Raw genomic sequence first — 57,164 nt, forward strand, 5'->3', positions numbered from 1 at the left:
CCCCAGCTGGTTCAAGCCGGGGCAAGGTTGCACATGGGTCAATTCTCAATGACAATTTCCGCTGTTGCCGGGTCAAATCTCAGTGGCAATCAACAAGGCAGGCCAACTGGTCGGGCGCATTCCCTCAAGGAGGCTCTCATGGTTGGACGGATATTGGAACTGACGAAGCCCGGGCTCTCGGTGCACAAGCGCCGCGGGTTCTTGGCGGTGGATACAAGTGACGGCGAGGCCGGACGGATCGCCTTCGATGACGTTGAGGCGGTGCTGGTCGCCAGCCCCGGAATGGTTTGGTCGAATACAGCGCTTGCCGAACTTGGCGTCCGTCAGGTGCCGGTCATGGTGCTGGGCCATGACTTCAACCCGGTGAGTGTCATGCTCCCGCTCAACGGGCATTTCCAGCAGGCGCATCGTTTCAGGGCGCAGGCAAATGCATCCTTGCCTTTACGCAAGCAGACATGGGCCACATTGGTGCGCCACAAGATCATGGCACAGGCTGAGGCACTTGAGCGCGTGAACGAGCCGTCCGAGCGGCTGCGGCGGTTGGCCATGGCCGTAAGATCCGGCGATCCTGACAATCGCGAGGCGCAGGCCGCGCAGGCCTACTGGCCCTTGATGATGGACAAGGCGTTTCGCCGTGAGCGTGATGCATCGGGTGCAAATGCCCTGCTGAACTACGGCTATGCCGTTCTGAGAGCAGCAACTGCCCGCGCGATCGTCGCCGCAGGGTTGCATCCGTCCCTGTCAGTCCACCATCGCTCTGGTGGCGATGCGCTGGCCCTTGCCGATGATCTGATGGAGCCTTTCCGCCCCACTGTCGATCTGATCGTTCGCCGCCTGTGCGCGGAAGGTATCACCGAGGTCGCCGAAGGGCGCGGTGCGCTGGTGGCAAGCCTTGCCGCCGATTTTCCGACACCGCAGGGCGCAAGCCCCTTGTCACAGGTCCTTGTGCGCCTGGCGCAAAGCCTCGCTCAATCCTGCGAAAGCGGCAAATTGCGCCTCGCCTTTCCGGACCGGCCGATCCCCCTAGCCTCGGAAAATCACGGCGATGGGTGATAAAGGCTTCAAACAACTCTCAGGATACAGAATCATGTGGGTATGGGTACTTTTCGATCTGCCGGTGCTGACCAGTGCCGAACGCAAGCGTGCAACGCGATTTCGCAACGATCTGTTGGACCTTGGCTTTGAAATGGTTCAGTTCTCGGTATATCTTCGGCACGCATGGAGCAAAGAAAAGGCTGAGAGCTATGCAAGACAGGTTGGCAACCTCGTCCCGGACCCCGGCCATGTGCAGGTGCTGTTCTTCACGGACAAGCAATATGCCCTCAGTCAGGTCTTTAACGGCAAGCGAAGATCGAAAACGCCAGCAGAAAAACCGGCCCAACTCGTGCTGTTTTGACCAGGCAGAGGACGTTTTTATGCGGAAAAAGTCAGTAAAAATCCCCGCGCAACAAGAGGTTGCGCGGGGCTTATCCTAGCAGAAGAAGCGGCGTGGCCAAGCCCGGACGATATAGGTATTCCCGTAGAGTTGCTGCTCATCCTAGCAGAAGAAGCGGCGTGGCCAAGCCCGGACTGCGGCTGATATCGAACCCGCAGTTCGTTTATCCTAGCAGAAGAAGCGGCGTGGCCAAGCCCGGACGCCGTCACATAATCGCCGGCGATGAAGGACATCCTAGCAGAAGAAGCGGCGTGGCCAAGCCCGGACTCGCCGCCAGTCACGGTGTTGGTGATATCGATCCTAGCAGAAGAAGCGGCGTGGCCAAGCCCGGACAGAGTTCAGGGGCGCGCTCGCACTGCCTGTGATCCTAGCAGAAGAAGCGGCGTGGCCAAGCCCGGACATCAACCGCGCGACATCAGCGATAAGCTCCATCCTAGCAGAAGAAGCGGCGTGGCCAAGCCCGGACCGCAGCGGTATCCTGTTCGGCCCGTTGCGCTATCCTAGCAGAAGAAGCGGCGTGGCCAAGCCCGGACGGAATGTGTGGTGAGAGCCTGACTGGCGTCATCCTAGCAGAAGAAGCGGCGTGGCCAAGCCCGGACCTGTAGTCAGCGCGCCAGTCGGGATCGTCTATCCTAGCAGAAGAAGCGGCGTGGCCAAGCCCGGACTTTGCACGGGTCGCCCTTTGTTCATGATCAATCCTAGCAGAAGAAGCGGCGTGGCCAAGCCCGGACTGCACCCGACCGGCAACGATATCACGTCGAATCCTAGCAGAAGAAGCGGCGTGGCCAAGCCCGGACGAGGGTGGAATGAGGCAGATCAGCAACCCGATCCTAGCAGAAGAAGCGGCGTGGCCAAGCCCGGACCATCTCGGCCATTTCGTGCGCGTCATCATGATCCTAGCAGAAGAAGCGGCGTGGCCAAGCCCGGACACCGCGTCTTGCGAGGCCGAGATGATCCAGATCCTAGCAGAAGAAGCGGCGTGGCCAAGCCCGGACTGACGCCCCCGTGTCGTTTTCTCTGACGCCATCCTAGCAGAAGAAGCGGCGTGGCCAAGCCCGGACTTTCACGGCCAACGGATCATCCTCCGCCACAATCCTAGCAGAAGAAGCGGCGTGGCCAAGCCCGGACAGCATCGCGCTGCTGATCGCCGCCCACACAATCCTAGCAGAAGAAGCGGCGTGGCCAAGCCCGGACATGCCCGGCTGGCAAGGTATCCTGGAAGATATCCTAGCAGAAGAAGCGGCGTGGCCAAGCCCGGACTTCGTTCGCCTGCGCTTGGGCAGCATTGACATCCTAGCAGAAGAAGCGGCGTGGCCAAGCCCGGACTGGCGATATCATCGAGGCCGTATACCTCGTATCCTAGCAGAAGAAGCGGCGTGGCCAAGCCCGGACGGCGAACATGGGCTTTGGCGCCCCGAAGATATCCTAGCAGAAGAAGCGGCGTGGCCAAGCCCGGACGAAACTGTCCATCATGCCGGATTCCATCGGATCCTAGCAGAAGAAGCGGCGTGGCCAAGCCCGGACTTCACATGGGCGTTCAGGCGGTCGATCACCATCCTAGCAGAAGAAGCGGCGTGGCCAAGCCCGGACAAAAGATCGATCAACCAGCGCATCAGAACTATCCTAGCAGAAGAAGCGGCGTGGCCAAGCCCGGACAGCAGGGTCTGCCTGCTGTGTTCCGCCCATATCCTAGCAGAAGAAGCGGCGTGGCCAAGCCCGGACAGCAGGGTCTGCCTGCTGTGTTCCGCCCATATCCTAGCAGAAGAAGCGGCGTGGCCAAGCCCGGACAGCAGGGTCTGCCTGCTGTGTTCCGCCCATATCCTAGCAGAAGAAGCGGCGTGGCCAAGCCCGGACGTTGAAGGCGTGCGCAACGAAAGCTGGCGCATCCTAGCAGAAGAAGCGGCGTGGCCAAGCCCGGACCGGTTTCGATGGGTAACGCCTTCGCCGGTGATCCTAGCAGAAGAAGCGGCGTGGCCAAGCCCGGACGACGATTGCATTGCCGTAGCCCCGCAGGAGATCCTAGCAGAAGAAGCGGCGTGGCCAAGCCCGGACGACGATTGCATTGCCGTAGCCCCGCAGGAGATCCTAGCAGAAGAAGCGGCGTGGCCAAGCCCGGACGACGATTGCATTGCCGTAGCCCCGCAGGAGATCCTAGCAGAAGAAGCGGCGTGGCCAAGCCCGGACCCCAGCCAAGAGCGTGACCCTCATGGCTTGATCCTAGCAGAAGAAGCGGCGTGGCCAAGCCCGGACTGAACCCGACCACTGCGCCCGCATCTGGCGATCCTAGCAGAAGAAGCGGCGTGGCCAAGCCCGGACTTCAGCATTTGGCCGGGCGCAAAGACCGCCATCCTAGCAGAAGAAGCGGCGTGGCCAAGCCCGGACGTGAGCTGGACATACCCGCGGCCGAGCCAGATCCTAGCAGAAGAAGCGGCGTGGCCAAGCCCGGACCGACCATAGTAGCGCCAGTTGTACTGTTTGATCCTAGCAGAAGAAGCGGCGTGGCCAAGCCCGGACACCGCCCTGCGCACCGTGGACGCCGCACGGATCCTAGCAGAAGAAGCGGCGTGGCCAAGCCCGGACGTCACCGACGAACTCGTCAACCTGCTCCCTATCCTAGCAGAAGAAGCGGCGTGGCCAAGCCCGGACTATGCCGTGATCCGCGCGATCTACGGCAGCATCCTAGCAGAAGAAGCGGCGTGGCCAAGCCCGGACTGCAGCGCCCGAACCAATGCGGCAGGGTCGATCCTAGCAGAAGAAGCGGCGTGGCCAAGCCCGGACCCTTACCCTTGCCATCAGGACGCAGGAACGATCCTAGCAGAAGAAGCGGCGTGGCCAAGCCCGGACAACATTTGCCAACACATCCGCGAAGCTCTCATCCTAGCAGAAGAAGCGGCGTGGCCAAGCCCGGACTAAAACAAGTATCTATCAAACTAGGCACAATCCTAGCAGAAGAAGCGGCGTGGCCGAGCCCGGACGAGAATTGCTGTGAAACCGCCCCCCCCCCCGGCTGCGCGCATCCAAAAAGTAGGTTTGGATTTCAGGACCGGCTGCACTGGAAATGGTATTACGAAACGACCAATTCGAAATTCGAACTTTTACGATAAATATCAATAACTTATAGAAATTCACCAGAACATCGCAGGCAACAGGTCCGGAGAATATCCACCCAGAGAGACTACTTTCGGGCCTCCTAGCAACGAGGCCGGTTAACATCCCCCCCGCATAACCCTCGAAAACAACGGAAAAATCCGGCTGCAGCCGGATCGGGAGAACGCTTTCGCGAGGGCAAGTGGCGGAGGGGATGGGCCTGATATCCAACCTTCTCCATGTCGGAAACGAGTTGGAGAGTCGTCGCGTTCAACCGGCGCGCCGCGGGATCTTCCTGCGGTAGGCATGCCGTTGGACGGGAGCAACGATGCTGGCGGCCGTCGCGACCTGATCTCGTGACGTTGGCTTGGCTTTGCCGCGCCTGATAGGGTCCCTCAGCAAGCGCAGGCCGTTGAGCACCACCAGAACCGTTCCGCCTTCGCGACCGATCACGGCGAGCGGTAGGGGAAGCTCGAAGAACAGGCCGCCCGTGACAAGGATCGCCATCGCACCCATGGCGAAGGCGAGGTTCTGCCGGATGATCCGCGAGGTGCGGCGCGCCAGGCGATGGGCTTCCGCAAGACGCCCCATATCCTCCGAAAGAAGAGCCACGTCCGCCGCCTGCAGTGCGACGTCCGACCCGGCGGCGCCCATAGCGATACCCACATCGGCGCGAGCCAGGGCCGCTGCGTCATTGACGCCATCGCCGACGAAGGCGACCTTGCCGCGGGCAGCCAGTTCGCCAGCCATCCGGACCTTGTCCTCCGGAAGCATGTCGGCGTGGATTTCCTCGGGCCTCAGGCCAAGCTCTTCGCCTATGCCCGTGCGCCGTCATTGGAAAAGGTGATTGCCGCCGGCGCCGATTTCATCGTCCGCTCAGGTTGGCGCACCATACGCATCGTCATTATGGATGGCCATCCGGTCGACTGGAATGCCGTTTATGCGCCGATGCGGATTGGCCAAGTCCGCGAGATCGATGTCTTCATCGAACACTCTGGCCACAAGCAGAAGGGACGCGGCAAGCCTCTGTTTCAGGCAAGGCTCATCATCAAACGGAAAGATGCCGAAGCGGCGGAACGCTCCTTGAAGTCGGCAATAAGTAGACATCAGCGCCGCCGTTCCAGTCAGGTCATGCTGCCGACAACCGTCGCGGCGACGGGGTTCGTCATGTTGCTGACGTCGATCCCGGCAGCCGACATGACGGCTAAAGCCGTTCTGGACGTCTATCGGCTGCGCTGGCAGATCGAACTCGCCTTCAAGCGTCTCAAGAGTGGTCTTGGCATCCACAAGCTTCCGGCCAGGGACGTGCGATTGGCCAGAACCTGGCTGACGGCGCATCTTATCCTGGCGCTGATGATCGAAGAGGCCGTCACCGACGTTCTCGACTCTCCCCCCTGCGACGACGAAACCGTGGTCAACCAGGCCCATGTCGCTGTGGCGGCTGCATAGCCTCCTACGGCATGCGATCCTCACCGTTATCTTGACGGTGCGAACGGCGAGCGAAATCTCGAACAGCTTCGCCGGCATCATGCGCCACATTTGCGATCCACCGAGACGCAGGAAGAACCAGGCTGCTGATGCAAGGAATGCAACCATCCCCTTGACTTAACGCTTGTGGGGCATGGCCTTCCCTTTCGTAGGTAGTTCGCGGAGGGGTGTCAATCAGGCGACAGATCCGGATGACGCTGGACCCGACTGCACCGGGCTGAAGACCTGCACCGATCGCGGGCACGCCGCTATGCTGGCGGGACAATCACGGCTCCGGGACAATCAGCCTGTCATGCGCTTCGTCGCCGATCAACAGGCGTTCGAGGAGGGCTGTCAGGAATGCGGCTCCGACCGCTCCGACAAGCGTGAGCACGATGCGCAGCGTGCTGGCCGAAACCGGGTTCTGCGTCGACAACGCGCCGGCCACGAGCGAGATCATGACCGAGAAAGCGAACTGGTAGACCATCGGCGGATGGGAGCCGTTCATCATCCGGCTCGCGAGAAAGAGACCACCCAGGAACACAAGGATCAGCAGGACGGGAAAGTGCGCCATGTAGTCGAAGGAATAGAGGATGGCGAACGAGATCGCCGCGCCAATCATCGTGGCGAGAGTACGTTCCCACGCCTCGGCATAGAGCTGTTCGCGTGTCGGAAATACCAGCACGAAGACGGCGGCGACGGCGAGCATCAGATTGGCCGCATCGAGAACGGCATAGAGCCAGAACGACAGGAGCAGCAGGACGCCGCCCCGGATGAATGCGCGCAGCACGTGATGGCCTTCGCTGGCCGGCTGGTAGATCTCGACCATCATTTCCTTCGCACGCGGCGGGAACACAGCGTAGAGAAGGGGTATGGCGACAAGGGCGCACAGGCTCGCCTCGATGAAGCCGTCGCGCATGTAGTCCATCATCACGGCGGACGACATGCGCATGACGGACATCAGAACCGCGACGATCGCGACCAGCATGCCGATCGGGTTGCCGGTGCTGAGGATGATGTAATAGGACAGAACGCACAGCGCGCCCGTCAGCGTGATGAGAACCAGCGGCATCGGCCGCGCCAATTCCACCAGCCCGGATATCAAGATCACCATGATGATCATCGCCACAGGCCCGCCGACCGCCTTCTTCGGATCGAACGCCTTGCGCATGCCGGCCATCAGGCCGACGATCAGCGCCGGGGGCAACATCGGCATCGGTGACTGAAGCAGGATCGCCAGGCCGAAGCCGACGACCGCCGCGCTCGACAGCCGGACCGCGAACAGCGGATCGTCATCGACATGCGGGCGCGGTGCGACATACATGGATCGACCTCAATACAGATAGGATAGCCAGGACTGTATCTTGAGAAGTGTCGAGGCCACGCCCGAGATCGGCGTTCCGGTCCCTCCCGCATAGACGACGACGCTGACCTTGGCGCCTGCCTTGACGGTCAATGGCCACGCCTGCATGCCGCCCTCAAGCTCGATGTGGACCGGCATGCGGCGGGCCGGCTCGAACCACTGGTTTTCCGGACGGTTCTGCATCAGGCCGCCGGCCGAGGTGCGGCCCGGATCGATACCCCATGCGATCGAATGGACGCGCCCCCTGAAGGTCTGGCCCGGCATGGCGTCGAACAGGATTTCCACTTCGTCGCCGGGTTCGATGTTGCCGATCTGGTTCTCACGCAGATCGGCGGTGATCCACGCTCCGCGCGAATCGAAGAAGGTCATTACGGGCGAGCCCGCCGCCGCGAACTGACCGATGGCAAGTTGCAGGTTGGTGACGACGCCACGGGTCGGCGCGGTGACGGTCGAATAGAGAAGGTTGAGCTGCGCCTGCTCCAGTTGGAGTTGCGCCGCCATGATCTGCGGATTTGACGCGCCGCCGTCCTTGCCCAGTTGCAGCAGGGCGCTTTGCAGGTCGGCCTCGGCGGCTTCGAGTTGGGCTTCGGCGACACGCAACTCGGCCCTTGCGTTGTCGACCTGCGCCTGGGTCACCACTCCTCGCTCGAAGAGCGACGCGGTCCGGTTGGCGGCGGTGCGCGCGTTCTCGAGACTGGCCCGCGCCTGGGACACGCGTGCCTGAGACGAGGCGATCGCCGCTGCCGAGGCGTCAGTCGCCTGAACGGCCTGCGCCAGACCAACCTCCGCCTGACGGACCGCCAGTTCGAATGGACGGCGGTCGAGCTGGAACAGCGGCTCGTCCTGATCGACGATCGTGTTGTCCTCGACGAAGACTTCGGTCACCTGCCCGGCGACCCTCGGGGCAATCTGCGCAACATAGGCCGACACCGTGCCTCTCGACGAATAGGGCGCGAGCCGGTCCGAGACCGCATACCAACTGACGAACACCGCCAGGACAACCACGAGCAGCGCCGCGATTTTCTTTGCGGGGTTTCCTCGATTTCCGGGCAACGGCTCCGCATTGGGAGCAGCTTCGTCCTCGAGGGTGACGGGAGCCGATTCAGGCTCCGGCTCACTTGCATCTTGCCTGGTGACCAGTGGTGTCGCCGGCGCGTGTTCAACGTCACCGGCATCGTCTCCAGGCTGTGGGGTCCTCTCGGTTGTCATGCGGAACAATCCATCTGGCGCTGTGGGCAAGTCGGCATTATATGTGCTGTCAAGTAACTCTATGGTAGAGCCATATAGATGCAACGGCACGACATGACAAGGGCAGCGGATTCCCGATTGGAAAAGGAGCAACAGTTGCGGCGCGATTTGCGGTCGGTGCTTCGCAAGGTGCTAAGGCTGGACGCCACCGTCGCACGCAGGCTGGGTATCCACGGAACCGATCTCGCTTCGCTGGAATTGCTGGAGACGGCCGACGAGCCGGTGACGCCGACAATGCTGTCGGACTATCTCGGCATCTCGACCGGCTCGGCGACCGCGGCGATCGACCGGCTGGAACGGGCGGGCTTCGTCCGGCGCGTTCCCAACAGCCACGACCGGCGCGGCATCATCATCGAACCCGTAGAGGGCCAGCAGGAGCGGTTGCTTTCGGCATACCATCAGCTCCGGTCGCGCTATGCCGAATTGATCGAAGGCATTTCCGACGACGAACTCGACGTGATCAACCGCTTCCTCAAGGGGATAGAGCGGATAGAACTGTCCTGAAACCCGGATTCGACAGTTTCGCCGCAGATGGAAAGACACGCCGCCGCATGCGCACGCCGGTCTCCCGCGCCGTCGCTTCGAGATCAACGGATTGCGACAGCCGCGTTATCAGAGACTGCCAGTCCGATCAGGGCCTGCCAGTTAATGTTTATGGAATCGGTCGTTCGCATCTGCCCGAGGAATTGCATCATGATTCCAAGTGCCCACCCTTAAGTTAGCGCCTATGGGGATGCCCCCCCCCGCAGCCATCAACAAAAAGCCCGGCGTGGCCGGGCTCGGGCAGTCGATCAGGAGAATCGGATATTGAGGCGATAGCGGGGCATTGTTGCAGAACGGCGTTCTGAGGCGTGAGGGCCCCTTTCCCCGTAAGGTTCAGGCCACGCGGACGATCTCGGCTGTTCCGAGGGCGTTGAAGCGGTTCATGAGGGCGACGCGGATGTGGATTTCGGCGGTCTGGCGGTCGGGGTCTCTCGCGGCGATGCGCTCGCCGAAGGACTTGAGGCAGCGCATCTTTGCTTCGACGCGGCTGCGGGCATGGTATCCGGTCAAGCGCTTCCAGAACGCGCGTCCATAATGGCGCGTGGCCCGGAGGGTTTCGTTGCGCGCCCGGGCCGCCGGGCAGTCCTCTTTCCACGGACGACCGTTCTTGCGGATTGGGATGATCGCCGTGCCGCCGCGCGAGATAACGGCGCTGTGGCAGCGGCGGGTGTCGTAGGCGCCGTCCGCAGTCACGGTGCCGATGTCTTCGCCTTGGGGGATCTGGTCGAGCAGGTCGGGCAGGACAGGGCTGTCGCCTTCCCGGCTGGGGGTGAACTCGATGGCGCGGATGTCCGAGGTGGCGGTGTCCATGGCCAGATGCACCTTGCGCCATTGGCGGCGGCCTTGAACACCATGCTTGCGGGCATGCCATTCGCCGTCGCCAAGAAACTTGATGCCGGTGCTGTCCACCAGCAGATTCAGCGGCCCGTCGGCACGGCGATAGGGGATCTGCACCTTGAGGGTCTTCTGTCTGCGGCACAGCGTAGAGTAGTCGGGAACGGGCCAGTCCAATCCCGCGAGCCGCAGGAGGCTCGCGACCATCCCGACTGTCTGCCTGAGCGGCAGCTTGAACAGCACCTTGATCGACAGGCAGAACTGGATCGCTGCATTGGAGAAGACCGGCGGGCGCCCTGGGCGCCCCTCATGCGACGCGTGCCAGGCCATCTCCTTGTCCAGCCAGATCAGCAACGACCCGCGCTTGCGGAGCGCAGCGTTGTAGACTGACCAGTTCGTCGTGCGGTAGCGGGCGGGCTTGGGCTTGCTCATGCCGCCCGTCTAACCGCATGGATTCGTGATGTGAATCCTTCACGGCGAGAGTTCTGCAACAACGCCCCTCCCATCAATGATGGCAAATTCGGTTCCAGATGACTAGGGCGTGTTGACGTTTGAGGATTTCCAAACTGATCGCTGGCTGATTCAAGGCTGCCAAATGGGAGGCAACCTTGATCCGCACGACGTTGACCGACACACAATGGGCACTTATCGCTCCACATTGCCTTGGCCGGGAATGTGACCCTGGCCGCACCGGCCCCGCCCCTCGGCTTTTTGTTGAGACGGTTCTCTGGATAGTCCGGACCGGTTGTCCATGGCGCGACTTGCCGGCGGATTTCGGCAAGTGGAACTCAGTGTTCAAGCGGTTCCGGCGATGGGTAAAGGCCGATGCGTTCTACCGCATGTTCCGAGCCCTGGCTGAAGATGCCGATTTTGGATACGCCATGATCGACGGCAGCATCGTCAAGGTTCACCGCCACGGACAGGGCGCAAAAGGGGGACGCAAAGCCAGGCCATCGGGCGCTCTCGCGGAGGGATAACAACCAAGATCATGGCTTTGGCCGATGCGGTCGGCAACCTGACCGACTTTCGGCTGCTGCCGGGACAGGCCCATGATCTGCGCGGCACAGGGGCGCTGATCGATGGCCTGACGTGTGGCCAACTTCTTGCCGACCGGGCGTTCGATGCCGATTGGCTGCGCGAGGCGCTAACCGGTGCAGGGATCGAGCCGGTCATTCCGCCAAAGTCCAACCGCCGCTTCCCCGCCGAATTCGACCGCGAAACCTGCAAGTGGCGGCACCTGATCGAGAACCTCTTCGGCAGGCTCAAGGAATACAGAGGCATCGCCATGCGCTGCTGCAAGACTGATGAAAGTTTCAGCGCCTTCATTGCTCTCGCCGCAACCGTCATCCGACTCCGGTGAACGTCAACACACCCTAGCCGACCAGCGCCGAGATGATCAGCGCGTTGACGATATCGATGAAAAAGCCGGAGACCAGCGGCACGATCACAAAGGCCCGGTGCGCCGCGCCATGTTGCTGCGCCACGGCGGTCATATTGGCGATGGCGGTGGCGGTTGAGCCGAGCGTGATACCGCCAAACCCGGCCGAGATCACCGCCGCCTCATAATCGCGCCCCATCGCGGGGAACACGACCCAAATCGTGAATCCGACCGTCAGCAGGATCTGCATCACAAGGGCGGCGGTAATGAACAGAAGGACGCCGTTCAGCTCCCAGACCTGCAGGCCCATCAGCGCCATGATCAGGAAAAGCCCGAGTGACAGATCCGAGATCAGCGCCAGCGCATCATCGACCCCAGGCCAGATCCGCCGCACTAACCGCCTCGGGGCCAGCGGCAAAAGGTTGCGCAGCACGATCCCCGCGACAAGGCAGCTGACAAAGGCTGGAAGCGTGACGCCGGCCGCCGTGATCGCCTCATGCAGCGCCAGCCCGATCAGCACGGTGACATTCAGCGCCAGGATCGACCAGAGGATGCAGAAGTAATCCATCCGGACCGCGCGCCCCTCATTCGGAACGCCGATGTCCAGATCGCGCTTGTTTTCCGCCTTCAGCCCGCCCCGCCGGATCAGGAGCGCCGCAATCGGCCCGCCGATCACACAGGCCGCGATTAGCCCGACAGTATTGGCCGCGACCCCCAGTTCCAGCGCATTCGTGATCCCCAGCTTTTCGGCGAATATCGGTGCCCAGGCCAGCGTGGTGCCAACGCCGCCGGTCAGCGAAACCGAGCCGACCATCAGCCCGGCCTTCGGCTCCATTCCAAAGAGCCTCGCCAGCCCCATCCCCGCGAAGTTCTGCAAAAGGATGAAGCTGGTCGCAAGGATCAACAGGATCACCAACGGCCTGCCCCCCGCAAGCAGCGTGCGGATATCGGATTTCAGCCCGATACCGGCAAAGAACACCAGCAGCAGGAAATCACGGATCCCCACCTCGAATGAGACCTTCAGATCGAACAGCGCCCAGAGGAGCCCCGTTACCGCGATACAGAGAAAGCCGCCCGCCACCGGCTCGGGGATCGAATAGCGGCGCAGAAGATCAATGTTCAGGGTCAGGATCTTGCCCGCGATCAGCAAGACCACGGCAAGATTGAAGGAATGGAAGGGATGAACCGTAAAGAAGGTCACGCGGCGGCGCCTGTCAGAATGCTGTCAACTGATGTTGATTCCGCTTTGCCCCGGATCCGCCTTCCGGTCAAGGGCGGGGCCCCGCGCCTGCCTCAGGCGGTGGTGTGAAATCCGTTATCGGCATAGACCACCGATCCGCTCATGGGACTTGCGGCCTCGGTTGCCAGAAAGGCCGCCAGTGTACCGATCTCTTCGATGCTTACCAGTTTTCCCGCAGGCGTACGGGCGCGAATCTTATCCATCAGCGCATCGAACCGGTCGATCCCCGAGGCGGCGCGGGTCTTGACCGGACCGGTTGAAAGCGAAAAGGCACGAATCCCTTCGCCCGCCAGATCGGCCGCCGCATAGCGGACCGAAGCCTCCAGCGCGGCCTTTACCGGACCCATGAGGTTGTAATTCTCGACCACCCGATCCGCGCCGTAAAAGCTGACCGTGATCAGCGAACCACCCGCCTGCATCAAAGGCCGCGCCAGCCGCGCCATGCGCAGGAAGGAGTGGCAAGAGATATCCATCGCCGTCGCAAAACCTTCGGCCGAAGCGTTGACAACGCTGGTGTGCAGATCCTCGCGCGGGGCGAAGGCGATGGCATGAAGCAGAAAATCAAGCCGCCCCCATTCAGCGGTAATTCGGTCAAACACGGCTTCCAACTGCCCGGGTTCACGCACATCGCAAGGAAGGAACAGCGGCGCACCCACTTCCTGCGCCACGGGTTCGACCCATGGCCGGGCCTTTTCATTAAGAAAGGTCAGCGCCAGCTCTGCCCCCGCCGCGCGAAAGGCCCTGGCGCAACCGGCGGCGATGCTGGCCTCATTCGCCACGCCAACCACGAGGCCGCGTTTGCCTTTCAGATCAATCATGTCGCTGCCTCTTCGCTGACGGCCTCCTGGGCGATGATGCTTTCCTCATCGGTCGGAATGACAAGAAGCTGCACCCGGCTGGCGGCGGTGCTGATCCTGCGCGACCCTGCTTCATTGGCATCGGGGTCAAGCTCTGCCCCAAGCCAGGCCAGCCGCGCGGCGACACGGGCGCGGATACCGGGCTGATGCTCGCCGATTCCTGCCGTGAAGACCAGCGCATCGATCCCGCCCATGCTGGTCGCCAACCGTGCCACCTCGCCCGCGATGCGCAGGCAAAAGAGGTCGATCGCCTCGGCAGCCTCTGGGCGCGTGCTGGCCATCAGCTCGCGGCTGTCAGCCTCGAAACCCGACACGCCCAGAAGGCCGCTTTCACGATAGAGCATGGTCTCGACCTGTTTCAGGCTTTGCCCCATTTCGCCCATCAGATGCAGGATCACGCCGGGGTCCAGCGCACCCGAACGCGTCGCCATCGGGATGCCGTCCAGCGTCGAAAACCCCATCGAGCTGTCGATGCTCTTGCCGCCCCGGATCGCACAAAGGCTTGCGCCGCTGCCCAGATGTGCGGCGACCACCTTTGCATCGGTGGCCAGATCGCCCAGTTGCCCGGCGATATAGCGGTAGGAGAGACCATGAAAGCCATAGCGCTTGATCCCCTGATCATAAAGCGCGCGCGGCAGGGCAAAGCGGCGGATCAGGGGCGGGTTGGTGGCATGAAACGCCGTGTCGAAAGAGGCTGTCTGTGGCACATCGGGGTAAAGCCCCCGCATCGCCCGGATCAGCGCAAGGCTTTGCGGCTGATGCAGCGGCGCAAGCCGCGCCAGCGCGTCGATCTGCGCGATCACCTGATCGGTGATCCGGGCTGGTCCTGTGAAGACATCGCCGCCATGCACAACCCGATGGCCGATCACCGCAAGGCGCGAAAGATTGAAATGCCCGGCCAGCCAGGCAAAAGCCTGGTTCAGCACGGCTGTCAGATCGCCGGGATCCGCTGTGATCGGGCCTGAAAAGGTCTTGCCCTCGCGCGTCAGGCGCACTTCGAAAGGCTCATCGCGGAAATCGATCACGCCCGACGCCAGCGGGCGCGGCGCGGCGGCCTCCAGTGCGTAAAACCCCAGCTTGATAGTCGAGGATCCGGTGTTGAATGTCAGGATCAGATCGCGGGTCACGCCTTCCCCTCCGCTTTGCGGACCGCGACCAGCTTGGCCAGCGCAGCCGAGGCGATGCGGGCCGATAAAGGATCCGCCCGGCTTGTCAGAACGATTGGCACCCGTGCGCCCAGAACCAGCCCCGCGGCCGTGGCGCCCGCGAAATAGATCAGCTGTTTGGCAAGCATGTTCCCGGCCTCGAGATCCGGCACCACAAGAATATCGGCCTCGCCCGCCACCTGCGAGACGATGCCCTTCGTCGCCACCGCCTCGGGGCTGATCGCATTGTCGAAGGCCAGCGGCCCGTCAACCAGCGCGCCCGTGATCTGCCCTCGAGCCGCCATCACCGTCAGCGCGGCGGCATCCAGCGTGGCGGGCATCGTCGCGTTCACCGTCTCGACCGCCGCCAGCACCGCGACCTTCGGCTGATCGCGCCCCAGAAGCCGCATCAGATCGACGGCATTCTGGCAGATGTCGCGCTTATGCTCTAATGTCGGTGCGATATTGATCGCGGCATCGGTGACGATCACCGGCTTGCGATAGGCGGGCACATCCATCGCATAGACATGGCTGATCCGGCGTTCGGTGCGCAGGCCGCCGCTTTTCGAAACCACCGCCGCAAGCAGTTCATCGGAATGCAGGCTGCCCTTGACCAGCACCTGGACGTTGCCACAGGCCGCCAGTTCCACCGCCCGCGCCGCCGCTGCATGGCTGTGCTCTGTCTCCTCGATCCGGAAGCCGTCAAGCGAGACCCCGGCCTCGGCGGCCGCCGCGCGAATCTTTGCGCCGGGACCGATCAGGATCGGGTCAAGCAGGCCTTCGTCGCGCACCTCGATCGCGCCAAGGATCGCGGATTTCGAACAGGGATGCACCACCGCCGCCCGCACCGGGGGCAATGCGCGGGCCTCTTCGACAAAGCCCTGCCAGCGCCCCTTCGGCAAGACCACCGCCTCGGGAAGGTCACCCGGCACCCAGGTCACCTGCTCGACCGGGGCCAGCACCAGCGCCTCGCCCGAAAGCACCACCTCGCCCCGCTGATTGCGGGCGGTGGTCGTCAGGCGGACACGGTTCTTGCCCTCGATCAGCTCGGCCACTTCAACTTCGGCGGTGATGGTATCGCCTGGCGAAACCGGCTTGTTAAAGCGGATCTGCTGGTCGAGATAGATCGTCCCCGGCCCCGGCAGGCGGGTGCCCAGCACCGCCGAAATCAGCGCCGCAGTCCACATGCCGTGCACCACGACATGGCCAAACGGCCCATGGGCGGCGAAACCGGCATCCAGATGCGCGGGGTTGGCGTCGCCGGAAACAGCGGCGAACAATTCAATATCCTTGGGACCGACGTGGCGGACAAGACTGGCGCGGTCGCCGATTTTCATCTGGTGAAACAGATAGTTGGTCAGAGTGCCGGTCATCTTGTCACCTCTGGAAAACATATGTGCCGGGCGCATCTGCCAGCGCGTTGCCCATTGCGGGCGGCGCGGCGGGGGCACCCGAACGCGCGGCAAGCCAGGCCTGCCAGGGCGTCCACCACGAACCCTCGGTTGCAGGATTGGCCTCGACCCAGGTCTCGGGCGGCAAAAGCGCGTCGTCATGGGCGCGGGTCGCCAGCCGGTAGCGGCGGCGCGGGTGACCGGGAGGAGAGACGATCCCCGCATTATGCCCGCCCGACGTCAGCGCGAAAGTCACCTCGCAATCGGTGAACTGGTGGATTTTGTAGACCGACTTCCAGGGTGCGACATGATCGCGCTCGGTCCCGACGGCAAAGATCGGCACCCGGATGTTCTGCAACAGAACTGTCTTGCCCCCGGCGGTGAAGCGTCCCGAAGAAAGCTCATTATTCAGATAAAGCCTGCGCAGATATTCGGCATGCATCCGATAGGGCATCCGGGTGCTGTCGGCATTCCAGGCCATGAGATCATTCATCGCCGTCCGCTCGCCCATCATGTAATCGCGCACCATCCGGGACCAGATGAGGTCATTCGAGCGCAAAAGCTGAAACGCCCCCGCCATCTGATCGGCAGAGAGATAGCCGCGGTTCCACATCATGCTTTCAAGAAGATGCAGCTGGCTTGGGTCGATGAACAACGCAAGCTCGCCCGGTTCGGCGAAATCGACCTGCGCGGCAAGCAGCGTCAGCGAGGCGAGACGCGCGTCCCCCTTCCCCGCCATGGCAGCCGCCGCGATCGACAGCAAAGTGCCACCCAGACAATAGCCGGTGGCGTGGATTTTCTGATCGGGCATTAGACGGGTGATCTCATCCAACGCGGCCATCACGCCCAGCCGGCGATAATCCTCCAGCGTCAGATCACGATCCTCTGCACCCGGATTGCGCCAGGAAATGGCGAAAACCGTGTGGCCCTGCGCCACCAGCCAGCGGATCAGTGAATTCTCCGGGCTGAGGTCGAGGATATAGTATTTCATGATCCAGGCCGGAACGATCAGCACCGGCTCGGGGTGCACGGTTTCTGTCGTGGGCGTATACTGGATCAGTTCGATCAGGTGGTTGCGGAAGATTACCTTGCCCGGCGTCACCGCCACATCGCGACCCGGTGTAAAGGCCTCGACACCCTCTGGCGGCTCCTGCCGGATCTGGCGGACGACGTCCTGCAGCCAGTTCTGCCAGCCCTTCACAAGGTTCATGCCTCCGGTAGCCCAGGTCCGTGCCACAACCTCGGGATTGGTAAAAGGGTTGTTCGAAGGCGCACAGACATCAAGGATCTGTTTCGCGGCAAAAGACACCACATCCTCGTGGTGCTTCGTCACGCCCGGAACCTCATGGGTGACGTTATGCAGCCATTGCTGCTGCAGCAGGAAAGCCTGCGACATCCAGCTGAAGGGCGGTTTCGCCCAGGCTTCACCGGCGAAACGGCGGTCGCCCGGCAAGGGCGTGATGACCGGCGCGGCCTGCGGATCCATCGCCGAGGCCATCAGATGCGCCATGAGACGCTGCCATTTGCGGCCCGCCTTGACGCCCAGTTCCATCTGCTTGCCCGGTGCCTGCGCCAGATGAAAGGCCCAGTCGACATAGGCCATCATCAGCGAGCCGGGCGAGACCCCGCCGCTGAGCTGTCCCGAGAGCGCCTCTCGTATGCGGTCAACGGCCTGAAAAGCCTCGATGCCAAGGCTTTCATCGCCGGTTGCACCCGAGCCATCTGATTTGGGAGTAAGGGCCATGTCGCGTCTCCAATTTACCGGCGGAAGTTAGCACAGAACTATCAACGAGTGTTGATCGAATTCAAAGAGTTCAAGATTTTTCTTGAACATAGGCATTGCGCCCAAGGCCCGATGCCGACGACATGTCGTAAAGCGCCGTCAAACCGCCGAAACAGCCGCCCCCGGACTGAACAGGCAAAGCATCGGCGTCCGGCGGCGGACACGGAATCCCCTGTCCCTGCCCTGATCATCATGGACGATTACCGGCAAAACGGCGCGACGTCGAGGCCATGACCCGGCCAATGCCGCTGGCACCAACGCCGGGCCAAGGCCGCGGCCTCAATCCGCCAGCACATCACCGATGCCAGTGAAGACACCACCGACCTGATTGAAGACAAAGGCCCCCGCCAAGCGTACCTCATCGAAAAGGGTGTTTTCAACCACAGCCCCGGCCTCGCCGGAAAGCAGGCCGACATAGCGGCTGTGGGCGGGATCATCGGTCGGAATATCGGTAATATCCACGATCCGTATTCCGGTCGCGACCGCCAGGCGCTGGACCGCCGGATCACGCACATCGACAAGCCCAAGCCGTATCCGACGTGCCGAAAGCCGCGACGACAGTTTCAGCGCCAGATCGTCCGAGGAGACGAGCACCGTGATGGGATGCTTCATCGGCCCAAGGCTGACCATCTGGGCGCGGAAAAGATCGATATCAATATCCGGGGCGGCAAGGATGACCTCGATCCGGTCCAGCACATCGTCCCGCCCGGCAAGACGCAGTTGCACCAGCGTCTCCATCGTCAGCCGCGCGCCCATGCTGTGAGCCAGCACCGGCACCGCGTCGGAAGCGGACCGACCCTTTGTCAAAAGCCGCAGCAGATCGGCAAGCGCCGCGCGGGAAAAGTCAGACGCGTCACGATCAGCCAGATAGGCGCCCGGATAGCCTGCCGAGGGCCATGTAAAAAGGACGGGCTTTTCCTCGATATGCGCATCGACCGAAAGCTGCGCGGTACGGAACAAGGCCTCATGAAAGCGGGTGTTGAAGCCGTGGACATAAAGCCCGACCCCCTCGCGCGAGAGACGCTTTGCAAAGGCGTCACGGCTAAGCGTCTGCCGGCTGCGCATCACGAAATTCCGGTCGGCGCTGCTGCCATTGCGATCCGGCCATTCAATCTTTCCCGGCCGATGGCCAGGCGGCACCGAGACCTCGTATTCCAGCCAGCTTGGCCGGATGGAGCGAGAGTCGCCAAAGGCCCCCGGCAGATTTGCCTCGGGCGCGCGGGTGGTCATGGTCAGCACCCGGACAAGGCGGGCGCCCTCGGGCAGGGCACCGGCATCGGGGGCCAGAACTTCCGGCCCCGGACGCGCAGCGCAGCCTGCAAGCGCAAGCGTCAGGATCAGAAGCAGGCGGCCCAACATATGCCTTACCGCAGGAATTTCTTGAATCGTATCAGTGCCAGCCAGAACAGCGCCACCCCGATCGCCGCCAGCGCCGCGAACTGGGGCCAGACCACGTCAAGCCCCGCACCTCGGAACAAGATGCCCTGCGAGAGGATGATGAAATGCGTGTTGGGGGCTGCAAGCATGATGGTCTGGATGATCTCTGGCATGGATTCCCGCGGCGTCATCGCGCCTGACAGCACCTGCAGCGGCAAAAGCGCCATCATCAGCAAAAGCGCGAATTGCGGCATCGACCCGGCGATGGTGGCAAGGAAAATTCCAAGCCCCGTCATGGCGAAAACCATCAGCACCGCGCCCGCAAGAAACAGCACGACCGAGCCCTGCACCGGAACCGCCATCAGCGCCTGCACCACAACACTTAGCGAAAAGATCGACCCCAGCAGCACCACCAGCCCCATCGACCAGATCTTGGAAAACATGATCTCGGTCGTGGTGACGGGCATGACCAGCAGGTGCTCGACCGTGCCATGTTCCTTTTCGCGGATCAGCGCCGCGCCGGTCAGCACCAGCGACAGCATGGTGATCGACCGGATCACGGCGGAAATCGCGCCGAACCACTTCGGATCCAGCGAGGGATTATACCGCGCGCGGAGCGCCAGATCGACCGGCAGCGCGGTCTCGGCCCGGTAGCCCGCCACATATTCCGAAACCTCGGAGGACACGATCTGCTGGATATAGCCGCCGCCGGTGAAGGCCTGGCTCATCCTTGTCGCGTCGATATTCAGCTGGATCGCCGGGTTTTTTCCGGCCAGCACATCGCGCGCGAAATCCGGTGGGATGTTCAGCGCAAAAGTATCCAGCCCCTGATCCATCCGCCGATCCATCTCGGCCGTCGTGGTCATCTGCGGCTCGACAAAATAGGGCGGATAAAAGGCCGAGGTGATGCGGGCGGAGAGATGCGACTGATCCTCATCCACGATCGAGATCGCGGCATTCGTCAGCGCCTCGGGCGAGACGTTCGCAGAGGTCCAGATCGAGAGCGAAAAGGAATAGACGATCAGCACCAGCATCACCGGATCGCGCCAGAGCCCGCGCAATTCCTTGACGCCCAGATTGAAGGTGTTGCGCAGGTTCATCCGCCCCTCACTTCGCCTGTTTTTCCAGGAAGGCCGCCGCCAGCCCGATAATCACCGGAATGGCGATGCCCATGGCCAGCATCGGCCCGGCCAGTTCCGCCATTCCGAAGGCCTTGGAGAAAGCCCCCCGCGCGGCGGTGATAAACCAGGTCGAGGGGTAGATCTCGCCCAGAACCCGGCCAAAACCCGACAGCGAAGAGACCGGGTAGATCAAACCCGAATAGCTGACCGCCGGGATCATCGTCAGCATGGCGGTCGCGAACAGCGCCGCGACCTGACTTGCGATGAAGACCGACACCAGAAAACCAAGCGCCGTGGTCGCGGTGACATAGATCAGCGCCGAAAGGGTAAAGCCCAGAAAACTGCCGTTGAAGGGCACTGCGAAGAATGTGACCGCCATGGCCATCATCAGGAAGAAATTCAGCATGGCCAGCGCGATATAGGGCAGCTGTTTGCCAAGCAGAAATTCCAGCCGCGTCACCGGCGTGACGTAGAAATTGATGATCGAGCCCAGTTCGCGTTCACGCGCGACCGAAAGCGTGGTCAGGATCGCCGGGATCATCAGCAAAAGCAGCGGGATGATCGCCGGGACCATCGCATTCAGGCTGCGCACGTCGGGGTTGTAGCGGTATCGGGTCACCAGTTCGAAACTGCCGCCGCTCGCCTTGTCACCGTAAAGCTGACGCGCCTGACGTGTGATCCAGTCGGCATGCATGCCCTGCACATAGCCCTGCACCGTATTGGCGCGGCTGGGGTTGGCGCCGTCGAACCAGGCCCCGACCTGCACATCCCTGCCTGCCGCGATATCGGCGGCAAAGCCGGGCGGGATCTCGATCGCCAGCGCCAGCTCGCCCGAGCGCATTCTTGCGTCGATCTCGTCGTAACTTGTCAGGGCCGGCTGTTCGATGAAATAGCGCGATCCCGCAATATCGGCGATATAATTGCGGCTGGTGGTGGTCTGGTCGCGGTCAAGGGCGGCGAAGGTCAGATCCTCGACATCCATGTTGATGCCCAGCCCCACCACGATCATCAGAAGAAGGCTGCCGACCAACGCCATGGTCAGCCGGATCGGATCGCGCTGCAATTGCAGGCTTTCCAGCTGCGAATAGCTAAGCAGTCGCCGCAGGCTGAAGCCGGATTGCTGCGCGTGATGGGTCACCCCGGCTGCGGGGGCCTCGGGCGCGGCCTCGGGCGCAGCGGCGGGGGCGGGTGCCGTCTCGCCAATCGCCTCTTCAAGATAGGCGATGAACGCGTCTTCCAGCGTGGCGCAACCTTTGGCTTTCGTGATCCCCTCGGCGGTGTCCGAGACCAGCACCTTGCCCGCATGCATCAGGCTGATGCGGTCGCACCATTCCGCCTCGTTCATGAAATGGGTCGAGACAAAGATCGTCACGCCATCCTTGCGCGAAAGTTCCGCCAGAATGCGCCAGAAGCCGTTGCGCGCCACCGGGTCCACCCCCGAGGTCGGCTCGTCAAGGATCAGGATCTCGGGCGCATGGATCATCGCCACCGCCAGCGAAAGCCGCTGGCGGATACCCAGCGGCAACGCCTCAGGCAGGCTGTCGGTCACGTCGCCCAGATCGAACCGGGCGATCATCTCGTCAACCCTGGCGGGGATCTTCTCGGCCGCCATATCGAAAAGCCGCGCGTGCAGATCAAGGTTCTGACGCACCGTCAGCTCGGAATAGAGCGAGAAGGCCTGCGACATGAACCCGACCCGGCGGCGCACCGACAGATCGCTTGCATCGACCTCATGGCCGAAAAGCTTTACCCGGCCCTCACTCGGCTCCAGAAGCCCGGTGAGCATCTTCATCGTCGTCGTCTTGCCGCAGCCGTTCGAACCCAGAAAGCCGAAAATCTCACCCCTGGGGATGCGGAAGGAAACATTGTCGACCGCCACGAAATCGCCAAAGCGCTGCGTCAGCCCCTCGGCCTCGATGGCGATATCGCTGTCATCGGTGGTCCGCGGCGGGATCACCACGGCACTGTCTTCGCCCCGGTCTTCTTCGGGCAAAAGCGCGATGAAGGCTGCATCAAGCGTGTCGGCCCCGGTCCGCGACAGCAGATCGTTGGTGGTGCCGGTGGCCAGCACCCGGCCCGCATTCATCGCAACCAGCCAGTCGAAGCGCGCGGCCTCTTCCATATAGGCGGTGGCGGTGATCACGCTCATCCCCGGCCGTGTCGCGCGGATTCGGTCGATCAGATCCCAGAACTGGCGGCGCGACAGCGGATCGACGCCGGTGGTCGGCTCGTCAAGAATCAGGAAATCGGGATCATGGATCAGCGCGCAGCACAGACCCAGCTTTTGCTTCATGCCGCCCGACAGCTTTGACGCCGGGCGCGACCGGAACGGCGTCATGCCGGTCGCAGCCAGCAGATCGGTGATCCGCCGCTCGCGTTCGGCCTTGTCATGACCGAAAAGCGAGCCGAAGAAATCAAGGTTCTCTTCGACCGAAAGCGTCGGGTAGAGGTTCTTGCCCAGACCCTGCGGCATATAGGCGGTGCGGGGGCAGACGCGGTTGCGATGCGCCACATCGCGCATATCGCCGCCCAGAACCTCGACCTTGCCCTGCTGGATCACACGTGCCCCGGCCAGCAGCGACAGAAGGCTGGACTTTCCGACCCCGTCTGGCCCGATCAGCCCGACCATGCGCCCCTCAGGGATCTCCAGCGTCACATTGTCAAGCGCCGTGACCTTGCCATAGCGCAGCGTCAGGCCGGAGACCCCGGCAACTGAGCCGGTCATTTCACGACATTGGAAAGAAAGTCAGGCCAGGCGGCATCCGGATCAAGCCGCAGATAGGCCATGCCCGGCAGGCCGGTTTTGACATATTCGATATGCCGCGACAGCAGCTCGGGGTCGATGCGGGCACGGACGCGGAACATCAGCTTTTCGCGCTCATCGGCGGTCTCGACCGTCTTTGGCGTGAACTGCGCCACATCGGCAACATAGGAAACCGTGGCCGGGATCACGAATTCCCGCGCCGCATCCATGACAAGGCGCACCTCTGATCCGACCTGCACCCGGCCGACCTGCGATGTCGGCAGAAAAACCGTCATATAGACATCGCCCAGATCGACAAGGCTGAGGATCCGCCCGCCAGAGCCGACAATCTCGCCCTCTTGTGCGATGCGATACTGGATCCGGCCCGTGCGCGGCGCTTTCAGCGTGGCGTCGTCCAGAGAGGCCTGGATCGCATCAATCGACGCCTTTGCCGCCTCGACGGCCGCACTTGCATCGACCACCTGCGCCTGCGCGCTGCTGACCCCCGCCAGCGCTGCCGCATGGCTGGCTTCGGCCGAGGCCACACCGGCGCGGGCCTGGGCGTCCCGGGCGCGGTCATCATCCAGCACCTGCTGCGAGATCGCACTGGTCTTTGCAAGCTGCTCAGAGCGTTCAAGCCTGCGCGACGCGGCATCGGCAACCGAGCCTGCCTGATCAACCGCGGCCCGGGCCGCGCGCTCTTGTGCCTCGGCCTGAGCGACCAGCGCCCTTGCTGTCTCGACGCCGATTTCGGCGCGGGCAAGCTGCGCTTCGGCCTGACGTTTTTGTGCGTTCAGCTGCACCACGTCCATCTGCACCAGCACATCGCCTGCGCTGACCATGTCACCTTCGGCAGCGGTGATTTCGGCGATTCGGCCGCCGGTGAGCGCCGCGATATCCACCTCGGTCGCCTCGATCCGGCCATTGGCGCTGGCAAAACCCGCCGGCAGACCGGCGGGTTGCAGCCGGTCCCAGGCCAGCCAGCCAAGCACGGCGACAACGGCCAGGCCGCCCAGAATAATGGTGTTTCTGCCGGGCTTTGCCATGATCTGCCTCTGATTGCTGTGCTGATGGATGCTTCGCGCATGTCCCGATGCGGTTTTCGCCCTACGCTCCCCTGTTGTCAACGCTCGATGACAGGGTGAAAACCTGTATTGTCGCGCAAAAGCGGCTGCTGGTTGTTTGCTGTTGAAAAACCAGCTAAACAACACGACCCGGTGTGGGCTGCACCTTGCCGCACCTCTGCTCCGGGGCAGCATTTTGCCGCACCTCTGCTCCGGGGCAGCATTTTCAGTCGAAATGCCCGTTCCAGGCCGCGCCCTCCTGATCGCCATGGGTGGGGCTGACCGAACTGTCCATGTCCAGAACGATGTACTTCAGCCCGTTACGGTCATGGAACCGGTCGATCCATTGGCCATTCAGGTCGGCCAGCGCGGCACGGTTCTCGGGCTGTGCCAGTGTCTCGGTCTCGAACCGTCCCATCTGCGAGGCCGAGGCCGCTTGCGCATCGACAGCCCTTCCACCCACGACCTGGCGCATCACCGGATCGAGGGCCAGGCGGTCGGCGTCGTTCACATCCTCGTATCCGGCCAGTCGCCCGAACACCGATTGCCGGAACAACCCGTCAAGCCGGTGGACCGTGTTCTTGCCGCGCCGGGTGTCGCGCAATGCTTTTGCCGCCAGATCGGACAGCCCGAGCGCGTCATCCAGCTCGCGCATCACCAGCAGGCCGCCGTCGGAACTGAGCTGCGCACCTCGGAACTCCACATGCACCCGGCGGTCGAACTCGACCCGATCTGCCCGCTTCGAACCCGCACCCTCTGGGTGATCCATCAAACGCGCCCCTCACGGCCATCAACACCATGATTTATAGCGGAAATATTGAGATCCTGACAGCAAAATCAGCGATTTACTTGGGGAATGTGGGTTTCAGTTTCTTCGCGTCGAAGCCACCGGACGAACACAAGCCACCCATGCCAAGGACGCTCAACTCAGCCAACTCGACCGACCGCATGCCGGGGCAGGCAACCGGGAAAGAACGCATTCTTGCATCGGCGATGCTGCTTTTCGCGCGGATGCCCTATTCCGACACCAGCCTGCGCGACATCGCCGCCGCGGCTGGGGTCGATGTGGCCTATGTCCATCGCGCCTTCGGGTCGAAGGCCGAGATATTCCGTCAGGCCTTGCTGGCGCTTGCGCCCCTCGATGACATCGCCGCAGGGGACCCCGATGGCGCGACCATGATCAACCGGATCTGCGATCTGGCCTTCCTGCGTGATCCGCGCAAGGTAGAAGATGTCAGGCCGCTTCATTTACTGACACAGTCCAGCCTCTGCAGCGAGGCGCGGGCGATCATTGCGCAATTCTTTGGCACGTCACTAGCCCTGCCTCTAAGCAGGGCGTTTGGCCATGCGGATCCGGGACGGGCGCATTTCGCGCTTAGCCTTCTCAGCGGTTTCGTGACCCATCGTGCGATTTTCGGGCCTGCGGATTTGCTGGCTATCCCCGAGGCGGATCAGCGACAGATGCTGCAAACCGCCCTGATGAACGCAATGCTGCCTGGTTGTTCAGATGGGGTATTCGGCTGGCGTCCCATCTAGACCACTATCTAAGTCAGCTTGCCAACTGCGATCCTGTATAAGTCATGTTGGGATTTCCGCGTTTCGTGCGGAGATTTCAACACGATTGATCGGACGCCTCAGGTGCTTTCAGGCGGCTATATACGGTCGGTCAGATGGCCGCTTGGATCGAGTGTCGGTCTCGTAGGTAGCGCGCCCCCGCAACCAAACAAATCAACGATATCAAAATGTTGGAGCCCGACTTAAACCGTCGGGTTTTTGCTTTTGAAATTCTTGTCAACACCTGGTCAACATTTGCAGAGGCCCCCATCGAAGGCCCTGCGGATGGGCGAGTGCTTCCATTTTCCCGATCAATGGAAATCCCGACTCGGAAACAGCTTCCGTGCCTGTTCGCGGGGATGGCGCGCTGTTGGTCTCCTGCTGCCGCCAGTCGGGCGCCTGGTTTCATCGGCGCGACCGTCGTTGGGCGGGATCAGGACGGGGCGGCCCAGAGTGGCCAGCAGAGGGGAAACATCCTCGACCCTCTCGGCGATCAGATGGGTGACCGGGCCATCGCGCTCGATCCGGCCGGTCACGCTCACGAGCCGCCCGGCGATCACCGCCTTGCGAAAGGTCTCGTAGACCTTCTTCCAGACCACGACATTGGCTGTGCCGGTCTCGTCCTCCAGAGTGAGGAAAATGACGCCCGACGCCGTGCCGGGGCGCTGCCGGGTGATGACAAGGCCGGTGACTGTGATGCGGCCACTGGCCTGTGGCAGGCGATCATGGGCCAGGCTTTCGGCCAGGCGCGGTCGCAACAGCTCCATCGGATGGGCGCGAAGACTGAGCCGCAGCGACAGGTAATCCTCGATCACCTCCTGACCCAGGGTCATCTGGGGCAGCTTGACGTCGGGTTCGGCAGCTCCCTCGCCGTCGGAGCCAAAGAGGGGCAGCGGCGCAGGGGCTTTCAGCGCCTTGGCTGCCCACAGAGAGTCTCGGCGATTGAGACCGATGGCGGCAAAAGCATCAGCCTCGGCGAGCCGTTCCAGCGCATCGGCGTGCACGCCCGCCCGGCGCCACAGGCTTTCGACATCGGGATAGCCGTTACCGCGCGCGGCTGCGATCCAGATGGCGTCCTCTTCCCTCATCCCCTTGATCTGCCGGAAGCCGAGCCGCAGGGCCAGCGCCCCATCGGGGCGCGGTTCCAACGTGCAGTCCCAGAACGAGTGGTTGACCGAAATGGGCCGCACCTCCACTCCATGATCGCGGGCGTCGCGGACCAGCTGTGCAGGTGCATAGAAGCCCATCGGCTGCGAATTCAGAAGCGCGCAGGTGAAGACCGCCTGATGGTGGCATTTCAGCCAGGCGGAAATATAGACCAGCCGCGCAAAGCTGGCGGCGTGGCTCTCGGGAAAACCATAGCTGCCGAACCCCTCGATCTGGGCAAAGCAGCGCGCCGCAAAATCGGCGTCATAACCCCGCGCGAGCATTCCGCTGACAAAGCGGTCGCGGAACGAACCGATGGTGCCCATGCGTTTGAAGGTGGCAAGCGACCGACGCAGGCGGTCAGCCTCGGACGGGGTGAAGCCTGCCGCGACAACGGCGATTTGCATCGCCTGTTCCTGAAACAGCGGCACACCATAGGTGCGGCCCAGAACCTCCATCATCGCGGGACCGAGATCTTCGACCTTTTCGCGCCCCATGCGGCGGTTGATGAAGGGATGCACCATGCCGCCCTGAATCGGGCCGGGGCGGACGATGGCGACCTCGCAGACCAGGTCATAGAATTTGCGCGGCCGCATCCGGGGCAGGAAGTTCAATTGCGCCCGGCTTTCGACCTGAAAGACCCCGATCGCATCGGCGCGGCAGAGCATATCGTAGATCGACGGATCCTCGGGCGGCACATTGGCCAGCGTCAGCTGCTGCCCGCGATGCTCATCCAGAAGCGCAAACGCCTTGTGAATGCAGGTCAGCATGCCAAGCGCCAGAATATCGACCTTCAGAAGGCCAAGCGCGTCGATGTCGTCCTTGTCCCATTCGATGATGGTGCGGTCGTCCATCGCCGCATTTTCAATTGGGCAAAGTTCGTCCAGACGGCCTTTGGTGATAACAAAGCCGCCTACGTGTTGCGAAAGATGGCGAGGAAAGCCGATGATCTCGCCGATCAGTCGCACGGCCAGTTGCACGCGGCGGTCGGCAAGCGATAGGCCCGCATCGCGCAGCCGGTCCTCGCCGGGGGGGGGCGAGGACCAGCCCCAGATTTGCCCGGAAAGCCGCGCGATCACGTCCTGCGACAATCCCATGACCTTGCCAACCTCGCGGATGGCGGCGCGGCTGCGGAAATGGATCACCGTTGCGGTCAGGCCGGCACGCTCGCGGCCATAGCGGGCATAGATCCACTGGATCACCTCCTCGCGGCGTTCGTGTTCGAAATCCACGTCGATATCCGGCGGTTCGCCCCGCTCCTTGGAGATGAAACGCTCGAAGATCAGGGTGATCGACTCGGGCGGCACCTCGGTAATGCCCAGAAGATAGCAGACCACCGAATTGGCGGCGGAGCCGCGCCCCTGACAGAGGATGCCCTTCGATCTGGCGAACTGCACGATGTCGTGGACGGTCAGGAAATAGGGGGCGTAGTACACCTCGCGGATCAGGGTCAGTTCCTTTTCCACGCGATGCACGATCTTTGGCGGCGCACCAGAAGGGTAGCGCCAGTGAAGACCTTCGCGCGCCAGCCGTTCCAGCCGGTCCTGCGCTGGCTCGTTCTCCGATTCATCGGGATATTGATAACGCAGGTCGCTGAGGCGAAAGGCGCAACGGTCGGCAATCTCCAGCGTGCGGCGCAGCGCGGCGGGGTGGCGGTGAAACATCTTCGCCATCTCGGCGCCGGATTTCAGACGGCGCTCGCCATTTACCAGCCGGTGTTCGCCGATAGCGTCGATGGTGCAGCCAAGGCGCATGCAGGTCAGCACATCGGCCAGGGGGCGACGGGCGGAACGGTGCATCAGCACATCGCCCACAGCGACCATCGGCTGGCTCACCTCCTGCGCCAGAATGCCGATCCGGTCGAAACGGATCTGATCCCGGCCGTCATAGCGCGGGGCGGCCCCCAGGAAGCACTGACCGGGGAAGGCGCGACCGATGGCGCGAAGATCGCCGCGGGTGCTTTTCGGGCCGGGATCGTCCAGCGGGTCGGGCGAAAGGGCGATCAGCACCATGCCCTTGCCCCATTCGACCAGATCGGCGCGTTGCAGGTGACATTCGCCCTTGGCCGTGCGCCGCTTGCCAATCGACAGAAGCCGGGTCAGGCGCGACCAGGCGGCAAGATCGGTGGGCAGGGCCAGCCATTCCACGGCGGAGTCAGTCAGCACCAGACGCGCCCCGGCGATCAGTTTCGGCAGCGGCGCGTCCGACATGGCGGGGGCATCAGTCTGTCCGGTGAAATGCGGCACGGTCTGGCGGCTGGAATGGTCCGTCACGCGCTGCGAGCGGATGATTGGGCCCGCCTCTGCCGCCGCGGTCCGCGCCTCGTCGCGCAGACGCGCCAGTTCCTTCAGCGCGGAGAAGGCCCGCACCACGCCTGCCACCGAATTGCGATCGGTGATGGCGATGGCACTCAGCCCCAGTTCTGCCGCCCGCGATACCAGTTCCTCTGGATGCGAGGCGCCGGTCAGGAAGGTGAAGTTCGATGTGACGCAAAGTTCGGCGTAGGGAATCATGCGAACTCCCCCTGTACGTGCCAGTTCTGCGCCCCTCCGGGCGCGGGCCAGTCCGGGGTTTGCGGGGTGTGAAACAGCCAGAGCCGCGGCCCTTCCCGGGTTTCGATCCGCCAGTAATCGCGCAGGCCCGACCGCCAGACGGGATCGTCGAACCACCATTCCGGCGTGATGCGTTCTGGGCCCAGCGCGCGCAGCGTGGTGAAGCGCATGCGCCGCCAACGGAAACTCGCGGGCGGGTTGCCCGAGGCGGCGGTCACCGGCTCGGGCGGAAACAGGGAGATCGGCCGCGCCGCCCCCCCGCGATGCGGGATCGGTTCGGATGCGGAATAAGCAGCCGGGGCCAAGAGGAAACTGCGCTCAGGGATCAGGCTGGTTGCAGGCAACAGCCGCAGCACCCGGTCAAAGCCGATGCGGTTGCCGACAGAGGACAGAAGATCAGCCAACGCATCGTCGTGCCGGATCGCCTGGCCGCCACCAATCTGTTCCGGCGCAAGGGCCTCTGTCACCGGGGCAGTCAGGCGAAGGGCATCAATGCCGAAACCGGCATCCACCTCGTCCACGCCCTTGGCAAACAGCGCAACGATGCGGGCCGCGTCGCGCATCGGGCGGGCGAGACCGATCTCGACCTGTGAAGATTGGCGATCAACTCGGCGCAGCTCCAACCGGACCCGGCGTGCGCCCATCCGATGCTGGGCGAGTTTGGCGCAGAGCCGGTCCAGCAGGCGCTCCAGCCCCGCCATGACATCGGATTGCAGCCCGATCGGTTCGGGGAGCGTCATCCGCACCCCAAAATGCGGGGCGTCCGGTTCCGCTGCAACGGGCTCGTCCCGCTGCCCGAGCGCCTGATCCAGCCGCAGAACCAGCCCTTGCCCGAAGCGGCGGGCCAGAGGCGCGCGCGGCAAATGTGCCAAATCGGCAATACGTGCCAGACCCACCCGCGCCAGCGCCTCGGCCGTTTCAGGATTCGCTCTGAGGGCTGTCACCGGCAAGCGACCGATTCCCTCGATCAGTCGCCCGTCAGGCACGATGCCGCCGCCGTTACGAGCCAGCGCATGGGCTGCGCCTCGGGTTCCTGCTATGGCGCTTTCCGGATGCAGGCCCGCCCGCGTCAGTCGCGCGTGCAAGTCCTCGCGCAAATCGGCTTCGCCGCCAAACAGATGCGGCACGCCCGAGATATCGGCCAAAAGACCGTCCGCGCCATCCGTGGCAATCATGGGGGCATAGCGGCTGGCCCAGCGGCGCAAGGACACCAGCGCCGCCGCCTCACGCGCCAGATCAGCGGGGCGGATGGCAAGATCGGGACAGATCGCGCGGGCATCGGCCAGTGCCATGCCGCGATGCAGGCCGCGGGCCGTGGCGGCGGGGTTCAGGCAATGCAGATGATCGGCATTGCCCGAGCGCAGGCTCAGGGCAAGGGGCCCTTCAACCGGGCGGTTCCGCAGGCTGATGTCGCTGCCCAGCCTCGGAAACCAGATGGACAGCAGCCGTCGCGCCATTCCAGTTCACAATCCAACTTCCGCAAGTTCCCTTTTTGTTCTTATTAAGGGTCCAGCAATGCAGAGTCGAGTCCGCCGCCGGGCTTGCTACGGGGGCACAGGCCCAGCGCGTTTCGGTGGCATTGCTGCCCGCGCCTTCGCGGATCAGCATCAGGCCGGTGGTCCGCCCGGCTTCGGCCGCCAGTTGCAGGCGACGCCCGGCGGTCAGCGACAGGGGCTTTTCCGGTTCGGCGATGACAAGGCCGACGGGAGCCGAGCGCAGTGCCTCCTCGATGCACCACAGCAGATCGGTCTCGCCCTCGGCGCGGAACAGGTGCAGCCGTTCGCCGACACCTTTCGGCAACCCGCGCAGCATCGGCAGTTCCGGCACATGGGCGGGCAGGATCCAGACCAGCGGGCCGGGATGCCGCACCGCCTGAAACAGCGCAAAGGTTCGGCGACCGCGGCCTTCGGCTTCATGCACACGTCGCCCACAAAGGTCGAATTCGTCGGCGTGGGCCAGTTCAGGGCGCAAGGTCTCAGGCCGCATCTTCCCGCACTCCCTCCGCCACGATCTGCAGCGTACCGTCGGGCAGGGGGCGTTGCAGCGGCAGGGCCTCGGCCACCGGTGCAGTCAGCCAGCGCCGCCACTCCTCGGGCCTGGTCAGGATCACCGGCATCGCCTTGGGATGGATCTTCGCGACCTCGGCATTGGGTGGGCAGGTCAGAAAGCCGAACAGCTCTGCCGTTACCTCGCCCTCCTTCAGCTTGCGCACCGAGGTCCATTCGGTGCGGATGCCCGCGAAGAAGGCCAGGGGGCGATACTGGCCAAGCGCGAACCAAACCGGATGGTTGCGGGGTGCGCCCGGGCGGCTGTCGATCTCGGAAAAGCTGGTGAAGGGGACGAGGCAGCGATGCTCCACCCCGAGCCAGCGTCTCCAATGGGCCGAAGCGACATTGCGAATATTGGTGACGCCCGGATCGGTGCGCTTGCCTGCCAGAAACACCTGCGGTGTCGGCATACCCCAGCGCGCCATGGTCAATTGCCAGCCACCCTGTGTCCCGTGCCGGATGATCGGCGCGGGATAGTCGGGGAAGATTCCGGTCATGGGTGGCAGGTTGCCGGTCAGATCGACCAAGTCCTCGTCATCCCCGCGCATGTCGTCAAAGACATGGCGCATGGCGTCCTGGCTCTTGGTCTGGGAATACAAATTACACATGCGAAGGTCCGGGAATCATAAAGACAGGATGGAACATTGCCAGAACAGAGACTTCGGGGAAAGCGTGGTTCAGATTTCGGCCTGATCCAAGGTGCAGATTTGTGCCCATCGCCGCAGGGGACAGATGCCGCTTAGCTGTGCAACCATTCCGGCGCAGCGAATCCCTGCCGCTTTTTGAAACCGTGAACCCGTGATCCGGGCCGGGCGATGCGCCGCGGTCGAGGCGTTCGGCGCTTCCCGTTCTGATGTCGCCTGGCCCGGGCTTCACACGAGCTGGTTCTCCACCAAGCCGGATCAGAAGTCCGTCTCGACGTAGACCCCGGCGCAGTCGTAGGCGACGGCGGCGGCTGTCGCGCCGGTGTTCATGAACAGCCGTGGGGATAGGAATTGCGTCGTGGCTGGCAGGTCGGCGGTGATCTCCTGCTCGAACACCGCGCCTGAGACCTCGTCGACCACCCGCACCCAGACAGAGCTTCCGTTCGGAGGCGCGGCGATGAACAGCGTCAGCACTCCGCCTGTGGCGATACCGAAACTCGCGCCCAAGTCGGTCAGCGTCGGCGCCCCGGTGCCGTCATTCGCGACCAGCTGCCAACGGGTGTGCGTCCCGCGCTGGAAGCCGATGCCAATGCAGTTGATGGCTGCGGCCAGTGTCAGGGTGGTGGCAAGGGCTGCCGTTGAACCATAGAGGCCGAAGAAGCCCATGCCCGTCGCCTGCAGTGTCGTGAGCGAAATCCTGGTGACGAAGGTCCAGCCGCCCAAGCCCGCCGCGTTGCCGCGCCAGCAGGCCCAGCCTGCGGAGCGCTGGTCGGCGACCGAGTCCACGACGGCCGCCGAGGTCAGACGCCAGCGCCGCATCGAGGCGGCGAGGTTCGTCGCGGCGAGGGTCGGGTGCGAGACGGTGCCGACCGAGGTGATCGGCAGGCCTTCGGTCGTGATCGTGGTGCTGACCGAGGGCGACCAGTTTGCGATCCGGTTCACCCCGAAGTGCGGCTGCAAGGGGAAATCCCGTCCCGAGGGACGCATGACGTCGATCCACGGCGCTCCGGCGCGGTTGCGGGCATAGACCGATGCCTTGCCTGCGGGCGGCGGGGTTGGCGCGGCCGCCAGTCCCGGCAATACCGTCGGCTGCGGCAGTTCCACTTGGCCGCTGGTGCGGTCGATCCGGATCGCGTCGAAGAACGTGGATCCGTCAGGGCTGACCTTGAAGCTGAAATCGTCGTTGCCGAGCAAGCCAATCAGCGCCCGCGCCGAAAACCCGGTCTTGAAGGCGAAAGCTGCATCGTTTCCGGCGGCCGCCTTGTTGACGGTGGCCTCGATGCCTGCGCCTGCGTTGTTGAACAGCAGTGCCGGAGTGTTGACCGAAACCCGGTTGTAACTGTCCGCCGTGGCCCCGCCGAGGCCGAGAAGCTGAGCAGTCAGGTTCGCCTGCGGCATGCCGACCTGCGTGACCGCATTGGCGAAGGTGACCGTGGGCGTGTTCACCACCGTCGTGCCGCCTGCGCCAGCCGTCGCAGAGCCGATGTTCACGACCGTGGTCGATCCGGAGGCGCCGCCGGTGCCGAGGTTCACGGTCTTGGTGACGCCGGTGGTCGTCGCCCCGGTGCCCATTCCGTAGGTCGCGGTCGTCGTGGCCGTGCCGATGCTGGCGGACGCTGCCGAGACGGTGACCGTGCCCGAGGCGGTCAGAGTCCCCGAAAACGTCTTGTTGCCCGTGAAGGTCTGGGTGCCTGCAAGGATCGCCAGTTCCGACGAGGTATTCGGCAGGGTGAAGCTGCGCGTGGTGCCCGCGCTGATCCCCGCCAGCGAGAAGGTTGCCTTTTTTGTAGGGTCGGCGTCGTTCACCAGGCTGAAGACCGCGTCCGACACAGCGCGCGGCTCGCCCACCACCTCCCAGGCGCTGCCGGTCCAGACGAGGAACAGCCCCTCTGCAGCGACCCACACAAGCCAGCCGGTACGCGGGACGAGCCGGATCCATGCGCCGTCGACCCAGAAGGCGATGTTCAGGTCCCACCCCGCCCAAAGTCCGGTCGCGCCAGAGGCCACCAGATGGCGGTTGCCGTCCGCCGGGCTGGCTGGGGGCGCGGTGCGCGTGCGATCGAGGACCGAGAGCTGCACCATCGCATCAAGCAGCCGCAGCGCCTCGTTGTGGGTGACATGCTTCTGCGCCTGGGCGGCCAGAAGGTAGGGCAGGCCCAGATGGGTCGTGGTGTCGGACATGGAGCTTCCCGCAGGTTGGGATCAGAATTGCAGCGTGACCGCGGCGGGCGTGCCGCGGCCGAGGCGGTTCGAAAGCTGGAAGATCCGGATGGCCAGCGTCTGGCCGGGCCCGAGCGGCGCGCCCCAATCGGCGGTCTGCTGGGCGGCGGCGTAGATAACGGAGGTCGTGGTGCTGGTCAGCGTGCGCTTGACGACGGTCCCGTCAAGAATCTGGACGTCGTAGGATTCCAGGTCCTCGGCCAGCGGCACCTCGACCTGTTCCCAGGCATCGGCCACCAGCGCGCGGGACCGGCGCGTCCAGCGGATGGTCAGATCGCCCGGGCTGCGGGCCGTTCGCCACGGCTGTTCGACATGGACCGGCGCGAAGGGCACGAGACCCCGGCCGGTCGGCGTGAAGCCCAGCGCGGCATAGCCTGCATCGCTGACCGCCCGCGCAGCCGGGCCCACGCGCCAGTTCCATGGCAAGCCAAGGTCTGCCTCAGCAATGGGGATTGAGGCCAAAGTCGCGTCCAGCACCACGACCCGCGCCCCGGCGGGAGCCGGGTTGCCGATGGCATGCTCCGTTCCGCGCTGGCCACGCAGGAGACGGGTCAGCCGATATCGGCCTGGGGCGATGAGTTCGGCTTGGGCAGCCTGGACGATCTCCCAGGCCCCGGCCGCCGTCTCCACGGCCAGTGCATTCGCCCCGCCGAACAAGGCGAGGTCCGTCACACTCTCGAGCGTCCCCGACAGAAGATCGACGACCAGCGCATTGCCCAGATCGAAGCGTGAAGTGGGGCCGGGAAAGAGGTCGAAGGCCAGCGTCCCGATCCGCGCCCGACTGCCGAAGGTCGTCAGCAACGCGAACCCGTCCGTCGAGGCGCTGCGGAACACCGCGATCTCGCCCGGCCAGGGGCTGGCATGGGCGGCGATCAGGGGGCGATGGGCAGGCTGGTCCTCGCTGATCTGCGGCAGGTCCAGCATAACCACTTCCGGCGTGCCAAAGACGACGGGGCTGGCAAGCGAGGCCGGGCGCGGATCGCCGGGTGGCAGATCGTAGGCGGCGCGGTCCTGGCGGACAGCCTCGATCCCGCGCGCCTCGGCATCGGCGACGGAGACGAGGCGGAACTCGACCTCACGGCCATCATGCGCCAGCCGGATGACGTCGGCGGGATCGAGGGCTAGCCGCGAGGGCGGCAGGCGGAAGGTGGCGCTCTCCCGGCCGATCCAGGCTTCCATCAGCGCGCGGCGGCAGCGGCGTTCGGCCTCTTCGGGCGGGATCGCCATCGGGAAACTTTCCGAGGCAATGCGCGTGGTGTCGACCGTGATACGGCGGGCCTCGACAAGCGCTGCGTCATAATCCTCGTCCGCGCGGGCGACCTGCCATTTCAGCGCCTGGGGCAGTTCGGTCTCCTGGCCGCGGGTCAGCTCGAAGGCCTCGCCCTCGCGGCTTGCGACGAGATCGTCGATGGTGAGCGTCGCAACCGAGGCGCGGCCGCGCATGACGAAGCGGATCACGCCCTCCGTTTCGATGGCATCGAACCCGAAGTGGCGGGCCAAGGTGGAAATCGAGGCGCGGGGGCTTTCGAGTGCCCCGATCACATAGCCCTCGACCGCGCCCCAGAGGCCCGAGACGTCGATCAGGCTTTCCGCCAGCCCAGCGCGCAGGCAGAGATGGCGCACGAGGGCCGGCAGCGACACCGCGCCGAGCCGTCCGGTCAGCCAGTGACCGAGCCGCCAGTTCGGGCCGTCTGTCCAGGTGCCGGTCAGCTCCGGAAAGAACGGATAGGGCCGCGCGTCCCAGGTCCAGGCGGCGCATTCGGGGACATGGACCATCCGGCCGCCGTAGACGGATGACGTCGGGTTGTTCGCGCCCTGACCCCACCAGAGGTAGCTGGCCTCGAGGTAGGCGCGTTGGATCGCGTCGTCGCGCCAGCCTCGCGAGAAATGCGGCGTGAAGCTCTCCGACGACTTCGGGTCGAAGAACACGTTGGGCTGGTTGGTGCCCCGGTCGATGGCCGGACAGCCGAGCTCGGTGAACCAGATCGGCTTCGACTCCGGCACCCACGCCGTCGGTGTGCCGCTCTCCACCCCACCCGGGCGATTGTAGTGCGGGTTCGACCACCAGGCGCGCAGGTCCTTGTAGCGGAACACCCACGGCTTGGCCGCCGCGCCATCGGTGATCGGGGTGCGGACCTGCGCGGATCTGTCGGCGGCAGAGGCATAGAACCAGTCGAAGCCTTCGCCGCCCGCGATGTTCCTCTGCAGATAGGTCCGGTCATAGATCGCAGGCCAGCCCTCGGCCGCGTCGGCATGCTCGAACCCGTCCCGCCAGTCGGAGAGCGGCATGTAATTGTCGATCGCGATGAAATCGATGTTGGCATCCGACCAGAGCGGGTCGAGGTGGAAGAACACGTCGCCGCTGCCGTCGCCCGGCTGGTGCCCGAAGTATTCCGACCAGTCGGCGGCGTAGCCGATCTTGGTGCCGGACCCGAGGATCGAGCGCACATCGGCGAGCAGATCCCGATAGGCCTGCACGGCGGGATAGGTGCTGGCCCCCGAGCGGATCGTCGTCAGCCCCGGCATCTCGGTGCCGATCAGGAAGGCGTCGACACCGCCCGCCGCCGCGCAGAGATGGGCGTAGTGCAGCACCATGCGCCGCAGGCCCCAGTCGCCGGACGGGCCGGTCCACGAAACCGACTGGCCCGAGACACTAAAGCTCGCGGGCGTCGCGGCTCCGAAGAAGCTCGCGACCTGCGCGGCGGCCGTGCCGGTCTTGTCCACGGTCCCGGCGAAGCCCGCTGCAGGCGAACAGGTGATCCGCCCCCGCCAGGGAAACGCGGGCTGGCCGGTCTCGGCGGCGTTGTCCGAATAGGGGTTCGGCAGACTGTTGCCGGGCGGCACGTCCATCAGGATGAAGGGATAGAATGTCACGCGCAGCCCGCGGGCCTTCATCTCCTGGATCGCCTGCACCACGGCGAAGTCGGACGGCGTGCCGCCATAGACCGGGCGATCCTGATCGTCGCGGCTGACGAGGAAGGCACCGGCGCGGCTCACGCCATTCACCGACCAGCTGGCGGGCGTGGTCGACTTTGCGGACACCTCGACGCCCGGCCGCACCCTGCAGGATCCCGCGCGCAGATCGTCGCCGAACCACGCCACGACGAGGCTGACGCTCTCGACCGCAGGCGCCATCGCCTGCAGCCGGTCGAGCGCCTCCACCATGTCGGTGGAGTCGGCCAGCGCGTTCAGGTTCTCGGGTACCGTTGCGCCGCCATCGGTCTTCCGGATCGCCTGCGTGGCATAGGTGAACTCGCCCGAGGCCGGGATCATGGTGACCGCGCGGGTCAGCGCCTCGGCGGTGTCGGGATCGGCCAGCGGCCGGAACACCTCGAAGGAGAGCTGCGGCAGGCGGTTGCCGTAGGTCGAGAGCGCCAGTTCCTCGAAGACCACATAGGCGGTGCCGCGATAGGCGGGCGTGTTGGCCGCGCCCATCTTCGCCGCAATGAACGGGTCCGCCGTCTGCGCCTCGTCGCCCGGATACCAGCGCCAGGTGACGCCGGAGAGGTCCATCGGCTTGCCGTCGGCCCAGATGCGGCCGATCCCGGTGATCGGGCCCTCGCAGAGCGCTACGGCGAAACTGGCAAAGTAGAGATACTCGGTCGTCTTGACTTTGCCGCCTCCGCCGCCCTTGCCGCCGCCCTGCGTGGTGGTCTTCGTCTCCTCGCGGAAATCGGTCGCCCAGATGATGTTGCCGCCCATGCGCATCCGGCCATAGAGCCGCGGGATGACCGCGCCCTCGGTGGCCGAGGTGATGCGGAGCGTGTCGAGCCGCGCGCCCTCGATGCGCTGTGTGGGCGCCAGCGACGAGATGATCCAGCTGTCGACCACCGAGCCGATGCTGGAGCCGATGAAGCCGCCGATGGTGGCGGCACTCACGCCGAGGATCGCGCCGCCGATGCTGCTGCCAATGGCGGCACCGGCCGCGCCGAGAACAAGCGTTGCCATGGTCGGGCCTCAGCGTTGCGGAAACAGGAAGGCGAAGGCGATGCGCCGCCGCCAGGATGGGGTGAGCGGTTCCTCGATCACGCCGAGCCGCTCATAGGCGTGGAGGAAGGTATCGGGGCCGGTGAGGATCCCGACATGCTTGGCGATGGCGCGGGGCTTCATGCGGAAGAGCACCAGCGCGCCGGGACCGGCCGCCGCCGGTTCCACTTCGATCATCATGCGCCCCGCGCCCTCGGCAAGAACCTCGCGCGGCCCGGTCTCGCCCCAGTCGCGGCTGTAGGGCGGGATCGGGAACGGCTCGGGGCCGACGACCTCGCGCCAGACGCCCCGGGCCAGCCCGAGGCAATCGCAGCCGACACCGCGCAGGCTGGCCTGGTCGTGGTACGGTGTGCCGAGCCAGGAGCCTGCGACGGAGATGACGCGCGTCGGGTCGGCCGATGCGAGGGGTTGCGTCACAGCACCCCTCCCTCGTGGCCGCCGTCCTTCGTGGCGTAGCGCAGCACGGCGTCCTGGCCGGGGATGTGCGGGAAACCCCGGAAGTTGGCGGTGTTCGCGAACTTCGCGCCACAGGTCTCCATGCGCTTGTCGCAGCCCGCGCGGATGGTGAAACCGTCGCCCTCGGCGATCGCGCGCACCGGCGCCTCGAGGAGCGTCAGCACGGCAATGCCATCCGTGACGTCATGGCCCAGCACCTCGGTGCGCCGCCCCGCATTTGCGCCGCTCGTCCAGTTCAGCGTGCCGAAGGTGAACCAGCCGGAGGCGAAGCCGCCGAGGCCAGAGGCGGTGAAGGCCCTGTCGCGCAGGAGATCGATGACGGCGCCGGTGCCGCTGAAGGCGGGATTTTCGATGTCCACTCCGCAGCGCGCATCGCCGAGCGCCGCGTCGCAGGTCGCCTGGAAGGTCCGTCCCACCGTCTGGCCCAGCACATGGGCGAGCGAGCGCACCTCGGCGACGAAGGCGAGCCGCCCGCGCCGGATCTGGCCGATGGCACCGCGCCGCATCAGCACGCGCTGGCCAGTGTCGGCCCAGTTCACCCGCCAGACCTCGACCTCGGCGTTGTCCCATCGGCAGTCAAGAATGTCGGTCTCGGTGATCTGGTCCGAGGTCAGCACGCCTTCCGCGTCCTGCGCATCCACCGACAAGTCCGAGCCCGAGCGGACCTCGGAGGCGGTCAACCCGCTCTCGGGCTCGAAGTCGGTCTCGTCGAAGCTCAGCGTCCGGTCGTGATCGGTGAAGCCGAAGGTGACGCCGTCGGCACGGGTGATGCGCCAGCACCAGGCGAGCGTCGTCGTGCCCTCGTCGAGATGCGCCTGAAGCTCGGGCGAGAGGGATTTCATCGGCAGGTTCCCGTCATTCGGTCGTCGAGATCGGCGATCCAGCTCGCCCAGTCCGGCGGCACGGCTGCGACAGTCTCGGCGGGCGGCCGGGCGAGCCGCGCCTCGGCGTAGGAGGCGCAGCCGGCGTCACCACCGCCCATCGTTGCGGCGCAGCCGGTCAGCGGGATCGCCAGCGCCGCGGCCATCACGAACCGCATCCCGCCCGCGCTCGACACGGTTGTTCTTGTCTTTGATCGCATCGCGTTCCGCCTCCCGTTTGCCTGCACGTTCCCCTTCCACTCGGCCCCAGACCCGGCCGAGGACGACGCCCCCGACCGCGCCGAGAGCCGCGACCAGCCAGATGAGGAGTTCAGCCATCGTCCCGCTCCCCGCGTGCGGCGGCCATGCAGAGGGCGACGACGAATACGCCGAGGCAGCCGCCCACGACGACACCTGCGAAGAACTCAAGCATCGCCGCGGAACCCGCGCTCGATCCGGTCCCGCAGACCGATCAGGCCCAGACCGAGGAACATGAGCCCCGCGGGCGAAGCGTCCCCCGAGCCGGCGAGCAGTGCGACGAGGCGGGACACTTCCCCGAGCGGCCCGGTCGCGGGCAACGCGAGAGAGGCAATGCCGGTGAGCATGGCGAGCAGTCCCGCCCACCAGGTGAGCGAGGTCGGACGAATGTAGCGCATGGGTCAGGCCCTCCGGATCAGGATGGAGAAGAAGGCGGCCAGGCGGGCGAGCCAGCCGGTCGGCGCGTCGGGAGCAAGATCGAAGACCGGCGGTCTCGGCAGCGGCGACGGCCGCAGCAGGGCCAGAGCCTCGTCTTCCGTCAGGCGGCGGATCGGCCTGGAGAAGTCCACGCGGCCCGCGCGGTCCACGGACCAGACCGGGATCGTGCCGCCGGGATATTGGCCGTGGCGGAACAGGTCGCGCTCGGCTTCGCGGCGCGGGATGATGGAGGCCGGTCGCCGCCAGTTCAGAAACGCGTCGGCGGCTGCAACGCGATTGCCGGCGTTGAGGTGCCGGGTGAGCGCGGCCTTCGCGATGCCGCCGGTGTTGTAGTGAAAGCTGACCAGCGCATCGAACTCGTGCGGCGCCAGCGGAACCTTCACGGCGCGCAGGACAGCGGCCTCGTAGCGGGCGAGGTCGGCATGGAAGACCCGGAACGCCTCGCGGATCCCGGCGTCGAGATCGGCGGGCATGCCGCGCGGCATCGTGGACGGATCGGGCTCCCCGGCGGCAGCCGTGTGGCCGATGCCGAAGGTCCAGACCTTTTTCACATCAAGATAGGGTCCGGGCACGAGTCCTTCGTGCCGGACGAGGGCCAGCAGGCCCCGGTCGGTCATGTGCATGAGATTACCGGAGAAGCGAGAGGATCAGGATCAGTGCCGCGACGGCAAGGCCAATGCGCAGGCGATGGGCGAAAGCCTGCCGTGGAGCGGAAGGCTCGCAGCGGAGGGAGCGCGCGAGGCGAATGAGCTCATTCATCGCCGCGGCCTTCGTTGGCGCGGCGGAGGCGGGCGAGCAGCATCTCGATGAAGGCCGGTCCGAAGACCCCGACGAGATAGGCCGCCGAACCCGCCGCTCCGCCTGCGGGGATCGCCTCGGGCGGCAGACTGAGCCAGGCGGTGATCACGGCCATGGAGAGGCTGCCCATCCCGGCGGCGATCAGCCCGCCGAGCAGGATGTGCCGCAGCGCATCGCGCAGCCGCATCTTCGTGGTCAGTGCGTTCGTGGCGCCGCCGAGCGCGCCCCAGGCGGCGAGGATCACGGCGGTCGAGGCCGCGAGCTCGCGTAGGACGGCTGCGACGAAGCTGCCGGTGTCGTTCATCGCCGGATCTCCAGCAGCGGAATGGAGGTGATCGAGCCGAGCCGCTCGAGGTCGAGCGTCACGTCGAGCGCGTCGGTGTCGAAACGGACTGGCACGTCGAAGGTGAAGCCCGCTGTGACGGCGACGCCAGCGCCCGGCGCGACGCCGAAGGTGACGACGCCGGTCGTGGCGTCGACCGACCAGCCGGAGAGCTGCTCGACGCCCGCCACCGCGATGCGCACGGTTCCGGTCACCGGTTTGGCTATGGCGCGTGTCCAAGTTTGCGCGCCGGAGGCGTAGCGCTTCACCAGCTGGAAGGCGCTCGTCGTGCCGTCGCCGGTGCCGATCGCCTGATCGGTCGGCGCTGGCGTCTGGGACGGCAGGCAGGACTTGTGATCGCCCCAGTCCTTGAACCGAAAGCCATGCAGCCGCCCATTCCGTGCCTCGAAGAAGGCGACGACGGCGGCGAGATCATCGGCGCGGCGGATGCCGTAGGCGACATCGTAGCGGCGGCGCGAGTTGGCCCAGCTCGCATTGCGCTCCTCGTCGCCCGAGGCGAGCTCGACGATCTGCGTCCGCCGCTCGGGCCCGCCGCGCGCGCCGCGACTGATGTTGTCGGGGAACCGGACCTCGTGAAACGCCATCACATGCCCCTCCGCCCGAGCGAGACCGCACGGGCGATGTCTGCCGCAACCTGCGTCCGCGACTGCCGGAAGCTCTCGGCGTCACGTGCCATGATGGTGACGTTGACGCCGCCGCCCGCGCCGTAGCTCTGCGCCTCGCGCCTCGAGAGCACCCGCTCGCCCCGCTGGAGGATAGCGGGCACCTCATCATGCCGAAGCCCCGCCATCCCGCCGGAATGCATCCGCGGCGCGGCGGCGAAGACCATCGCCGGGACCATCCTCGTGGGCCCAGCCGATCCGACCATCCCGCCCGCATGCAGGACGTTGGCGTAGGTGAGCGGGGACCGTGGCCCCAGTGGGGCCGCGTAAGCCCCGCGAACGCCCGCCCCGGAGAACACGCCGGAGAGCGCGTTTGCGATCGGTCCGAGGATGAAGCGCCGCGCCGCCAGCTGGGCGAGATCGGCCAGCAGCGAGGTGATCAGATCGCGAAAATTCAGCTTGCCGGTCTTCACGAACTCGCCGACCGCGGTCTCGGCGGACTGGAAGGCGCCGACGAGGCTCTGGCCGATGTCGCCACCGATCTCGCGCGCCTTGCTGGCGTAGTCCGACAGCGCCGCCGTGACCGCCTGCCAGCCGGTGACGGCCGTCTCCACATTCGGCTCGGCCGCGGCAGCCGCAGCACCCGCGGCGGTTCCGGCGTCGGTCGCAGCTTGTCCCGCGCCGTCGAGCGCGGTCTCGAACCGCTCCGCCGCGGTCGTCGCCTCGGCCAGCGCATCGGCCCCGTCCTCGTCGGTTGCGCGGACGGCATCCCGCAGGGCCTGCCAGCTTTCGAGGGGCGCGCGGGCCCCTTCCGCCAGATCGCGCGCGGCGCCCCTATAGAGGTTGGCGGACTCGAGCGCCCGGTTTGCTGCCTCGGTCAGACCGAGGTCGGGTGCGGTCAGCGGGTTCTCCTCGAAGGCCCGGTCGAACGCCGCCTGCGCCGCCGTCGTGGCAGCACTGGCCGCGCCCTCGAAACGGTTCTCGATCTCGCCGAGATCGAGGTCGCGCACCAGCGAGATGCGGCGCTCGGACCCGAGCGCTTCGAGACCGGCGTTGATGCCGCCGATGAAGCCGTTGATGCGCGAGACCACGCCGTTCAGCATCGCCTCGACACCGTCGACGAGGCTGTTCGCTGCCTGGAACGCGAGATCGCCGATGGCGGCGGGCAGCAGACCCCAGATCGCCTTGATCGCCTCGTAGGCGCCCTCGAACGTGTTCGCGGCGGTGTTGCCGAAAGCCACGACGCTCTCGATGGCGCTCTTCATGCCCGAGGCGGCATCGGCCTTCAGGTCGAAGAACATCGCCGTGGCGGCCGCGCCCGCCGCGGCCGCACCCATGCGGATCCGCTCCCAGACCTCGACGGCGAGGTCCTTCAGGAGCGACATCGCCTCGCCGAAGCCGCCCGCGCCGGAGACAAGCCGGGCGAACTGGTAGACGAGTTCTCCCGCGCCGACGATGAGCGCGCCGATGCCGGTGCGGATCAGCGCGCCGCGCAGGACGACCAGCGCCGTGGCGAGGCCGCGCACGGAGAGCGCCGCAGCGGCCATGCCAGCGACCCAGCGGCCAGCGAGGAAGGCCGCGAAGGTGGCGGCATAGGTGGTCAGGCGGCCGATATTGTCGAAGAGACCGCGAATGGCGATGCCGAGCGGCCCGGTGCGGCTGGCAATGGCGGCCATGGCGTTGGCGACAGCCTCGAGCGCCGGGGCTGCGGCGACGGCCAGCTGGTTCGAGAGCCCGCGCCAGATCAGCCCGAGGCGCGAGATTGCGTCGTTCGTCCGCTCGATCTGATCGGCATCCTGCTCCGAGACGACGACGCCGAAGGCGAGCACGTCCTCCGTCGCCTGGCGCAGCGTCGCGGTGTCGATCCGCGACATGGCGATGGAGCCTTCCTCGCCGAAAAGCTGACCTGCCACGGCCGCGCGCTCGGCGGCAGGCACGAAGCTCTCGATGGCCGCGTTGATCGCGCCGACCCGCTGGTCCAGCGGCAGCGCAATCAGGTCGGTGGCCGACAGCCCCAGCCGGTCGAGCGCGTCGGCGGCGGGACCGGTCCCGGCGGCCGCCTGGCTGAGTCGCCGCGTCAGGTCCTTCGTCGCCTGCTCGATGCCGGACATGGACACACCAGCCAGCTCGCCCGCGCGCTCCAGCGTCTGGATCGAGGCGACGGTGGTGCCGAGGGACTGGGCGAGCTTGGCCTGCGCATCGACCGTCTGCAGACCGGAGCGGATCATCGCCACGCCCGCCGCGGCGGCAGCTGCAACTGCGGCGGCAGCGGCTACGGCAACGCGACGGGAAAATGCCGCTAGCCTCGCGTTCGCGGCCTCCATCTCCCGGCTCAGCCGTCCGAAGCCGCGCGACCCGGCCTCGCCCACGCCTTCCAGCTCGGCGCGCACCTGCCGTCCGCCCACGGCCGCGAGGCGGACGCTGACCCTCTTCTCAGCCATGGGAGTGCTCCATCTGCTCGTTGAGCTTGGCGACCATCACCGCTTCGATGACAGGCAGCAGTTCGGCCATGGCGAGCGGCGGCACGCCGAGTGCGTCACCGAGCGCGAGCGCCGCCGACATGTCCCAGCCGGTCACCGCGCCGGGCAGGACACGCAGCTGGCCGCCGAGTCGGCCGACAAGGTCCCAGACCTGCCAACCCTCCGGCGTTGCCGGACGGTTCAGCCGCGCCGGGCAGTCCGGGCAGGCTTGCTCGCGGCCCTCGTAGGGTGCGCAGGCTTCGCAGTAGCGCTCGCCCCCGCCGAAGGACCATTCAGCGAGGGCGCAGAGGCGTTTTTTTCCTGTTCCAGCAGCAGGCCCTTCGAGACGTAGGTCAGCTGGAACGCCTCGAAGATCGGCCAGACATCGAGCAGCGCGTCGATGGCCTCGGGGCTCGGATCGATGGGCTTGCCGTCCGCATCGCCGATACCGTCCCAGGCGAGCACCGCGCGACGCGCCAGTGCTTTTGCAAAAGCGACGGCGCGCTCCTCGTCGGAGGCGTCCTCGGGCACCCCCTCGACAGCGGGATCGCTGCGTGTCGCGACCATCAGCGCGGTGGTCAATGGGCGGAGTTGCACCCGCACGCCGGGGGTGAGGTCATGCCAGCGCGGGGCGTTGGTCAGGTCGAGCGTCAGCATCAATAGTATCCGTTTTGATCAAGGGTTGATTTCGGCCCATTTCCGGTCGTCCCGGATCAGGGCGTTGGCGAGGACGATGAGCTTTCGCATCACCGCCGTGATGGCGACTTTCCAGGGCTTTCCGGCAGCGATGAGCGTCCGGTGGACTTGCTGGAGCGGGGCGTTGAAGCGGGTCGCGATCACAGCGGGCATGAACAGCATGCAACGGAGAGCAGTGCGGCCTCCGCCGATACGGGCCTTGCCCTTCCACGTTCCCGACTGCCGCGTGATAGGTGCGAGGCCTGCGAGGCTCGCAGCTTCCTTCGAACTCATCGCCCCGAGCTCCGGCATCTCGATGATCAGGGCGATGGCGGCGACGGGCCCGACGCCGGGGATCGACGTCAGGATCTCGTAGCGCCTGGCGAGCCCGGGATCGGCTTTGATCCGGGAGCGCAGTTCCCTGTCGATCTGCGCGATCTGGGTGTCGATCTGGCGAAGGCGCGCGCGCAGCTGCGCCAGGACGATCTTGTTGCGCGCCATGCCGATCCGGTTTCGGCAGGCCGTCCGATCCTTGATCAGAGCAACCCGAGCGACATGCAGCTCCTTGATTTCGTGCAGTTCGTCAGTTTTGACCGGGGTCGCCTCGAGGCCGAGCACGGTACCCATCCGTGCAAGCATCTCCGCATCGACGCGGTCGGTCTTCGCTCCCTGTCCGGTAGCCTGCGCGAAGCGTCGCGCCCGTGCGGGGTTCACCTTGACGTTGTGATGGCCGAAAGCCGCAAGCGCGGCCTCCAGATCGCGGTGATAGCGCCCGGTCGCCTCGTAGACGACGCGGAGCGGTGCCGCCCCGAGCCACTTGCGCATGGCCTTCAAGCCGGACGCGTCGTTGCCGAAGCGGGCTCGTTTGCCGTCCGAGATACGGTAGATGTCGAGTGTGGTCTTCGAGATGTCGATCCCGATAGTGTCGGTCATGGTCTTTTCGCCTCCTGGCCTTGTCATTCGGGGCAAGGACGCGAGGTCTTCCCCATGTATCCGTTCAGGACATTCGAAAAGGCGGGGGCGATCACACTACTGACCGGCCCTCTCCGACCATCTCCACAACGATCCGTCCCCCGCCGCTGTCCGGCATATTTGAGGTGCCGGACAGCGGCTCCCGTATCGCACGGGAACCGGGGGAAATCTTAAGACAAGGTCTCCACGTCGTTCACGAGGGTTGCGGTGCACATCCGGCCGACGACGCTGTCGCGCGCCGCCTGCCAGTCGAAGGTGGCCTGCACGCCTTGCGGCCCCGAGATCTCGATGCGCGGACGCGGCAGGTAGACGGCGTGCACGGTGAAGGTGAAGCTTTCGCCGGACGGCAGGAGGTAGGCGAACTCCATCTCGCAGGCCTCGCCGTTGATTGCCTGCGTCACCAGCGTCTGGTCGGCGAAGCGCACCTCGATCCGGCCGGTCAGCGCGGCGATGGACGGGTCCGCGCCGTCGATGCGGCCATCCGAGCGGATGGTCTCGATCCGGTCGAGGTTGTTGGCATAGGTGATCTCGGCCGAGACCACGTTGCCGAGGGCGGACCCATTCCGCGTGATCGCCCCGTTGAAATGCCCGAAGCGCTTCAGCTCCAGCGCGGCGGGCGTTCCGGCGCTGGTCGTGGTGCCGACCGTCTCGCCCTGCGCCACCAGCCGGGCTGTCGCGGTCAGGAGCCCGGATCGCTGCATCTGCCAGGTGATCTGGTCGAGCACGCAGCCCGAGTACATCGCGTAGCGCGGCACCTCGGGCATGCCGGTCTCGATCGACATGCTGGGCAGCGTCCAGGACCCCGACTGGAACTCGTGGCTGTAGGGCGCCTCCGCACCCGTGGTCGTCGGTGTCCCGAAGGCCGCCTTCAGCCAGAACCCGAAAGCCTCGGCGTCGAGCGGCACGACGACGTCGCCATCGGCCGTGACCGCATCCTTGATCGGCGCCAGCGGATCGCGGCCGTAGCCGAGAAGCTCCGAGTTCAGCAGTGGCTGCTCGGCGCCGAGCGAGGTGCTGGCGAAGGGCATGCGGGTGAAGCCGCTGGCGGGCGGCGTTCCATAGGTCGTCTCGAACGCAAGCGCCATCAGCGCCCGCGCCCCCTGGGCTCGTGCCATGGTGTTCTCCTCGGGTTGTCGGGATCAGCCGAGCGGATCGGCCGTGGAATAGTGCAGCACCACCGGGATCACGGCCGCCTTCAGGCTGGCCGCGCCCTCGACCGGCAGATCGACCGGGCGCGGGGCTTCGGCCTCGACCCAGTCGCAGAGCCCGCCCAGCGTCCGGTCGGCGGCAAGCGCTGCGCCGATGCTGGCGGTCAGCGTGTCGAACGCAGCGTCGCGATCGGCGCCCTGAACGACCGCCTCGATCTCGGCGCGGTGCTGGTAGTGGTAGCGCAGGGGCGACAGCGTGACTTCGGGCTCGCCTGGTTCGCCGTCGCGCAGGATCAGCAGGCCTTCGGCCGGGACGCGCTCGGGTAGCACCTCGCCGCGGAGGGCGGTGGCGGGCAGCGCCGAGAGCCGCGCGTGCAGCGCGGTGAGGATGGTTTCGCGAGGGGTGGGCATATCTGTCACGCGACTCCGCGCTTGACGTTTGTTTCGAGGGTGTTTGGATTAATGAAGGCCGCGCGGAACCAAGCGGTGGGAGGAAAGATGCTGCTTGATCCGCATAGACTCGAAGAACAGCTACGAGCGGCAACAGCCATCGATGCTGCCGTCCGCGACGCCTATTTGACCTTTGCCCATGCTCATTTTCCTGGCGGGACCACGGTGCGCCCGGCCGGACATGGTTACATAGAACGAGAACTTCGTTTCGAAGCCAAGGGCGACTGGCTGTATTCAGCTGTCCTGAATCAGAAGTGGGTCCTGTGGTACTTTCGGAAGCCTGCCTTGAATGCAGGGCTTATTGATCCGGGCAAGACCAAAGAGCACTTTCCCGCTTCGGAAGAAACGTCACGCGGGGAAATCAAGCTTCGAGTTCGTAGTTCGCCAGAGGCACTTGCTGTGTTGAAGTGGGTGGGCGCTGAATAATGCGCTCCGTCGAGCGTCCGGTTTATTCCAATGGTTGCGCACTCATCCAAGCCGCCCCTCAACCCAATTCGCCACGATCAGACCCGGCACGCTGTCCAGCGCCCGCTCGGCATCCCGGTCTAGGTTGAGCCGCTTCGGCAGCTTGACCTGCGGCACCAGCAGGAAGATCGGCACCGTCGTGCGCCCGCGGCCAGTCTTCGAGCGTGACGCGACACCGAGCCCACGACTGTTCAGCCGTCCCTCTGCCACCAGCAGGCTGGGCCCGCGGCGACGGTAGACGAAGCGGAGCCGCAGCCCCCGGCGGCGCTCCCATTCGCCGGGGGTGATCCTGCCGCCGCGCAGGCCGCGTCCGGCGGCTGGCGTCGGGATCGCAAGCCAGAACCCGTCCTTGGAGCGGATCAGCGGCCCGGTGTCGTGAGCGCCGACGATGACCGGGGCCTTGGACCACACGAGCGCCGCGGCGTTCAGGCTCTCGCCGGCCTTCGGGAAGGTCTGGCTCCGGATCGAGTTGGCGAGCCGCCGGCCGAGCCCCGCGCCGGTGATCTGGCCGCGCCAGGCGGTCTTCAGCCCGGTGCCCGCCTCGCGCATAGCGGCGGTGACGGCCTTCTCTCCGGCCTTCACCTCTGCCGCCATGGCGGCGACGAGGTCCGGGGTGATGTCGAGCTTCAGCTTCATCGCGATCAGGCCGGACGCAGATCCACTGTCCAGACCAGCCGTTCGCGGTCGCGGACGGGCTCGCCCTGGATGAGGAAGGCCTCGCCGTCGATCTCGATGCGGTCGCCGGGACGCGGGTTGGCCACCTCGGAAAGGCGCAGATCGAGCCGGGTGCTCTCCGACCAGATCCGCGCCTCGCCGAAACTGGTGACGTCGTCGGGGCGCCGCAGGATGGCGCGGACCAGCGAAGGCGCGCCGCCCTCGGCGATGTAGACGATGTCACTCGCGAGATGCGCATCCGCGAAGAGCGCCTCGAGGGCGGATGCGAACGCGCTGGCCATGGCTATACTGCTCCCATGAAACAGGAATCGATTTCAGAACGCCCGACGAGGGTCCGAGCCGTCCAGGCGCTGTCAGAGGCGTTCATGGGCCAGCACCCGGACACGTCCCTCGACCCGAAGGGCTACGTTGCAGATTTTCGCGACACCCTGCTTCCGCAGGTCACGCTGAAGGATTTCGAAGCAGACCTGTCCTCAGGCGACGGCAACGAGCTGCAGACCAAGTTCCGGGCGGCCCATTCTTCATCTGGGCTGGCGGTCAACTGCTTCGCGCCGTTTCGGAGCCGGATCGCCGACCTCGCCATGCCGATGGCTGCCGGTTTCGACGATCTTCGCTTCGAACGGAAATGCCCCACCGGACTCCGCGGCGGCCGTGCACCCAACCTCGATGTCGTGCTTTCGGGCCCCGGCGGCGTGGTCGGGATCGAGTCGAAGCTGACCGAACACCTGTCGCCCCACCGAGCCGAATTCTCACCCGCATACGAGGAGCAGATCAGAGACTCGCGGCGCGACCAGGGATACTTCCGCGAAATGCTGCGCCTCCGGGATCGGCCAGACAAGTACACCTGGCTCGACGCTGCGCAGCTTATCAAGCATGCGTTCGGACTGGCACGCAGCTTCCCCGACCGACCGGTGACGCTGCTTTATCTGTTCTGGGAGCCCGCGAACCCAACCGCCGGTCCCGAGTTTGTGGCCCATCGAGACGAGATCGAGGAGTTCAGGGCGCGCGTGGCAGGATCATCGCCGGCGTTCGAGGCGATGAGCTATCCCGAACTCTGGCGCTTCTGGCAGGATACCGAACCGGCCGACTGGCTGGTCCGGCATCTCAGCGATCTTCACGCCCGATACGGCGTCACGCTCTGACTCAGGTCCGCCGTGCCGAGCGCAACACCTGCGGCCGTGTGCAGATCGGGAGCGGGTTGCTCTCGATCTCCAGCCGCACCCATTCGTCGCGGTCCCGGTCGGGGATCGTCCGGGCATAGAGCGGCTGGCCCAGCGTGTTCACCGTCTCGAAGGTGTCGGCTGGGGCGTAGTAGATCTCGAAGAGCCCCTCGATGCCTTCGGGATAGAAGAACGCCTTGTCGGCCGGGACCGTGAAGCCGACCCCGCCCCGGTAGCGGCGGAAGGTGATGCCGCCGAAGCTCACCTCGTCGGCCACGCGGCCGCGCAGGTCGGCGGCGGCTGCGGTATTGAGGTAAGTCTCCCGTACCTCCTTGTGGGCGACGAGATCGGCGAAGAAGGCCGAGCCGCATTCGGCACGAACCTGAACGGCGCCGGCCGAGAGCCCGCCCATCGAGTCCTCGACGCTCTCGATCAGCGCCTGGCAGCGCTTGCGCAGCGCCCCGGAGGCGGGGGTCGCGTTGTCGAGATCGAAGTCGATCTCGGCCGCCGGTGTGATCCCGAACTCGGTGAAGTAGTTCACCACCGTGGCGTGGTCCTTCGGGTCCTTCACCAGCCCCTGGATGCCGTTCAGCAGGTGGTACTCAAAAGTGGTCTCGGCGTCCTGGCGGAGCTTCCTGAGCCGGTAGGCCACTTCGGTCTGCACCTGTTGGGTTGCGCTTTCCGAGCCAAAGTCGCGGACGGACTGGATCTCGGAGGCCCAGAGCACGTCCTGCTTCTTGAACTGGCGGCAGACGAAGGCGCGCATCTCGCGGCGATCAGGAACCTGCTGCTCGTAGGCCGAGCCGCGCTCGGAGAACGGGATCAGCGACAGCGTGCCGTCCCGGCTCTCGATGACGACCGTGCGGGAGCGCACGCCGCGCGGGCTGAAGAGGGCCGAGCCCGAGAGCAGCGCGGGCTTGAAGGGGATGTTCTCGAGCGCGCGGGTCAGCTCGACGATGGTGAAGGCATCGCCTTCGAAGATGTCCATGGTGGCCATGAGGATGCCTCCTGTCGGGATTGGATCAGCGGACGAGGATGCCCGCGGCGAGGAGCGCCGTGTGGGCGGCCGCGATCTCGCCCTCGCTGGGGGTGCCCGCGAAGAAGAGGTCGTGGCGGTTGACGATGGCGGGTCCGCGAACGACGGCGACGGCGGGCGCATCGCCGGCGCTCGCATCCGCATTGCCCCAGAGCACCGCGACGGCTGTCTCGGTGCCGTCGACGGCGGCGGGATCGTGCGCGGCGTATTTGCCGGACGCGGTGATCTTGCCCAGCACCGTGCCGGGCTCAAGCGTGCCCGAGGCGACGGTGATCGTCTCGCGGGTGTAGTCGCGGAAGGCTTCCCAGACGAGGAAACCGCCGGGGTGCGTGCCTTCGACGAGCGTGGTCATGGTGTCATCCTTTCAGCTTGAAGGTGCGGGCGACGATCTCGCCCCAGGGGCGCGCGGCCGAGGAGCGGCCGGGCTGCGGGTGATGGGGCACGATCTCGGGTTCGGCCTCGGCCTTGGCGGCGAGGAGCGCGGCGCGCACCTCGTCGAGGCTCGCGTTCTCTTCGAGGAAGCGGCCGGCCATCTGCGCCTGGCCGGCAAGGAGGCAGAGATCGATGACGGCGCGGGCGTGGCCGATGGCATCGGCCCGGATCGCGGCGGGATCCGGCGGCGCGCCGCTGGGAGGTGGCGTCTCGGCCGGAGGCTGAGCGGTGTCGGCGGCGGCGGCCTGCTCGTTTTCGACATCAGAAAGCTGATCGCCTTCGGCGGCCTCGTCGGTGTCCTCGTCCGCTTCGATCTCGACGCAGTCGGCCGCGTCGTCGGAGTCCTGATCCGCTTCGACCTGCTCTACCAACACCGGCGGCGCATTGCGGAAGCGCCCAATGTCGAAGTTCGCGGCGATGCGGACGGGCTCGATCAGCCGGTCGGCGAAGCCCTGCGCCACGGCGTCCGACGCGTCGAACCATGTCTCGGCGGCCATGAGCGCGGAGACCTCTTCCGGCGTCCGGCCGGATTTCGCGGCATAGCCGGAGACGAGGCTGCCCTTCACCTTGTCGAGCGCCTCGGCCATGGCGCGCATGTCCTCGGCCGTGCCCATCACGAGGCCGGCCGGGTCGTGGATCATCAGGAAGGCGTTCTCGGGCATGACGATCTCGTCGCCCGCCATGGCGACGTAGGATGCGGCGGAGGCGGCGATGCCGTCGATCCAGACGGTGACCGTGCCCTCGTGGCGCTTCAGCGCGTTGTGGATCGCCACCGCGTCGAAGACCGATCCGCCGGGGCTGTTGAGCCGCAGATCGACAGGCGTGCCCTCAGGCAGCGCGCCCAGTTCTGCCAGAAACCCCTTCGCCGAGACCCCGTAGGCGCCGATCTCGTCATAGATTGCTACTTCCGCACCGGTCCCCCGGGCGCGGATCGCATACCAGCTTGCCATGTCGTCACTCCTGTTCGGTGGCCGGATCGGTCGTCGCCGCTCCGTCGTCCGTGTCGTTGCCGGCGCCGTTGCCGGGCTCGGCCCGCGTTGCCGGCGTCGCGCGGGCGCCCTGCGTCTCGCCGGGGCTCGTGCGGTAGCGAAGGCCGAGACCTGTCGCGCGGGCGGCGTCGGCGGCGTTCTCGCGGTCGATTTCCTCGATGTCGTAGCCGGTGGCCTCGACCACTTTGCGCCGCGACGTGATGCCGGCCTCCATCGCCAGCACCTGTGCCTGGATGTCCTTCAGCGGATCGACCCAGTCCCAGCGCGGCGGGATCCACTGCACCGGTCGCACCTCTGCCGGATCGGCCTCCAGCGCGCCCGACAGGACCGCGGTCTCCAGCCAGCGCCGCCAGACTGCCCGGCAGAGCTGGTGCACGATGACGCCATGCTGCAGCTGGCCGATGCGGCGACGGAACTCGACGAGTTCGGCCCTGAGACTCGAGTAGTTCGCTTGCCGGACATCGCCGGTGACGAGGTGATAGGGCAGCCCAAGCGAGGCCGCGACCGAGAGCAGCGTCCGGTACTGGAACGCCTCGTAGCCGCCGCCGACATCCGCCGGGGACGAGAACTTCACGTCTTCGCCGGGCAGCAGCACCTGCATCGTGCCGGGCTCGAGGCTCGCGATGGCCGCCCCGTCGAGATCCGCCTCCGCCTCTCCCATCATGGGCTCTTCCGGCGCGGTCTTGGTGATGAAGCCCGCGAACATCGCCGCGGTCTTCTTCCGGTCGAGCTCGGCGTCGTCGTACTGGTCGAGCAGGAACAGCCGCACCATGGCCGGCGCGATATGCGGCAGCCCCCGGATCTGGCCCGCGTCGATGGGGCGATAGATGTGCAGCACGTCCGCCGCCGGCACGCGCACCGTCTCCGGGATGGCCGCCCCCTGGTCGGTGCTGTCGCCCGGGTGGCGGCGGCGGAAGTGGTAGGCCACGCGGCGCCCGATGGCATCGAACTCGATCCCGCAGCGGATGCGGTTGCCGTTCGCCGCGGTCTCGGTCTTCTCGAAGGGCAGCATCTCGGACTGGAGAAGCTGCAGCTGCAGCGGGACCAGTAGCCCGTCTTCGACCCGACGCGGGCGCATCCGGACGAAGCATTCGCCGGCCACGAACATCTCCCGCGCGACCATGGCCTGCAGGCCGTAGAAGTCCGTCAGCCCGTCCGCGTCGGCCTCGTCTGTCCAGGCGAGCCAGAGCTGCTGGACCCGGTCGCGGAGATCCGCGTCTCCGATGAGCGAGGACGGCTTGATCCCGTCGCCGACAAGGTTCGCGGCGAAGGCCTCGCAGGCGTTGGCGGCATAGCCGTTGGTCACGACCAGCTCTCGGGACCGCGCCAGCAGACGCGGGCCGCCCGAGGCGACCAGCGCGTTGATGTTCTCGAGCGGCGGGTTCCAGCCGCGCAGCCGACGCTTCGCCATGGCGCCCTCAAGGCGAGCGCGCACGGCGGCGGGGCCGCCGGCGGACCGGCGGCGGAAGCGGTCGAAGAAGCCCATGGGTTCAGAGCCCCTTCGCCGTCGTCACGCGCACATGCCGCACGATCCGACGCCCTTCGGCTGCGGCGATCTCACGGTCCAGCGCTTCGATGGCCCGGTCGATCTCGGCGACGCTGCGATAGTCCACGGTCTTGCCGTCGTAGCTGACCCGCGCCACGCCCGAGGACCGCTGCGCGGTCAGCGCGTCGCGGCGGGCGCGGAGCTCTGCGGCCGTGGCCATGGATCACCTCATGTAGCTCGAGCGCACCGCGCGCCGGCGCTGCATCGTTCGTGTCGGGACGGCCGGCGCCGTTGCCGGACCGGCTTCGGATCCGTCCTGCTTCGCCACCCCGAGCTGCGCTTCCAGATCGGCCCACCGCGCCTCGGGCCAGCGATCCGCCCCGAGGATCCACGCGGCGGCGCGGGCATAGACCCGGATGTCCAGCGCCTCGTTGCGCTCGCGGAGCTTCTGCCATTCGAGCCGCGTGAAGCCACGCTTGCCCTTCACCGTCACCAGCTGCTCGGCGGTCAGCTGCTTGAGCCATTCGCCGTCCGCCCAGTCCGGCAGGTGGATCGTGCCGGGCGGGCACAGAGCGCCCGCCGCCTGTTCCTCTCTCGTCGGCCGGTCCTGCCGCAGGAAACGATAGGTCTCGGCCTTGAAGGTCGAGGTGGCCACGGTCCAGAGCCGGGCGCCGCGCCGGAGCCGCTTACCCGCGACGGTCGCGTCGACAAAGGTTGGCCCGGTCACCGGGCTGGTGCGGGTGAACCCTTCGACGCCCTTCACCGGCGCCACCTGCGCGAACCCCACCTGGCGCGACCAGGCATAGACCGCGCTCGTCTCGTAGCCCGTGTCGATCGCGAGCCGGGCGAGCGTCATCCGCTGACCCGAAGCATGCGTCCAGGTCCGCCCGAGCAACTCTGTCAGCTGCTGCCAGCAGGCCGGATCGCCGGGGCCGCCCTCGAGCACGAGGTGATCGACAAGCCAGCTTTCCAGACCCTGACCCCAGGCCCAGACGTCGACCTCGATCCGGTCCTTCTGCACGTCGGCGCCCGCGGTCAGGAACAGCCCCCGCTGCGGCACCGTGCCTGGAGCCCATGCCTCGCGCCGGTCCGCCAGCCTCTGCCAGTCGGGCGCCTCGCCGGTCTCCATCCAGGTCTCGCCGAGGATGGTGTTCCGGAACGCCCGCATCGCCTCGTCGCTGCCCCGTGCCGCCTCATGCGCCCGCGCGATCCGCTGCCAGCTGAGCCAGCCCACCGGCGAATAGAGCGCCGAGAGGTGGTAGCCGACCGTGGTCGGATCGGCGGCCGTCGTGGTCGCGCGCCACTCGCCGCGCTCGAGCATCTGCGTCTTGTGGTGCTCTGCGATGGTCCGCTCGCAGCCCTCGCAGTGATATTCCGCCGTCTCCGGGCGGCCCTTCTCCCAGCGCAGCCGGTCGAACTTCAGCCACTGCATCGCGCCGCAGTGCGGGCACGGAACGAAGAACCGGCGCTGGTCGGACGCCTCGAACTCCCGCTCGATCCGGCTCAGCCCCCGGATCGTCGGGGTTGAGACCAGGAACACCTTGCGCCGATGGGCGAAGGTCAGCGAGCGCGCCTCGGCCAGCGTGACCGGGTCGCCTTCCTCGTCGGCCGACGCCGGATAGGCGTCGACCTCGTCGAGGAAGATGTAGCGCGCCGGGGTCGAGCGCAGACCCACCGCCGAGTTCGCGCCGGTCATGATCAGGATGCCGCCCGCGAACTCCTTGGACAGCATCGTGTTGCCCGCGTCGCGCGAGCGCGCGGGCTTCACCCGCTCCCGTAGCTCGGGGCTTTCGTCGATCAGCGGGTCGATCCGCTGGCGCGAGTTGCGCTTGGCCAGTTCCACGGTGGGCTGGACAGCGAGCATCGGCCCCGGCGCCTGGTGGATCGCGAACCCGATCCAGTTGTTGCCCGCCTCGGTCGCGCCGACCTGCGCCGCCTTCATGAACACGATCCGCTGCGTGGGATCCCCCGGCGACAGCCGGTCCATGATCTCGCGCATGTAGGGCGTGCGCACGGTGCGATACCGCCCCGGTTCGGCCGAGGCGCGACCCGAGAGCATCCGGTGCCGGTCAGCCCATTCCGAGACGGTCAGGTCCGGATCAGGCCGCAGCCCGTTGCCCCAGGCGCGCAGGATCTCGCCTGCGCCGTCGAAGTCCGTCAGCGCGTCATCATCACCGGAAGTCGGGCCGGACCTCGGCGAGTTCGTCGAGGTGGGCGCGTACATGTCTCTCCAGCACCTTCTGCATCGCGGCTGGCTCCACGGTGATCTGCTGGCCGGTCACGTCGGCGCACGAGGCTGACAGTTCGGCCGCCATCAGCGCCGCCGCGCGTGCAGGCCAGTTCACCCACGCGTCCCGTTCCTCCCGCGCCAGCCGGAACACCAGCGCCAGCGCGCGGGCCCGCTCGATCAACTCCCCCTTCAGCTTCTGGAGCCGGATGCGCCGCTCCTGCGCTTTCAGCACCTCGTTCGCGGTCTTCGCCTGCAGGAAGGTCGTGCCGCCGCCGACGGCCGGGACTGCCAGCCCCTGTTCACGCAGCGTGTCGCCAACAGCGGCCACGGCCGCCTCGGGGACGGGCTTCAGCTTCGGCGTGGGCGGCTTGCGGGTCTTGGACGGGTCGGTCGTCTCGGCACGTCTGGCGTCGCTGGCGGCCGCGTTGATGCTGCCGTCGGGATAGAGGACCAGCCGCTCGGCGGCCTTGGCCTTCTGGATCGCGCCCCGCGACAGCCCGACATGCGCGGCGTACTGGCGCTCGCTCATGCCCTGCATCGACGGCTCCGATTATCTATCGAAATCATGTTCTTATCGAGTTGATAAGCAGCGCGACCGGAGCGAACGTCCGTTCAGAAGGACGATGCAACTCACCAAGGAGCCATCACGATGACCACGCGCCTGAACCCGATCACCACCCCGCGCCACGAACTCCGCGCCGAGAAGGCGCGCCGGAATAAGGAAGCCGCGCTCGCGGCCTTCATCGGCAAGAAGGCCGAGATCGACGAGATGCTCGCCCGGCTGCAGACGCTGAGCGACGACCACTTCAACGCCCACCCCGACGAGATCAACTGGGGCCATGTCGGCACCCTCGAACACTACGCCAGCCTCCTGAAGCGCATCACCGACAGCGCCTTCGGCGAGGGCGAGCACGCCCGCTGATCTCCGGCACTGCCGGAACTCCCGCCGCGCGCCCTGCGCGGCTCGGGGTCGTAGGAGGCGCCGCATGACGCGGGCCCGAATAC

49 protein-coding genes, 3 pseudogenes and 1 CRISPR repeat array are annotated in these 57,164 nt (G+C 65.8%); of the genes and pseudogenes, 9 read left to right on the forward strand and 43 right to left on the reverse strand.

Annotated elements, in window-relative coordinates:
• A partial coding sequence (gene cas1 / locus DFP89_RS08045) for a type II CRISPR-associated endonuclease Cas1 (protein WP_114348923.1) occupies window positions 1–1,053 on the forward strand: 1,053 nt, incomplete at its 5' end.
• Window positions 1,054–1,087: 34 nt separating this feature from the next.
• The gene (gene cas2 / locus DFP89_RS08050; protein WP_114348924.1) at window positions 1,088–1,396 is read left to right on the forward strand and encodes a CRISPR-associated endonuclease Cas2; all 309 of its coding nucleotides are present in this window, start codon (window positions 1,088–1,090) and stop codon (window positions 1,394–1,396) included.
• A 72-nt stretch (window positions 1,397–1,468) separates the two neighbouring features.
• A CRISPR array of direct repeats spans window positions 1,469–4,410; the repeat unit is 36 nt; unit sequence ATCCTAGCAGAAGAAGCGGCGTGGCCAAGCCCGGAC.
• A 382-nt stretch (window positions 4,411–4,792) separates the two neighbouring features.
• Here cas2 and DFP89_RS08055 read toward each other — a convergent pair.
• Window positions 4,793–5,341: pseudogene (locus tag DFP89_RS08055) on the reverse strand (HAD-IC family P-type ATPase); the annotation flags it as partial.
• A 129-nt stretch (window positions 5,342–5,470) separates the two neighbouring features.
• Between DFP89_RS08055 and DFP89_RS08060 the strand changes: the two are divergent.
• The gene (locus tag DFP89_RS08060; protein ID WP_231572757.1) at window positions 5,471–5,971 is read left to right on the forward strand and encodes a transposase; all 501 of its coding nucleotides are present in this window, start codon (window positions 5,471–5,473) and stop codon (window positions 5,969–5,971) included.
• A 304-nt stretch (window positions 5,972–6,275) separates the two neighbouring features.
• Here DFP89_RS08060 and DFP89_RS08065 read toward each other — a convergent pair whose 3' ends face one another.
• Together DFP89_RS08065 and DFP89_RS08070 are read right to left on the reverse strand one after the other, a co-directional pair.
• A complete protein-coding gene (locus DFP89_RS08065) occupies window positions 6,276–7,313 on the reverse strand; it encodes an FUSC family protein (protein WP_036732773.1) in 1,038 nt (345 codons plus the stop codon).
• A 9-nt stretch (window positions 7,314–7,322) separates the two neighbouring features.
• Complete coding sequence (locus tag DFP89_RS08070; protein WP_081969108.1) at window positions 7,323–8,561, reverse strand: HlyD family secretion protein; 1,239 nt, start codon at window positions 8,559–8,561, stop codon at window positions 7,323–7,325.
• Window positions 8,562–8,639: 78 nt separating this feature from the next.
• On the opposite strand from DFP89_RS08070, the gene DFP89_RS08075 reads away from it, so the two are divergent.
• Window positions 8,640–9,104, forward strand: coding sequence for a MarR family winged helix-turn-helix transcriptional regulator (locus DFP89_RS08075; protein ID WP_068767094.1), 465 nt, complete (start codon window positions 8,640–8,642; stop codon window positions 9,102–9,104).
• Between the two features lie 372 nt (window positions 9,105–9,476).
• Here the strand turns inward: DFP89_RS08075 and DFP89_RS08080 are convergent, their stop codons facing one another.
• The gene (locus DFP89_RS08080) at window positions 9,477–10,409 is read right to left on the reverse strand and encodes an IS5 family transposase (RefSeq protein WP_068767093.1); all 933 of its coding nucleotides are present in this window, start codon (window positions 10,407–10,409) and stop codon (window positions 9,477–9,479) included.
• A 191-nt stretch (window positions 10,410–10,600) separates the two neighbouring features.
• On the opposite strand from DFP89_RS08080, the pseudogene DFP89_RS08085 reads away from it, so the two are divergent.
• A pseudogene (locus DFP89_RS08085) lies at window positions 10,601–11,337 on the forward strand (IS5 family transposase).
• A gap of 13 nt (window positions 11,338–11,350) precedes the next feature.
• Here the strand turns inward: DFP89_RS08085 and gltS are convergent.
• From gltS to DFP89_RS08135, 10 genes and pseudogenes are all read right to left on the reverse strand, one after another.
• The gene (gene gltS / locus DFP89_RS08090) at window positions 11,351–12,556 is read right to left on the reverse strand and encodes a sodium/glutamate symporter (RefSeq protein WP_114348925.1); all 1,206 of its coding nucleotides are present in this window, start codon (window positions 12,554–12,556) and stop codon (window positions 11,351–11,353) included.
• Between the two features lie 92 nt (window positions 12,557–12,648).
• Entirely contained in the window at window positions 12,649–13,413 is a 765-nt protein-coding gene (gene fabI / locus DFP89_RS08095) for an enoyl-ACP reductase FabI (RefSeq protein WP_035745640.1), read from the reverse strand.
• Window positions 13,410–14,579, reverse strand: coding sequence for an acetate/propionate family kinase (locus DFP89_RS08100; RefSeq protein ID WP_035745643.1), 1,170 nt, complete (start codon window positions 14,577–14,579; stop codon window positions 13,410–13,412). The genes fabI and DFP89_RS08100 overlap by 4 nt, the downstream gene beginning before the upstream one ends.
• Window positions 14,576–15,970 (reverse strand): bifunctional enoyl-CoA hydratase/phosphate acetyltransferase, encoded by a 1,395-nt coding sequence (locus tag DFP89_RS08105; RefSeq protein WP_097031787.1) that lies wholly within the window; start codon window positions 15,968–15,970, stop codon window positions 14,576–14,578. The genes DFP89_RS08100 and DFP89_RS08105 overlap by 4 nt, the downstream gene beginning before the upstream one ends.
• A gap of 4 nt (window positions 15,971–15,974) precedes the next feature.
• Window positions 15,975–17,732: a PHA/PHB synthase family protein gene (locus DFP89_RS08110; protein WP_051693716.1), complete on the reverse strand. Its 1,758-nt coding sequence runs from the start codon at window positions 17,730–17,732 to the stop codon at window positions 15,975–15,977.
• Window positions 17,733–18,050: 318 nt separating this feature from the next.
• On the reverse strand, window positions 18,051–19,127 hold the full coding sequence (locus DFP89_RS08115) for an alpha/beta hydrolase (protein ID WP_220269823.1): 1,077 nt from the start codon (window positions 19,125–19,127) through the stop codon (window positions 18,051–18,053).
• Between the two features lie 8 nt (window positions 19,128–19,135).
• Complete coding sequence (locus DFP89_RS08120) at window positions 19,136–20,248, reverse strand: ABC transporter permease (protein WP_068767091.1); 1,113 nt, start codon at window positions 20,246–20,248, stop codon at window positions 19,136–19,138.
• A 7-nt stretch (window positions 20,249–20,255) separates the two neighbouring features.
• Window positions 20,256–22,994 carry a ribosome-associated ATPase/putative transporter RbbA gene (gene rbbA, locus DFP89_RS08125; protein ID WP_068767090.1) on the reverse strand — a complete coding sequence of 913 codons (2,739 nt, stop codon included), beginning with the start codon at window positions 22,992–22,994 and terminating at the stop codon, window positions 20,256–20,258.
• Window positions 22,991–24,058, reverse strand: coding sequence for an HlyD family secretion protein (locus DFP89_RS08130; protein ID WP_035745651.1), 1,068 nt, complete (start codon window positions 24,056–24,058; stop codon window positions 22,991–22,993). The genes rbbA and DFP89_RS08130 overlap by 4 nt, the downstream gene beginning before the upstream one ends.
• 247 nt (window positions 24,059–24,305) lie before the next feature.
• Window positions 24,306–24,845, reverse strand: a pseudogene (locus DFP89_RS08135) (transposase); the annotation flags it as partial.
• Between the two features lie 29 nt (window positions 24,846–24,874).
• On the opposite strand from DFP89_RS08135, the gene DFP89_RS08140 reads away from it, so the two are divergent.
• The gene (locus DFP89_RS08140) at window positions 24,875–25,612 is read left to right on the forward strand and encodes a TetR/AcrR family transcriptional regulator (protein ID WP_114348926.1); all 738 of its coding nucleotides are present in this window, start codon (window positions 24,875–24,877) and stop codon (window positions 25,610–25,612) included.
• A 329-nt stretch (window positions 25,613–25,941) separates the two neighbouring features.
• Here the strand turns inward: DFP89_RS08140 and DFP89_RS08145 are convergent, their stop codons facing one another.
• The 20 genes from DFP89_RS08145 to DFP89_RS08235 all read right to left on the reverse strand — a co-directional run bounded on the left by DFP89_RS08145 (window position 25,942) and on the right by DFP89_RS08235 (window position 47,647).
• A complete protein-coding gene (locus DFP89_RS08145) occupies window positions 25,942–29,289 on the reverse strand; it encodes an error-prone DNA polymerase (RefSeq protein ID WP_114348927.1) in 3,348 nt (1,115 codons plus the stop codon).
• Window positions 29,286–30,785 carry a Y-family DNA polymerase gene (locus tag DFP89_RS08150; RefSeq protein WP_114348928.1) on the reverse strand — a complete coding sequence of 500 codons (1,500 nt, stop codon included), beginning with the start codon at window positions 30,783–30,785 and terminating at the stop codon, window positions 29,286–29,288. The genes DFP89_RS08145 and DFP89_RS08150 overlap by 4 nt, the downstream gene beginning before the upstream one ends.
• Window positions 30,712–31,314, reverse strand: coding sequence for an ImuA family protein (locus DFP89_RS08155; RefSeq protein WP_051294656.1), 603 nt, complete (start codon window positions 31,312–31,314; stop codon window positions 30,712–30,714). Before DFP89_RS08155 ends, DFP89_RS08150 begins: the two co-directional genes overlap by 74 nt.
• Entirely contained in the window at window positions 31,304–31,984 is a 681-nt protein-coding gene (locus DFP89_RS08160) for an SOS response-associated peptidase (RefSeq protein ID WP_097031794.1), read from the reverse strand. Before DFP89_RS08160 ends, DFP89_RS08155 begins: the two co-directional genes overlap by 11 nt.
• Window positions 31,985–32,278: 294 nt before the next feature.
• The gene (locus DFP89_RS08165; protein ID WP_114348929.1) at window positions 32,279–34,201 is read right to left on the reverse strand and encodes a DUF2793 domain-containing protein; all 1,923 of its coding nucleotides are present in this window, start codon (window positions 34,199–34,201) and stop codon (window positions 32,279–32,281) included.
• Window positions 34,202–34,222: 21 nt separating this feature from the next.
• Complete coding sequence (locus DFP89_RS08170) at window positions 34,223–38,188, reverse strand: baseplate multidomain protein megatron (RefSeq protein ID WP_114348930.1); 3,966 nt, start codon at window positions 38,186–38,188, stop codon at window positions 34,223–34,225.
• A 9-nt stretch (window positions 38,189–38,197) separates the two neighbouring features.
• The gene (locus DFP89_RS08175) at window positions 38,198–38,644 is read right to left on the reverse strand and encodes an NlpC/P60 family protein (protein WP_099649427.1); all 447 of its coding nucleotides are present in this window, start codon (window positions 38,642–38,644) and stop codon (window positions 38,198–38,200) included.
• On the reverse strand, window positions 38,641–39,525 hold the full coding sequence (locus tag DFP89_RS08180; RefSeq protein ID WP_099649428.1) for a DUF2163 domain-containing protein: 885 nt from the start codon (window positions 39,523–39,525) through the stop codon (window positions 38,641–38,643). The genes DFP89_RS08175 and DFP89_RS08180 overlap by 4 nt, the downstream gene beginning before the upstream one ends.
• Window positions 39,526–39,651: 126 nt before the next feature.
• The gene (locus DFP89_RS20105) at window positions 39,652–39,882 is read right to left on the reverse strand and encodes a hypothetical protein (RefSeq protein WP_147273289.1); all 231 of its coding nucleotides are present in this window, start codon (window positions 39,880–39,882) and stop codon (window positions 39,652–39,654) included.
• Window positions 39,875–39,976: a DUF3789 domain-containing protein gene (locus DFP89_RS21235; protein ID WP_099649430.1), complete on the reverse strand. Its 102-nt coding sequence runs from the start codon at window positions 39,974–39,976 to the stop codon at window positions 39,875–39,877. The genes DFP89_RS20105 and DFP89_RS21235 overlap by 8 nt, the downstream gene beginning before the upstream one ends.
• Window positions 39,969–40,199 carry a hypothetical protein gene (locus DFP89_RS08195; protein ID WP_099649431.1) on the reverse strand — a complete coding sequence of 77 codons (231 nt, stop codon included), beginning with the start codon at window positions 40,197–40,199 and terminating at the stop codon, window positions 39,969–39,971. The genes DFP89_RS21235 and DFP89_RS08195 overlap by 8 nt, the downstream gene beginning before the upstream one ends.
• A gap of 3 nt (window positions 40,200–40,202) precedes the next feature.
• Window positions 40,203–40,862 (reverse strand): lysozyme, encoded by a 660-nt coding sequence (locus DFP89_RS08200; RefSeq protein WP_099649432.1) that lies wholly within the window; start codon window positions 40,860–40,862, stop codon window positions 40,203–40,205.
• Between the two features lie 128 nt (window positions 40,863–40,990).
• The gene (locus DFP89_RS08205; protein ID WP_099649433.1) at window positions 40,991–41,341 is read right to left on the reverse strand and encodes a hypothetical protein; all 351 of its coding nucleotides are present in this window, start codon (window positions 41,339–41,341) and stop codon (window positions 40,991–40,993) included.
• A complete protein-coding gene (locus DFP89_RS08210) occupies window positions 41,338–41,964 on the reverse strand; it encodes a DUF2460 domain-containing protein (RefSeq protein ID WP_099649434.1) in 627 nt (208 codons plus the stop codon). The genes DFP89_RS08205 and DFP89_RS08210 overlap by 4 nt, the downstream gene beginning before the upstream one ends.
• Window positions 41,964–44,423, reverse strand: a complete 2,460-nt coding sequence (locus DFP89_RS08215) for a phage tail tape measure C-terminal domain-containing protein (protein WP_114348931.1) — start codon at window positions 44,421–44,423, stop codon at window positions 41,964–41,966. The genes DFP89_RS08210 and DFP89_RS08215 overlap by 1 nt, the downstream gene beginning before the upstream one ends.
• The gene (locus DFP89_RS21015) at window positions 44,416–44,544 is read right to left on the reverse strand and encodes a DUF7697 family protein (protein ID WP_268877975.1); all 129 of its coding nucleotides are present in this window, start codon (window positions 44,542–44,544) and stop codon (window positions 44,416–44,418) included. Before DFP89_RS21015 ends, DFP89_RS08215 begins: the two co-directional genes overlap by 8 nt.
• 98 nt (window positions 44,545–44,642) lie before the next feature.
• Entirely contained in the window at window positions 44,643–45,098 is a 456-nt protein-coding gene (locus DFP89_RS08220; protein WP_099649436.1) for a hypothetical protein, read from the reverse strand.
• A gap of 18 nt (window positions 45,099–45,116) precedes the next feature.
• Complete coding sequence (locus DFP89_RS08225; protein ID WP_028718737.1) at window positions 45,117–46,049, reverse strand: IS110 family transposase; 933 nt, start codon at window positions 46,047–46,049, stop codon at window positions 45,117–45,119.
• A gap of 209 nt (window positions 46,050–46,258) precedes the next feature.
• The gene (locus DFP89_RS08230) at window positions 46,259–47,203 is read right to left on the reverse strand and encodes a phage tail tube protein (RefSeq protein WP_097031797.1); all 945 of its coding nucleotides are present in this window, start codon (window positions 47,201–47,203) and stop codon (window positions 46,259–46,261) included.
• Window positions 47,204–47,227: 24 nt separating this feature from the next.
• Window positions 47,228–47,647, reverse strand: coding sequence for an acyl-CoA transferase (locus DFP89_RS08235; protein ID WP_097031798.1), 420 nt, complete (start codon window positions 47,645–47,647; stop codon window positions 47,228–47,230).
• Between the two features lie 87 nt (window positions 47,648–47,734).
• On the opposite strand from DFP89_RS08235, the gene DFP89_RS20110 reads away from it, so the two are divergent.
• A complete protein-coding gene (locus tag DFP89_RS20110; RefSeq protein ID WP_141400098.1) occupies window positions 47,735–48,112 on the forward strand; it encodes a hypothetical protein in 378 nt (125 codons plus the stop codon).
• 42 nt (window positions 48,113–48,154) lie between these two features.
• On the opposite strand, the gene DFP89_RS08240 is transcribed toward DFP89_RS20110, so the two are convergent.
• Together DFP89_RS08240 and DFP89_RS08245 are read right to left on the reverse strand one after the other, a co-directional pair.
• A complete protein-coding gene (locus DFP89_RS08240) occupies window positions 48,155–48,787 on the reverse strand; it encodes a DUF6441 family protein (RefSeq protein WP_097031799.1) in 633 nt (210 codons plus the stop codon).
• A gap of 5 nt (window positions 48,788–48,792) precedes the next feature.
• Entirely contained in the window at window positions 48,793–49,107 is a 315-nt protein-coding gene (locus DFP89_RS08245) for a head-tail joining protein (protein WP_097031800.1), read from the reverse strand.
• Between the two features lie 15 nt (window positions 49,108–49,122).
• Between DFP89_RS08245 and DFP89_RS08250 the strand changes: the two genes are divergently transcribed.
• The gene (locus DFP89_RS08250) at window positions 49,123–49,968 is read left to right on the forward strand and encodes a PGN_0703 family putative restriction endonuclease (protein ID WP_097031801.1); all 846 of its coding nucleotides are present in this window, start codon (window positions 49,123–49,125) and stop codon (window positions 49,966–49,968) included.
• Between the two features lies 1 nt (window position 49,969).
• On the opposite strand, the gene DFP89_RS08255 is transcribed toward DFP89_RS08250, so the two are convergent.
• Genes DFP89_RS08255 through DFP89_RS08285 form a run of 7 tightly spaced genes read right to left on the reverse strand, consistent with a single transcriptional unit; the run spans window position 49,970 to window position 56,697 of the window.
• Window positions 49,970–50,983: a major capsid protein gene (locus tag DFP89_RS08255; RefSeq protein ID WP_097031802.1), complete on the reverse strand. Its 1,014-nt coding sequence runs from the start codon at window positions 50,981–50,983 to the stop codon at window positions 49,970–49,972.
• A gap of 25 nt (window positions 50,984–51,008) precedes the next feature.
• A complete protein-coding gene (locus tag DFP89_RS08260; RefSeq protein ID WP_097031803.1) occupies window positions 51,009–51,374 on the reverse strand; it encodes a head decoration protein in 366 nt (121 codons plus the stop codon).
• A 4-nt stretch (window positions 51,375–51,378) separates the two neighbouring features.
• Window positions 51,379–52,404, reverse strand: coding sequence for a head maturation protease, ClpP-related (locus DFP89_RS08265; protein WP_097031804.1), 1,026 nt, complete (start codon window positions 52,402–52,404; stop codon window positions 51,379–51,381).
• Window positions 52,405–52,408: 4 nt separating this feature from the next.
• Window positions 52,409–53,929 (reverse strand): phage portal protein, encoded by a 1,521-nt coding sequence (locus DFP89_RS08270; protein WP_232525879.1) that lies wholly within the window; start codon window positions 53,927–53,929, stop codon window positions 52,409–52,411.
• Window positions 53,930–53,933: 4 nt separating this feature from the next.
• Complete coding sequence (locus tag DFP89_RS08275) at window positions 53,934–54,149, reverse strand: phage head-tail joining protein (RefSeq protein WP_093359498.1); 216 nt, start codon at window positions 54,147–54,149, stop codon at window positions 53,934–53,936.
• A gap of 3 nt (window positions 54,150–54,152) precedes the next feature.
• Complete coding sequence (locus tag DFP89_RS08280) at window positions 54,153–56,153, reverse strand: phage terminase large subunit family protein (RefSeq protein WP_114348932.1); 2,001 nt, start codon at window positions 56,151–56,153, stop codon at window positions 54,153–54,155.
• Window positions 56,101–56,697 carry a hypothetical protein gene (locus DFP89_RS08285; protein ID WP_114348933.1) on the reverse strand — a complete coding sequence of 199 codons (597 nt, stop codon included), beginning with the start codon at window positions 56,695–56,697 and terminating at the stop codon, window positions 56,101–56,103. Before DFP89_RS08285 ends, DFP89_RS08280 begins: the two co-directional genes overlap by 53 nt.
• Before the next feature lie 111 nt (window positions 56,698–56,808).
• Here DFP89_RS08285 and DFP89_RS08290 point away from each other — a divergent pair, with 111 nt between their 5' ends.
• Window positions 56,809–57,081, forward strand: coding sequence for a hypothetical protein (locus DFP89_RS08290; protein WP_028720222.1), 273 nt, complete (start codon window positions 56,809–56,811; stop codon window positions 57,079–57,081).
• Window positions 57,082–57,164: the final 83 nt, after the last annotated feature.

The organism is Paracoccus lutimaris, assembly GCF_003337565.1.
GTDB classification, from domain to species: Bacteria; Pseudomonadota; Alphaproteobacteria; order Rhodobacterales; family Rhodobacteraceae; genus Paracoccus; species Paracoccus lutimaris.

Coding starts and splice junctions, on each gene's coding strand:
- DFP89_RS08130 (WP_035745651.1), bottom strand. CDS start 24,058: ATGGCAAAGCCCGGCAGAAACACCATTATTCTGGGCGGCCTGGCCGTT.
- DFP89_RS08230 (WP_097031797.1), bottom strand. CDS start 47,203: ATGGCACGAGCCCAGGGGGCGCGGGCGCTGATGGCGCTTGCGTTCGAG.
- DFP89_RS08260 (WP_097031803.1), bottom strand. CDS start 51,374: ATGACCACGCTCGTCGAAGGCACGCACCCCGGCGGTTTCCTCGTCTGG.
- DFP89_RS08075 (WP_068767094.1), top strand. CDS start 8,640: ATGCAACGGCACGACATGACAAGGGCAGCGGATTCCCGATTGGAAAAG.
- DFP89_RS08155 (WP_051294656.1), bottom strand. CDS start 31,314: ATGCGGCCTGAGACCTTGCGCCCTGAACTGGCCCACGCCGACGAATTC.
- DFP89_RS08110 (WP_051693716.1), bottom strand. CDS start 17,732: ATGGCCCTTACTCCCAAATCAGATGGCTCGGGTGCAACCGGCGATGAA.
- DFP89_RS08145 (WP_114348927.1), bottom strand. CDS start 29,289: ATGATTCCCTACGCCGAACTTTGCGTCACATCGAACTTCACCTTCCTG.
- DFP89_RS08160 (WP_097031794.1), bottom strand. CDS start 31,984: ATGTGTAATTTGTATTCCCAGACCAAGAGCCAGGACGCCATGCGCCAT.
- DFP89_RS08255 (WP_097031802.1), bottom strand. CDS start 50,983: ATGGCCACCATGGACATCTTCGAAGGCGATGCCTTCACCATCGTCGAG.
- rbbA (WP_068767090.1), bottom strand. CDS start 22,994: ATGACCGGCTCAGTTGCCGGGGTCTCCGGCCTGACGCTGCGCTATGGC.
- DFP89_RS08060 (WP_231572757.1), top strand. CDS start 5,471: ATGCGGATTGGCCAAGTCCGCGAGATCGATGTCTTCATCGAACACTCT.
- fabI (WP_035745640.1), bottom strand. CDS start 13,413: ATGATTGATCTGAAAGGCAAACGCGGCCTCGTGGTTGGCGTGGCGAAT.
- DFP89_RS08240 (WP_097031799.1), bottom strand. CDS start 48,787: ATGAAGCTGAAGCTCGACATCACCCCGGACCTCGTCGCCGCCATGGCG.
- DFP89_RS08105 (WP_097031787.1), bottom strand. CDS start 15,970: ATGACCGGCACTCTGACCAACTATCTGTTTCACCAGATGAAAATCGGC.
- DFP89_RS08065 (WP_036732773.1), bottom strand. CDS start 7,313: ATGTATGTCGCACCGCGCCCGCATGTCGATGACGATCCGCTGTTCGCG.
- DFP89_RS08210 (WP_099649434.1), bottom strand. CDS start 41,964: ATGGCGTTTCACGAGGTCCGGTTCCCCGACAACATCAGTCGCGGCGCG.
- DFP89_RS21015 (WP_268877975.1), bottom strand. CDS start 44,544: ATGTCGGCGGCGCTCGCGCTCGGTGACGCACTCGGCGTGCCGCCGCTC.
- DFP89_RS21235 (WP_099649430.1), bottom strand. CDS start 39,976: ATGCTTGAGTTCTTCGCAGGTGTCGTCGTGGGCGGCTGCCTCGGCGTA.
- DFP89_RS20105 (WP_147273289.1), bottom strand. CDS start 39,882: ATGGCTGAACTCCTCATCTGGCTGGTCGCGGCTCTCGGCGCGGTCGGG.
- DFP89_RS08270 (WP_232525879.1), bottom strand. CDS start 53,929: ATGGGCTTCTTCGACCGCTTCCGCCGCCGGTCCGCCGGCGGCCCCGCC.
- DFP89_RS08285 (WP_114348933.1), bottom strand. CDS start 56,697: ATGCAGGGCATGAGCGAGCGCCAGTACGCCGCGCATGTCGGGCTGTCG.
- DFP89_RS08235 (WP_097031798.1), bottom strand. CDS start 47,647: ATGCCCACCCCTCGCGAAACCATCCTCACCGCGCTGCACGCGCGGCTC.
- DFP89_RS08120 (WP_068767091.1), bottom strand. CDS start 20,248: ATGAACCTGCGCAACACCTTCAATCTGGGCGTCAAGGAATTGCGCGGG.
- DFP89_RS08280 (WP_114348932.1), bottom strand. CDS start 56,153: ATGTACGCGCCCACCTCGACGAACTCGCCGAGGTCCGGCCCGACTTCC.
- DFP89_RS08200 (WP_099649432.1), bottom strand. CDS start 40,862: ATGCACATGACCGACCGGGGCCTGCTGGCCCTCGTCCGGCACGAAGGA.
- cas2 (WP_114348924.1), top strand. CDS start 1,088: ATGTGGGTATGGGTACTTTTCGATCTGCCGGTGCTGACCAGTGCCGAA.
- DFP89_RS08290 (WP_028720222.1), top strand. CDS start 56,809: ATGACCACGCGCCTGAACCCGATCACCACCCCGCGCCACGAACTCCGC.
- DFP89_RS08275 (WP_093359498.1), bottom strand. CDS start 54,149: ATGGCCACGGCCGCAGAGCTCCGCGCCCGCCGCGACGCGCTGACCGCG.
- DFP89_RS20110 (WP_141400098.1), top strand. CDS start 47,735: ATGCTGCTTGATCCGCATAGACTCGAAGAACAGCTACGAGCGGCAACA.
- DFP89_RS08265 (WP_097031804.1), bottom strand. CDS start 52,404: ATGGCAAGCTGGTATGCGATCCGCGCCCGGGGGACCGGTGCGGAAGTA.
- DFP89_RS08165 (WP_114348929.1), bottom strand. CDS start 34,201: ATGTCCGACACCACGACCCATCTGGGCCTGCCCTACCTTCTGGCCGCC.
- DFP89_RS08205 (WP_099649433.1), bottom strand. CDS start 41,341: ATGAACGACACCGGCAGCTTCGTCGCAGCCGTCCTACGCGAGCTCGCG.
- DFP89_RS08170 (WP_114348930.1), bottom strand. CDS start 38,188: ATGGCAACGCTTGTTCTCGGCGCGGCCGGTGCCGCCATTGGCAGCAGC.
- DFP89_RS08250 (WP_097031801.1), top strand. CDS start 49,123: ATGAAACAGGAATCGATTTCAGAACGCCCGACGAGGGTCCGAGCCGTC.
- DFP89_RS08150 (WP_114348928.1), bottom strand. CDS start 30,785: ATGGCGCGACGGCTGCTGTCCATCTGGTTTCCGAGGCTGGGCAGCGAC.
- DFP89_RS08245 (WP_097031800.1), bottom strand. CDS start 49,107: ATGGCCAGCGCGTTCGCATCCGCCCTCGAGGCGCTCTTCGCGGATGCG.
- DFP89_RS08225 (WP_028718737.1), bottom strand. CDS start 46,049: ATGACCGACACTATCGGGATCGACATCTCGAAGACCACACTCGACATC.
- DFP89_RS08070 (WP_081969108.1), bottom strand. CDS start 8,561: ATGACAACCGAGAGGACCCCACAGCCTGGAGACGATGCCGGTGACGTT.
- DFP89_RS08215 (WP_114348931.1), bottom strand. CDS start 44,423: ATGGCTGAGAAGAGGGTCAGCGTCCGCCTCGCGGCCGTGGGCGGACGG.
- DFP89_RS08180 (WP_099649428.1), bottom strand. CDS start 39,525: ATGAAATCCCTCTCGCCCGAGCTTCAGGCGCATCTCGACGAGGGCACG.
- DFP89_RS08220 (WP_099649436.1), bottom strand. CDS start 45,098: ATGCTGACGCTCGACCTGACCAACGCCCCGCGCTGGCATGACCTCACC.
- DFP89_RS08195 (WP_099649431.1), bottom strand. CDS start 40,199: ATGCGCTACATTCGTCCGACCTCGCTCACCTGGTGGGCGGGACTGCTC.
- DFP89_RS08140 (WP_114348926.1), top strand. CDS start 24,875: ATGATTTATAGCGGAAATATTGAGATCCTGACAGCAAAATCAGCGATT.
- DFP89_RS08080 (WP_068767093.1), bottom strand. CDS start 10,409: ATGAGCAAGCCCAAGCCCGCCCGCTACCGCACGACGAACTGGTCAGTC.